Below are 57,671 nucleotides of genomic sequence, written 5' to 3'. Positions count from 1 at the left end.
CCACCAGCATTGGCAGACCGGTGTCATCCGCCGCGCTCTGTACATCGAAGGTGATGCCGTTGCGATTCTGAGAGGCATTAGCCGCATCGGTTGCGTTCTTATCGAGACCGGACGCAATGACGTTCAGCAGTTCGGTGCTATAACGCTGCAGAGAAGCTGCATCCGCAACCGGTTTACCCGCCTGCTCCAGGTTCAACAGCTTAACCGTCACGGCCTGCTGATAACCCTGTGGTTTTACAGAGACTTGATAACGACCACGGTACTGCTGGTCTTCATCCAGACGGCTCCATTGGATCCAGTCTGTGGTCAGCGTCTGGCTGGCGTCGTCACGCTTGTCAATGGTGTAATTTTTTGACTGTAGCACGCTGACAACCTGCGGCCAAAGGGTGCTGTTGCGGCTATTTTCCACCAGCAACGTTGCGGAATCCCCGGTAAATTGGGTGCGCGCACCGCTCACCAGCGCCAGAGGCTGCGCAGGCGGACGAATATCAAGCGCTTTACCGACTGCACCGCTACCGTTGGTCACCGGAATGTTGTAATCGCCGTTTTGAATCGGCAGGATCATGCCAGCTGGTGAATGAAGTTCAGCTAGCGGCGTCGCATCCAGATAGGATTCGTCACCGCTCACCTGGCGCTTGTAGCGCGAGTCAGAACTACAGGCAGCGAGCAGCATAACAAGCGAAACACCCGCAACCTTTACCAGGCGCGACTTCTGTACTGAGTAAGCCATCAAATCTCCCTAAACTTTACAGCAAACCGGCATGCTTCAGCGCCGAGGCCACCACATCACGACCGTGGTCAGTGATAGGGGTCATCGGCAGACGCAGCGTATCGGTCGCTACAAGTCCCAACTCCTTACATGCCCATTTCACTGGGATCGGATTGGGTTCGACAAATAATTTATTATGCAGCGGCATCAGACGCTGATTAATCACGCGAGCTTCATCATAATGACCCGCCGCTGCCAGTTTGCACATTTCAGCCATATCGCGTGCTGCAATGTTGGCGGTAACGGAAATCACGCCATGGCCGCCAAGCTGCATAAAGTCCAGCGAGGTGGCATCATCGCCGCTCAGCAGGATAAAGTCATCAGAAACCAGCTCTTTGATCTGATGAACACGACTTAAGTTCCCTGTAGCCTCTTTAATAGCGATAATATTTTTGACTTTAGAGAGACGACCCACGGTTTCCGGCAGCATATCGCAGCCAGTACGCGACGGCACATTATACAGGATTTGCGGCAAGTCAGTATGTTCAGCGATGGCCTTGAAGTGCTGGAAAAGCCCTTCCTGGGTTGGACGATTGTAATAAGGCGTCACGGTGAGGCAGCCTACAATCCCGCTGTTGTTAAAACGCTGGGTCAGGCTGATGGCTTCTGCGGTGGCGTTTGCGCCCGTACCCGCAATGACCGGGATACGCCCGTCAGCCAGTTCAACGGTCATCATGACCACGTCGCCGTGCTCTTCGTGGCTCAGGGTGGCAGATTCACCGGTAGTTCCTACCGAAACAATCGCCGAGGTGCCGTTGGCGACATGATAATCAATCAGTTTCTTCAGGCTTGACCGACAGACATTACCTTTCTCATCCATCGGCGTAACAATCGCAACAATACTTCCCGTGAACATGGGCCATCCTCTGTGCAAACAAGATTCTCAATGTTACGTTTGGAACTGTAATAAAAGCAAGCGACGTAAGGCGTTCAGGCGGTTGTATGCATGTTTTTTTTATGCTTTCCTTATGAGACTCAACCACGCATAGGAAGAACAGGTTTGACAACCTCATCACAACATTACCTGGTTATCACTGCGCTGGGTGCCGACAGAGCGGGGATCGTAAACGCCATCACCCGCCACGTTAGCAGCTGCGGCTGTAATATCGAAGACAGCCGGCTGGCCATGCTGGGTGAAGAATTTACGTTTATCATGTTACTTTCCGGGACGTGGAATGCCATTACGCTGATTGAATCAACCCTGCCGCTTAAAGGCGCGGAGATGGATTTACTGATCGTCATGAAGCGCACCAATGCCCGCCCGCGTCCAGCCATGCCCGCCACCGTCTGGGTGCAGGTTGAGGTCGCTGACTCGCCGCATCTGGTTGAACGTTTCACGGCTCTTTTTGATAGCCATCAGATGAATATTGCCGAGCTGGTTTCCCGCACGCACCCCGGCGACAGTGACGCCCTGCCCACGCTCTTTATTCAGATTACGGCGCACAGTCCTGCTTCACAGGATGCATCAAATATCGAGCAAGCCTTCAAAGCGCTCTGTACAGAACTCAACGCACAAGGCAGTATTAACGTCGTCAATTATTCCCAGCATGAACAGGATGGAGTTGCGTAATGAATCATCTGAAAGCCGGTGACCTTGCACCGAAATTTAGCCTGCCCGATCAAGACGGCGAGCAAGTAAATTTGGCCGACTTCCAGGGACAGCGTGTTCTGGTCTATTTCTACCCAAAAGCCATGACGCCAGGCTGTACCGTACAAGCGTGCGGACTACGCGATAACATGGACGATTTGAAAAAAGCCGGCGTGGATGTGCTGGGTATCAGCACCGACAAGCCAGAAAAGTTATCACGCTTCGCTGAAAAAGAGGTGCTGAACTTTACCTTGCTCTCGGACGAAGACCATCAGGTTTGCGAGCAGTTTGGCGTCTGGGGTGAAAAAACCTTTATGGGTAAAACCTACGACGGCATTCATCGCATCAGCTTCCTGATCGATGCGGACGGTAAAGTTGAGCACGTGTTTGATGACTTCAAAACCAGCAATCACCACGACGTGGTGTTGAAGTGGTTGAAAGAAAACGCGTAATAAAAAGCAAAACGGCAACCCAGGTTGCCGTTTTTCATGTTTGCTCACTCTCCCACGAAAGAGGGGTTATTGAGCACCCTGTTTACGTTTCTTCCACCGCCGGAACGTCTGGCCAGGCATGTACCACCGCCTTAATCAGCGTCGCCAGCGGAATGGCGAAGAACACGCCCCAGAATCCCCACAGCCCGCCAAAGATCACCACCGACAGGATAATGACCAGCGGATGCAGGTTCACGGCTTCTGAGAACAGCACCGGCACCAGCAAATTACCATCCAACCCTTGAATAATCAGGTAGACCGCAAAGCAACTCCAGAACTCCGTTCCCAGCCCAAACTGGAACAGCGCCACGCCGACCACCGGAAGGGTCACAACAAATGCGCCGATATAGGGAATCAATACGGAGAAGCCCACCAGCACGGCCAGCAGAAGTGAATAGTTGAGGCCAAAGATCAGGAAGCCTATCCACGTCGCCACGCCGACCACAATCATCTCCAGCACTTTACCGCGAATATAGTTGGTGATCTGCTGATTCATCTCCTTCCAGACCTGCCCCGCCAGGCCACGGTTACGCGGCAGGATGCGGCGAACGGCATTCAGCATCTGTTCTTTGTCCTTCACGAGGAAGAAGACCATCAGGGGCACCAGCACCAGATAAACGGCCAGCGTTAACAGGCCCACCAGTGATGCCAGAGAGTATTTCACCACAGAATCCCCCATCGTCATGATGCGGGCGCGCATGTTTTCTGCCATGGCATCAATGATCCCCGCATCCATCAGCGCCGGGTAACGGCGCGGCAGCGTGGCGGCAAAATCAGAGAGTTTATTCAGCATACCCGGCATGTCGCGAATGAGGTAAATGCCCTGCTGCCAGGCCACAGGCAGGACCACAAACGACATCAGCAGGAGGATCCCCACAAAGAAGACCAGCACAATGCTGGTTGCCCAGCGCCGTGAGCAGCCAATTCTCTCCAGCCTGACCGTGGGCCACTCAAGCAGATAAGCCAGCACGATAGCCACCAGCAGCGGGGCTAACAGACCACTAAAGAAGAAAAGGATTCCGAACCCGGCAACCAGAATAACTAACAGCGCAATCGCCTCGGGATCGCTAAAACGACGCCGATACCACTGCTTTAACATTTCGAGCATACAACCCTTCCCTGAATCGGATGGCGGGAGTGAGAGGTGAATTGTATCTAACTGTCACATAAAAGACTTTCGCTTTTTGCCTTTGCGTCACGTTTCGTAAAAGCACGCGGATGGGATTTTCTTCATGCGCTAACACGGCTACACTCGCAGAGCAGTGGAAGGTGAACGTTATGTCGGTTCATCGGTCAAATTAGCACATCCAATATACAGGGCAGAGGTTATGTTCAGGCAATTGAAAAAAACTCTGGCGGCAACGCTTATCGCCGCACTGACCGTCGGTCAGATGATGCCAGCCTTCGCTGACTCGTTCGATACTTTGCCGGATATGGGTACCTCAGCAGGAAGCACGCTCTCCATCGGACAGGAAATGCAGATGGGTGATTTCTATGTGCGCCAGCTGCGCGGCAGTGCGCCGCTGATCAATGACCCGCTCCTGGTGCAATACATTAACGGTTTAGGCATGCGCCTTGTGGCCCATGCTAATTCAGTCAAAACGCCCTTCCACTTCTATTTAATTAATAATGACGAAATCAACGCCTTCGCCTTTTTTGGCGGCAATGTGGTGCTGCATTCGGCGTTATTCCGCTATGCCGATAACGAAAGCCAGCTGGCCTCGGTCATGGCTCACGAAATCTCGCACGTGACCCAGCGCCACCTGGCCCGCGCAATGGAAGACCAAAAGCGTAACGCCCCGCTCACCTGGGTGGGGGCGCTTGGCTCCATTTTACTGGCAATGGCCAGCCCGCAGGCCGGGATGGCGGCGCTCACCGGCACCCTGGCAGGGACGCGTCAGGGCATGATCAGCTTTACCCAACAGAACGAACAGGAAGCCGACCGCATCGGTATTCAGGTGTTGCAGCGCGCAGGCTTTGATCCGCAGGCAATGCCCACATTCCTGGAAAAACTGCTCGATCAGGCGCGATACTCTACGCGTCCGCCCGAGATTTTGCTGACCCACCCTCTGCCCGAAAGCCGCCTGTCCGACGCGCGCAACCGCGCAAACCAGATGCGCCCGGTTGTCGTGCAGTCTTCCCAGGATTTTTACATGGCGAAGGTCAGAACGCTGGGGATGTACAATTCCGGACGTAACCAGCTGACCAACGATCTGCTTGATGCGCTGGAAAAAGGCAATGTCCGCGAGCAGAACGCCGCGAAATATGGCCGGGCGTTACAGGCAATGGAGGCCAATCGGTATGATGAAGCACGCAAAGCGCTTCAGCCCATGCTGGCTGCCGATGCGAATAACCCGTGGTACCTCGATCTGTCCACCGATATCGATCTCGGCCAGAAGAAAACCGCCGATGCGATTAACCGCCTGAAGAATGCCAAAGATCTGCGCACCAATCCGGTGCTGCAACTCAATCTGGCGAACGCTTACTTACAGGGCGGACAGGCCAAAGAGGCCGCCACCATCCTGAACCGCTATACCTTTACCTATAAAGACGACCCCAACGGCTGGGATCTGCTGGCACAGGCCGAAGCGCAGTTGGGCAATCGCGATCAGGAACTTGCCGCGCGGGCAGAAGGCTTTGCTCTCGTGGGCAGGCTCGATCAGTCGATATCCTTGCTCAGCAGCGCCAGCTCACAGGTGAAACTGGGGAGCCTGCAACAGGCGCGTTATGACGCGCGTATCGATCAGTTGCGCAGTCTACAGCAACGCTTCAAGCCGTATGAAAAGATGTAAAAAGGAGAACGTATGTCAGACGCGATAAAAATCTATCACAACCCGCGCTGTTCCAAGAGTCGCGACACGCTGAGCCTGCTGAAATCAAACGGCATTGAGCCCGAGGTCATACTCTATCTGGACACGCCGCCCGATGCCCGGACGATTCGCGCGCTGCTGAGCCAGCTGGGCATGGCCAGCGCTCGTGACCTGATGCGCAAGAAAGAAGATCTCTATAAGCATCTCCATCTGGACGACAGCCATCTCACCGAAGACGAACTGATTAAGGCTATGGTCGAAAATCCGAAGCTCATTGAGCGTCCGATTGTCGTTGCAAACGGGAAAGCCCGTATTGGCCGCCCACCGGAAGATGTCCTCGAACTGCTCAACTAATCGTTGTGCCGCAGCGCGTCGAGAAACGCCTGCGGCGTCCTGTCTCCCAGTTTTTTCTGCGCTTTGCCCAGATTATAAAAACCACAGATCCGTTCCAGCAGCTGATTGACGGGCTCATCGTTGAGCCGGGGGATAATCTCGCCCAGCGGCACGGGAACCTGGACCGCCCGTTGCGGTGCCGGAGCATGTTGAAGCGCGATGCCCAGTGCGGCAGACGACAGATCCAGGCCAATAGTCTCAGCAGATTGTATATCAGCCGGACAGGCAGCCATCACGTCTCGTGCCCAGTGGGACATAAGCTGCGGCGAAATACCTGCATAGAGCCGGGCAAAACACCAGCCGCTGATCGGTTCCCGGGCCCACAACAAATGCTGTTCGCCGCCGTCATCCATATGCAGCGAAAGAGGCAGATGGTGTAACACAAGATGAGTGGGCCGGCGGCCTGCTTTTAACGCTTTAATGCCCCTCTGCATCCCTCCCTGGCGCTCTTTTGCTACCGGTTTGAGATAGCGGTTCAGCGTGGCCCGCGAAACCGAAATACCCAGCCCGTCGTTCACCAGCTGTAAAAGATCGTCCAGCGGGACGGCAAGGCACTCCCGCAGCGCATTTATCAACACCACCTGCTCTTGTCTCAGTGCTTTGTGTATCACCTTTGGCGTGGTGTGGTTATCAGAAACCTGCTCCCGCTTTCGCCAGCGCCGGACCGTGGTCACCGAAATCCCTAACTCTGCTGAGAGCTCACGGTCGCTTCTGGTCGACTCCTGAAGATAGCGACGAATTCGTGGCGTTGTCGTCGCATTGGCATGCAGTTTGATTTCCATCGTGAACCGTCCCGTTTAACTCCGATAACCAATCTTATGAGATTTATATATGAACAGCGATGACATTGTGAGCTATTTCACCTTTTGAACGTCGCGCTTCACTGATAATCCTCAGCAATAACACAACCTCATTACTCAATCTTGTACGGAGTTCACAATGAACAATGTTCTGGGATTTCTTGAAGCAAAACTGATGCCTCTGGCGGCTAAAACGGCGCAGCAGCGGCATCTCGGCGCCATTCGTGGCGCATACGTATCATTCATGCCATTTATTATCGTAGGGTCGATTTTACTGGTGATCTCCTCGTTCCCCAATCAGACCTACCAGCAATTTATGTCTCAGGCCTTTGGTGAAAGCTGGAGCGCCATCATTGAGATCCCGTTCAATGCGGTGTTCTCTACCATGTCGCTGTTTATCAGCTTCCTGGTGGCCTTCAGGCTGGCAGAGCATTATGGTGAAGACCGCATTTCGTGCGGAATCCTGGCGCTGGTGAGCTTCCTGATCCTCACCCCTTTCATTAAGGTCGCCGAGAATGGCGGAATTACGGTGATGCCGGTTGAGTGGATTGGCAGCAAAGGATTATTTGTCGCCATGATTGGCTCACTGCTCTGGACGGAGCTGTTCTGCTGGCTGAAACGTAAAAATCTGGTCATCAAAATGCCCGACGGTGTGCCTCCCGCCGTACAGGAGTCCTTCGCGGCGCTGATCCCAGCTCTGCTGGTGATGATTCTGGTGCTCATCGTCCGCATCGTCTTTGAAAATACCCACTACCACACTATCCATCAATTCATCTATGACGTCGTGGCGACACCGGTTCGCCATTACGGTACCTCGTATTTCGGCGCTCTGATGACGGTTTTCAGTATCACCATTTTGTGGTCCGTGGGGATTAACTCCGGCTCCATGATAAACGGCATCATTCGTCCGCTGTGGATGGAAAACCAGACCGATAATATTGCCGCTATTCAGGCGGGTACCACGCCGCCGCACATCATCACCGAGCAGTTTTTTGACATGATCTGGATGGGCGGCGCGGGGGCCACCTTGTCGCTGGTGATTGCAATGCTGCTGTTTGCCCGCAGTAAAAATATGCGCGAAGTCGCCAGACTGGGCGCGGGTGCGTCGGTATTTAATATCAACGAGCCGATTTTGTTTGGTCTGCCGGTGATCATGAACCCCATCATGCTTATCCCATTCAATCTGGTGCCGCTGGTGCTGGTCACGGTGCAGTATGCGGCCATGAAGCTTGGCGCCGTGGCGGTCACCACCGGGGTCTTTATTCCCTGGACACTCCCCCCCGTTATCAGTGGCTTTATCGTCACCGGGCATATCAGCGGTAGCGTGATGCAGCTTTTGAACCTGCTGATTGGCGCCATGCTCTATCTGCCCTTTATGCGCATCCTTGATAAACAGTACCGCGCCGCGGAGATTGCTTCCGCGACGTCAACCGAAACCACGCTGGCTAAACAGGAGTAAACCATGTGGGGAATTATCGCGACCTGGCGAATGGCGCTGGAAGGCGTTACCGAATCCGCGTCCGCGCTGGCGGCGGGAGAGCCGGTCTCTCAGGCGGTCGTCGATGCCGTTGCGGCCGTTGAAGACTTTCCATTTTACAAATCCGTCGGCTACGGCGGGCTGCCCACCGAAAACGGCGAGGTCGAGCTGGATGCGGCATATATGGATGGCGACACGCTGGCTTTCGGTGCCGTCGGGAACCTGGTGGACATCGCCAACCCGGTGCGCGTCGCGCGGGCATTAAGCCGTCAACGCTATAACAGCCTGATGGTCGGCCAGGGCGCGCGGGAATGGGCGCTCAGCCAGGGATTCGAAGAGAAAGTGATGCTGACCGACCGCGCCATGCAGCACTATCGCAAGCGTTGCCGCGAAACGCTGGATAAAGGTCTTAGCCCGTATGACGGGCACGATACCGTGGGCATCATCGGGCTTGATAATCACGGCTCCATGAGCGTGGCGACGTCAACCAGCGGCCTGTTTATGAAAAAACGGGGCCGGCTTGGCGATTCACCCATTATCGGTTCAGGATTTTACTGTGACAGCGAGACGGGCGCCGCCACGGCCACGGGCGTCGGTGAAGATTTAATGAAAGGCTGCGTCAGCTATGAAATCGTGCGTCGGATGGCGCAGGGGATGTCCCCGCAGCAGGCGGCTGATTCGGTGGTGTTCGAGCTGGAAGACAAACTGATGTCACGCTTTGGCCGCGTCGGCGACCTGTCGGTGGTGTGTATGAATAACAGGGGTGAATTTGGTGCTGCCACCAATATCAAAACCTTCTCCTTCGTGGTGGCGACGGCGCAACAGCCCCTGACGGTCTACCGCACCGAACGCCAGCAGGAAAAAACCCATTATCACGCGGTCGACGAAGCATGGATGCAGGCTTATGCAACCCGCATCCGTGCGCCAATAGAGGAATAATCATGATGACCTGTCAGCTGGTTAATGACCTTTCACACGCCAGGTCAGAAAGCCACTTTATTGCCCCACCGTCCAGCCCCTGCCTGCCTGACACGGCGTTAATCCGTGAGATGCGCGGACATCAGGGAATCTGCGATACCCGTTTTGGCTGTGCGCCTTTCGCGCGTCTCACCTTGCTGCCAGACGAACTGTGGTACGACAACCTGACCGGGGAGCTGATTAACGCGCTACGTCCCCTGCTGGCATCACCAGTCAGCGAAAGCATCATTATCGATGTGAGCGCCATTGACGATACCGTGCTGGTACAACTGCTGCGTTTTCTGTTTAACCAGGCACACCGGTTGAGTGATTTGCAGCTTAAACAGCCGGACGAAAAGGCGATCCGTATCCGTCATATCTCGGTGTTATGCCAACGAGATCAGGAAGATCGCCTGAAGCCGATCGTGAGCCAGCAACGCGCGATCGCCCATGGCATGATCGCCGCACGACGCCTGGCCGATCTGCCTTCCGATCTGTGTACGCCGCAGTTTGTCGTTGAAGAGGCACAACGCCTCTGCGCCGCCTTCCCCGCCCTGCGCTGCGAAGTGCTCGATGAAAAAGCGATCGTTGAGCAAGGCCTTGGCTTGCTCAACGCCGTCGGGAAAGGCGCAAATTGCCCGCCGCGTCTGATGGCCATTCATTACGACGGGGTGACGGATGGACCAGTGCGCTGCTACGTAGGCAAAGGCATTACCTTCGATACTGGCGGCCTGTGGCTGAAAGAAGGCGCGGGCATGTACACCATGAAATACGATATGTGCGGTGCGGCGAACGTGCTGGGCCTAATGCTGGCTGCCGCAGAGCTGCAATTGCCGGTTCGCATGATGGGCGTGCTCGCCCTGGCCGAAAATGCCATCGGGCCGGATGCTATGCAGCCCGGCACGGTAGCCCGCGCCTGTAACGGCCTGACGGTTGAAATCAACAATACCGATGCTGAAGGGCGGCTGGTGCTGGCGGATGCTATCGCCTGGGCCAGCCAGCGCCATCCGCAGGCGCGCTTTATCATCGATATGGCTACCTTGACCGGCGCGGTGGTCAAGGCGCTGGGGTATGAACTCAGTGGATTAATGACTCAGGACGAACCGCTGCGTCGTGCGCTCACGGAGGCCGGTAAACGGTGCGGGGATGAAGTATGGTCCCTGCCGCTGGATGCCCGACTGCGCAAACAAACCGACAGCGCTATCGCCGATCTGTGCAATACGCCCACCAACAATGCAGCGATTAGCGCTTCTGCTGCGTGGCTGCTGCACCATTTCTGCCCGGCTTCGATCCCCTGGGCGCATCTCGACATCAGCGGCACCGCGTTATGGCGCGAGCAAGGCAGAAGCGTAGCCTCGGGCAGGCCTGTTCCGCTGTTGATAACGCATTTGCTGGCGGATATGGCGTGAGATTTTGCCCGGCGGATTTACAGCCGGAGCGTCTCTTTAACGAACGGTATGGTCAGCTTGCGCTGGGCGGTAATAGAGGCATGGTCAAGCTGATCGAGCGTATCGAATAGAGTGCGCATTTCGCGGTCGAGGCGTTTTAACAGAAAACGCCCGACATCTTCCGGCAGTTCAAAGCCGCGCAGACGAGAACGCAGTTGCAGCGCCTGGAGTTTGTCTTCATCCGATAACGGCTGGAGTTTGTAAATTTGCCCCCAGTCGAGGCGGGAGGCCAGATCCGGCAAGCCAAGGTTAAGCTGGCGTGGTGGGCGATCGCCGGTGATCAGCAGGCGGGTTTTGCCCGACTCCAGGATCCGGTTATAGAGATTGAACATCGCCATTTCCCACATCTCATCCCCTGCGATGCATTCAATATTATCGATGCATACCAGCGAAAGGTGTTCCATCCCGTCGAGCACTTCCGGCACAAACCAGGTGCGTTTATCCAGCGGAACATAGCCCACGGCGTCACCGCGCTGAGACAGTTCGGCACAGGCGGCATGCAGCAGATGGCTGCGCCCCGCGCCTTCGCGTGCCCAGATATAGATGTAACCGCTATGTTCCTGACGCAGCACGTTTTGCAGTGCGGCCAGTAAAGAGGGGTTATCGCCCGGCCAGAAACTCGCAAAAGTTTCGTCGTCAGGAAGATAAAGTGGCAAAGAGAGCTGTGCCGGTCCGTTCAGAAATACCTCGATCAAGGTCTCACATAAAATCGGCGATGAGTTTAGCACGGAACCTGCAAGGAGAGAACCGGGCGGATCGTCCGCCCGGTAACAGGATCACGGTGCCGGTCTTTCGCTGTCGTTTGCGTCCAGAATCTCTTCTTCCGGGCGCAAAACGGAGATCAGCTTGAAGATCAGGCTCAGACCCACGCCAACGATGGTGGCCAGCGCCATGCCTTTCAGTTCGGCGGCCCCGATATGCACCTTCGCGCCGCTCACGCCGATGATCAGGATCACCGAGGTCAGAATCAGGTTCTGGGTTTTGTTGTAGTCCACTTTTGATTCAATCAATACGCGAATACCGGATGCCCCGATAACGCCGTACAGTAAAAGCGAGACACCGCCAATCACCGGAACCGGGATAATTTGGATCGCGGCCGCCAGCTTACCGACGCAGGAGAGCAGAATCGCAAAAATCGCCGCGCCACCAATCACCCAGGTACTGTAGACGCGGGTTATTGCCATCACGCCGATATTCTCACCGTAGGTGGTGTTTGGCGTGGAGCCAAAGAAACCGGAAATCATGGTCGACAGGCCATTCGCAAACATGGAGCGATGCAGGCCGGGATCGCGAATCAGATCTTTTTTAACGATGTTCGCCGTCACCACCAGATGGCCCACATGTTCAGCAATGACGACCAGCGCCGCAGGCAAAATGGTGAAAATCGCAAACCACTCGAAACGCGGGGTATAGAAGGTAGGCAGCGCAAACCAGTGCGCCTCTGCAATCGGAGAGGTATCCACCACGCCCATGGCAAAGGAAAGCGCATAACCCGCAAGCACGCCAATCAGAATCGGGATGATTGCCAAAAATCCGCGGAACAGGACGGAACCAAAGACGGTCACACCCAGCGTCACCAGCGAGATGATAATGGTTTTAGAGTCCGGCGCCTGGCCTTCAGCGGGTAACAGGCCCGCCATATTCGCCGCCACGCCTGCGAGTTCCAGGCCGATGACGGCAACGATTGCGCCCATAGCCGCAGGCGGGAACATCACGTCCAGCCAGCCGGTCCCGGCCTTTTTCACAATAAAGGAGACCAGGCAGAACAACACGCCGCACATGATAAACCCGCCCAGCGCGACCTCATACCCCAGCGGCAGCAGCAGTAAGACCGGGGAGATAAAGGCAAAGCTGGAGCCCAGATATGCCGGAATTTTGCCCTTACAGATAAAGAGATAGAGCAGCGTTCCGACACCGTTGAACAGCAGTACGGTGGCCGGGTTGATGTGAAACAGGATTGGCACCAGCACGGTCGCGCCAAACATGGCGAACAGGTGCTGCAAACTAAGCGGGATCGTCTGTAAAAGTGGCGGTCTTTCACTCACCCCGATAGTACGGCGCGTCATAGTGTGTTCCTTAAATGTGTTGGGTTGTTTGTGTTTTATTCAAAAAAAAGCCGACTATCAAAGTCGGCTTCTTTATCATTATTCAATCACTTCGTACCAAAAATCTTGTCGCCGGCATCGCCCAGCCCCGGGATAATGTACCCGTGCTCATTCAGCCCCTGGTCAACAGACGCGGTATAGAGTTCGACGTCCGGGTGGGCTTTCTCAAGTGCTGCAATACCTTCCGGCGCGGCAACCAGTACCAGCACCTTAATGCTGCTGCAGCCTGCATTTTTCAGCAGATCGATCGTGGCAATCATTGAACCGCCGGTAGCCAGCATCGGGTCAACGACCAGCGCCATACGCTCGTCAATGTTTGAAACCAGCTTCTGGAAGTAAGGAACCGGCTCCAGCGTCTCTTCGTCACGGTAAACACCGACAACGCTGATGCGTGCGCTTGGAACGTGCTCCAGCACACCTTCCATCATGCCAAGACCGGCGCGAAGGATAGGCACAACGGTGATTTTTTTGCCTTTGATCTGCTCAACCTGTACCGGGCCGTTCCAGCCCTCGATGGTCACCTTTTCTGTTTCCAGATCGGAGGTTGCTTCGTAAGTCAGTAAGCTTCCTACTTCAGAGGCCAGTTCGCGAAAACGCTTCGTGCTGATGTCATGCTCACGCATCAGGCCCAGCTTGTGTTTAACGAGTGGGTGCTTCACTTCCACAATCTTCATTCTTATTCTCCTCTGAGGTGTCTACCGCAAAAAAATCGCCGGATTATACCGCTTTTTTCGGAGTGCGCCATACCCATCTTACTTGACTGCGATCAACCAAAGTGATTTAAGCAAAAAAAAACCGGAGTGCAAGCTCCGGTTTATGCGTGGGGTTCTGCTCGCTGGCGCTTACAGGTTGTCGCCGTTACTGGCAATAACCTGCTGATACCACTCAAAGGATCTCTTCTTGCTGCGGTTCAGCGTGCCGTTGCCCTCGTTATCTTTATCAACAAAAATAAAGCCGTAGCGTTTTTTCATTTCGCCGGTGCCGGCAGAGACCAGATCGATACAGCCCCACGGGGTGTAGCCCATCAGATCGACTCCGTCTTCCATGACGGCCTTTTTCATCTCGCGGATGTGCGCCGCAAGATAATCGATGCGGTACTGGTCGTTCACCGTGCCATCGCTCTCCTGCACGTCAATCGCGCCAAAACCGTTTTCGACGATAAAGAGGGGAAGCTGATAGTGATCCCAGAACCAGTTCAGGGAGTAACGCAGACCGACCGGATCAATCTGCCAGCCCCAGTCCGATTTCTGCACGTACGGGTTTGAGACCAGGCTTTTGCTTTCGTCGTAATGAAGCTCCGGGTTGTCCGCCATCGCTTTGGTGGCAAACGACATGTAATAGCTGAAGCCGATGTAATCGACGCAGCCCTGCTTCAGGGCGGCAATATCGTCCTCAGTGATATCCAGGTCAAACCCACGGCGCTCGAAGTAATTCAGCAGATGCTGCGGATAATGCCCGCGAACATGCACGTCGGTGAACCAGTAGCGACGATGCATGGCATTCATCGCCATCATCACGTCGTTTGGCGCACAGCTGAGGGGATAGATCGGGCACATCGCAATCATGCAGCCAATCTTTAACGCTGGATTGATTTCGCGACCGGCTTTTACTGCCAGTGCGCTTGCGACCAGCTCGTAGTGCGCGGCCTGGAACATCACCGGTTCGCGATCTTCTCCCGGCGCATAGCGCAGGCCAGAGTTCGTAAACGGCGCAAAATCTTCGTGGAAATTCGCCTGATTATTGATTTCATTGAAGGTCATCCAGTATTTCACTTTGTGCTGGTAACGTTCAAACGCGACCGTCGCGAAACGGACAAAGAAATCAATCAGCTTACGGTTACGCCAGCCGCCGTACTCGGTAACCAGATGGAAAGGCATCTCAAAGTGTGAGAGCGTGATAACCGGTTCGATGCCGTGTTTCAGGCACTCATCAAACAGGTCATCATAAAATTGCAGACCGGCTTCGTTAGGCTCCTGCTCATCGCCATTCGGGAAGAGACGCGTCCAGGCGATGGAGGTACGAAAACATTTAAACCCCATCTCGGCAAAGAGTTTGATGTCTTCTTTATAGCGATGGTAGAAATCGATCGCCTCGTGGTTCGGGTAATTTTTGCCGGGCAGAACGCCCTCGGTGATTTCACGCGGCACGCCGTGCGCCCCGACGGTCATCACGTCCGCGACGCTAACGCCCTTTCCTCCCTCTTTCCAGCCGCCTTCCAGCTGGTGCGCCGCAACGGCACCGCCCCACAGAAAACCTTCTTTAAATCCTGGCATTCTCATTCCCTCATTCTGCGTTATTTTCTGCAAAAACAGTTACAGAAACCGGTTTCAGTGAAATCATGTGCAATGCGCTTAGCTGTTGCAAGCACATTACCGAAACCGGTTTCATTTTCGTGAACGGAGTCAAGTTTGCCGCTTCCTCTTGTCGAGTCAGAAAAATATCGCGCCTCTTTTTCCTTGCGTCGATTAAGGCTCGCAAACGTTTGCCTGGACTGTTAGAATTGCGCCGATTTTTCTTACTATCGCAATGCAATCGCGTGGGGACTTGAGCCGTGACCAACAAAACTTCTCTCAGCTATAAAGATGCCGGTGTTGATATTGACGCAGGTAATGCGCTGGTTGACCGAATCAAAGGTGTGGTGAAAAAAACCCGCCGCCCTGAAGTGATGGGTGGTCTGGGTGGATTCGGCGCACTGTGCGCACTGCCGCAAAAATATCGTGAACCTGTGCTGGTCTCGGGCACGGATGGCGTGGGCACCAAGCTGCGTCTGGCAATGGATTTGAAACGTCATGACACCATCGGCATCGACCTGGTTGCGATGTGCGTGAACGATCTGGTGGTCCAGGGTGCAGAACCGCTGTTCTTCCTCGACTACTACGCGACCGGCAAGCTGGATGTCGACACCGCGGCCAGCGTGATTAATGGGATCGCTGAAGGCTGCCTGCAGTCTGGCTGTGCGCTCGTCGGCGGCGAAACGGCAGAAATGCCCGGCATGTACCACGGCGAAGATTACGACGTCGCGGGCTTCTGCGTGGGTGTGGTAGAAAAATCAGACATTATTGATGGCAGCAAAGTGACCGACGGCGACGTCCTGATTGCGCTTGGCTCCAGCGGTCCGCACTCAAATGGTTACTCTTTGGTGCGCAAAATTGTGGAAGTGAGCGGTTGCGATCCTGAAACCACCCAGCTTGAAGGTAAATCGCTGGCCGATCACCTGCTGGCCCCGACCCGCATCTACGTGAAAAACATTCTTGAGCTGATTGAACAGGTTGACGTTCATGCGATTGCCCACCTGACGGGCGGCGGCTTCTGGGAAAATATTCCCCGCGTTCTGCCGGACAATACCCAGGCTGTTATTGATGAATCCTCCTGGCAGTGGCCAGCCGTATTCAACTGGCTGCAAACCGCGGGCAACGTCAGCCAACACGAAATGTACCGTACCTTTAACTGTGGCGTAGGAATGCTCATCGCGCTGCCGGCCAGTGAAGCAGACAAGGCCATTAGCCTGATGCAGGCGAAGGGTGAAAACGCATGGAAAATCGGTATTATCAAAGCGTCTGATTCCGAAGAGCGTGTGGTCATTGAATGAAAAACATCGTGGTGCTCATTTCCGGTAACGGAAGCAATTTGCAGGCCATCATCGATGCCTGCAAGCAAAAGCAAATTAATGGCACCCTTCGCGCAGTTTTCAGTAACAAGGCCGATGCATTCGGCCTTGAGCGTGCCCGCGAAGCGGGCATTCCGGCGCATGCGCTGGAGGCGAGTCAGTTCTCCGGCCGCGAAGCCTTCGATCGCGAGCTGATGCAGGAAATCGACGCCTATGCCCCCGATGTGGTGGTGCTGGCAGGATACATGCGTATTCTGAGCCCCGCGTTTGTGGCGCATTACGCCGGACGACTGCTGAATATTCACCCGTCTCTTCTGCCCAAATATCCTGGCCTGCACACCCATCGTCAGGTGCTGGAAAACGGCGATGAGGAGCATGGCACCTCCGTTCATTTCGTGACCGACGAACTGGACGGCGGCCCGGTTATTTTGCAGGCCAAAGTCCCGGTGTTTGACGGCGATGAAGAGGATGACATCACCGCGCGGGTTCAGGCGCAGGAACATGCTATCTACCCGCTGGTCGTAAGCTGGTTTGTCGAAGGACGTCTGGCCATGCGCAACAACGCGGCCTGGCTGGATGGCGCACAGCTTCCGGCACAGGGATATGCGGCTGACGACTAGTGTTGTTTTACCGGGGGGCGCGACGCTTAGGCGGACCGATGTACTTTGGGGTCCAGTAAGCGTTACGCCACCCGACATGCCCTCCCCCAACCCTCTAAAATCCCGCAGAAAAAAAATTTACTGTCATACTTTTCTGGCACAGTTGGACATCTCGTGGCAAAGCTCGCCATAATAGAATCGAGACGGATTTGCTGCGTCCCGTGATTGAAACGGAGTGTAAGTTGTAATGGGTCAGGAAAAGTTATACATCGAGAAAGAGCTAAGCTGGTTAGCGTTTAACGAACGCGTGCTTCAGGAAGCGGCGGATAAAAGCAACCCGCTCATTGAGCGGATGCGTTTTTTGGGCATCTATTCAAATAACCTGGATGAGTTCTATAAGGTTCGCTTTGCCGAGCTGAAACGCCGGATTATCATCAGCGAAGAACAAGGTTTAAACTCTAACTCGCGCCACTTGCTTGGGAAGATTCAGTCTCGCGTACTGAAAGCCGATCAGGAATTTGATGGTCTTTATAACGAGTTGCTGCTGGAGATGGCGCGCAACCAGATCTTCCTGATCAATGAACGCCAGCTCTCCGCCAATCAGCAAAGCTGGCTGCGCCACTATTTTAAACATTATCTGCGCCAGCACATCACGCCCATTCTGATCAACCGCGAAACCGATCTGGTGCAGTTCCTGAAAGATGACTACACCTATCTGGCCGTTGAGATTATTCGTGGCGAATCCATCCGCTATGCGCTGCTGGAGATCCCGTCAGATAAAGTCCCGCGCTTCGTCAACCTGCCGCCAGAAACACCGCGCCGACGCAAGCCAATGATTCTGCTGGACAACATACTTCGCTACTGTCTGGACGATATTTTTAAAGGCTTCTTCGATTACGACGCCCTCAACGCCTATTCCATGAAAATGACCCGTGACGCGGAATACGATCTGGTGCACGAAATGGAAGCCAGCCTGATGGAGCTGATGTCATCGAGCCTGAAACAACGTCTGACGGCCGAGCCTGTACGTTTTGTTTATCAGCGCGACATGCCTGATGCGATGGTCGAAATGCTGCGCGATAAGCTCACCATCTCCCGCTATGACTCCATCGTTCCCGGCGGACGCTATCACAACTTTAAGGACTTTATTGGCTTCCCGAATGTCGGCAAAGCCAATCTGGTTAACAAACCGCTGCCGCGTCTGCGTCATATCTGGTTTGATAAATTCCGTAACGGATTCGATGCCATCCGTGAACGCGACGTGCTGCTCTATTACCCGTATCACACCTTTGAGCATGTGCTTGAACTGCTCCGCCAGGCCTCATTCGATCCGAACGTCCTGGCCATTAAGATCAACATTTATCGCGTGGCAAAAGATTCGCGCATCATCGATGCAATGATTCACGCCGCGCACAACGGTAAAAAAGTGACCGTGGTGGTTGAACTGCAGGCGCGCTTTGATGAGGCGGCAAACATTCACTGGGCGCGACGTCTGACGGAAGCGGGCGTGCACGTTATCTTCTCGGCGCCGGGCCTGAAAATTCACGCCAAACTGTTCCTGATCTCCCGTAAAGAGGGAGATGAGGTTGTGCGTTACGCCCATATCGGTACCGGGAACTTCAACGAGAAGACCGCCCGCATCTACACCGACTACTCGCTGCTGACTGCCGATGCGCGTATCACCAACGAAGTGCGCCGGGTCTTTAACTTTATCGAAAACCCTTACCGACCGGTGAGCTTCGACTACCTGCTGGTGTCGCCGCAGAACTCCCGTCGGCTGCTTTACGAGATGATTGATAAAGAAATTGCTGCCGCCCAGGCAGGCGCACCTTCGGGTATCACGCTGAAGCTGAACAACCTGGTCGATAAAGGGCTCGTCGATCGCCTGTATGCGGCCTCTTGCTCCGGTGTGCAGGTCAATCTGTTGATTCGCGGTATGTGTTCATTGATTCCCGAACTGGAGGGCATTAGTGATAATATTCGCGTCATCAGTATCGTTGACCGCTACCTGGAACACGATCGCGTCTATATTTTTGAAAACGGTGGCGAGAAGCGCGTTTACCTTTCCTCTGCGGACTGGATGACGCGCAACATTGATTACCGCATCGAAGTGGCCACGCCGTTGCTTGATCCGCGACTGAAACAGCAGATTTTGAACATTATCGATCTGCAGTTGAGCGACACGGTGAAAGCGCGCTATATCGACAAAGAACTGAGTAACCGCTATGTGCCACGTGGCAACCGCCGTAAAGTGCGCTCACAACTGGCGATTTACGACTATATCAAATCACTCGAGCAACCAGATTAACCTATGCCGATAAATGATAAGACGCCACGACCGCAGGAGTTTGCCGCGGTCGATTTAGGTTCTAACAGCTTTCATATGGTCATCGCCCGTGAGGTGGATGGCGCTATGCAGATCATTGGTCGCCTGAAACAGCGCGTACACCTGGCTGACGGCCTTGATGATCAAAATATGCTCAGCGAAGAGGCGATGGAGCGGGGCCTGGCTTGCCTGTCGCTGTTTGCCGAACGACTGCAAGGGTTCTCGGCTTCCAGCGTGTGCATTGTGGGCACTCACACATTGCGTCAGGCGCTGAACGCGCCGGATTTTCTGAAGCGGGCTGAGAAAGTGATCCCCTACCCGATTGAAATCATTTCGGGGAACGAGGAAGCACGTCTGATCTTTATGGGCGTTGAACACACCCAGCCAGAGAAAGGCCGTAAGCTGGTGATTGACATCGGCGGGGGGTCAACGGAGCTGGTGATTGGCGAAGACTTCGAACCAAAGCTGGTCGAAAGCCGCCGTATGGGCTGCGTAAGCTTCGCGCAAATGTACTTCCCCGGTGGCGCCATCAGCCGGGAAAACTTCCAGCGCGCCCGGATGGCGGCGGTTCAAAAACTGGAATCGCTCGCCTGGCAGTATCGCCTGCAAGGCTGGAACGTTGCGCTTGGTGCCTCTGGCAGTATCAAAGCAGCGCACGAAGTGCTGCTTGAGATGGGCGAAAAAGATGGTTTTATCACCCCTGAGCGTCTGGATATGCTTCGCGAAGAGGTGCTCAAATTTAAGAGCTTTGACGCACTGAGCCTGCCGGGCCTGTCTGAGGAACGCAAAGCGGTGTTCGTGCCGGGTCTGGCGATTCTGTGCGGCGTTTTTGATGCGCTGGCGATTCGTGAACTGCGTCTTTCTGACGGCGCGCTCCGCGAAGGCGTGCTGTATGAGATGGAGGGCCGTTTCCGCCATCAGGATATTCGCAGCCGCACGGCGCAGAGCCTGGCGAACCAGTACAATATCGATCGTGAACAGGCTAAACGCGTTCTGGACACCACCACACATATTTACGATCAGTGGGCTGAACAGAATCCGAAGCTTGTCCATCCCCAGCTTGCAGCTCTGCTGAAGTGGAGCGCGATGCTGCATGAAGTTGGCCTGAATATTAACCACAGTGGGATGCATCGCCACTCGGCCTATATTCTGCAAAACAGCGATCTGCCCGGCTATAACCAGGAGCAGCAAAGCATGATGGCGACGCTGGTGCGTTACCACCGTAAGGCGATCAAGCTCGACGATCTGCCTCGCTTTACGCTGTTCAAGAAAAAACAGTTCCTGCCTCTGATTCAGATTTTACGCCTCGGCGTACTGCTGAATAATCAGCGCCAGGCCACAACCACCCCGCCAACGCTGCGGCTCAAAACGGACGACCACCACTGGACGCTGAGCTTCCCGCACGACTGGTTCAGCCAGAACGCGCTGGTGCTTCTGGATCTTGAAAAAGAGCAGCAGTACTGGGAAGCGGTCACCGGCTGGATGTTGAAAATCGAAGAAGACCAGTCGCCAGAGATCGCCGCATAACACCCGCCCTCAGGCGTCCCCGGACGCCTGAGTCTCTATCAGTGATTCCATCGGTTCCGGTTTGCCGATTAAATACCCCTGTAAATAGTCAATGCCTAACGCACTGGCCGCGCTTCGTATCTCTTCGCTTTCGACATACTCCGCAACCACCAGCATTTTTTTCATCCGCGCCAGATGGCATATCGACGCCACGATCTGGTAATCCAGACTGTTATCCACGATGTTGCGAATAAAGCTTCCGTCGATTTTCAGGATGTCAGCATCGACGCTTTTAAGCCGTGCATAGCTCGCATAACCGGTACCAAAATCGTCAATGGCAATACGCGATCCCATAAGCTGAAGCTGTTTGATCGTCTGCATGGCCATCTCCGCATTGCCAAAATGACTGTTTTCCGTGATTTCAAATATCAGCTGCCAGGCCTCTACGGCATATTTCTTTAGCAAGCGGCTGACCTCCAGGGGAAACTGTCCCCGACACACCGTTGAGGGCGCAAGGTTGATCGCAAAGCGCTTGCCAGGCAGTTTTTCACGGTGTTCAGCTAAAAACTGTAGCGTTCGCTCCAGTACCCAGAGGTCCACGCGCGACGATAAACCAAACTCCTGCGCCACGGGCAGGAAGCGGTCTGGCGATAACAGGCTGCCTTTTTCATCCGGCATTCTCAGCAGCACTTCATGATAGTGATCGCCCCGAACGCCCATCACGGGCTGTACCATCAGCGCAAATTCATTCTGTTCCAGCGCGCGCTGCAGACGATTCATCATATCGACTTTATTTTTCAGGCTTCGCTGCAGGTTAACCGCCCCGCGCTGCTGCAGGCTTTCAGGATGGTTCGTGGAGAGGGAGAGATCGGCAATGACGCTCAGCTCCCCCAGCAGCAGAAAGAGATGATTGACCGGGGAGCGTACATAGCAATAGCTAATGCCGACCTGAGGTTGCAGCGGCATACCGTCCCAGACAAAGCGAAAACCTTTGATGTGCTCATCCAGCGCCTCAATGCGCGACTGGTGAGACTCGGTGTTCAGCCGTATGGCGAGGTCATGTCCGGGCAGCTGATACACGCGCTCATGCGTTTCCAGCAATCGATTAATCCATGCGGCCAGCTGCTGTTTATACTGAATGCGCAGCAGCACGCCGTAGTTGCGCCCCAGCACTTCCAGTTCAGGAATGCGCAATAAGCACAGCGCCGACCAGGGAAAACGGGTTAACGTGCGGGTCAACGCCCGTAAATTCGGCATGTGAAGCACGGGATCGAGAAAAGCCAGCCGACGGGCGCGTTGTGTGATATCGCGTTGACGGGTGGCCAGCATCGCCATATAAATCACCACAAACGAGAAGACAAGATAGCTTGAGGAGGTGATAGCCAGCTGAATATCGTATACCGGTGATAACGGGATATAGCGGAAGAAATAGTGAATCGAGACCACCAGTACCGGCGTCCAGATTAGCGAGACCAGCCGATAGCCAAAGCGCATTGAGCCCCATAACATCACCGGCATTAGCAGGGACAGCGTATAGTTAGTGCCAAATATCGAGCTATTTTCGTTAACAGGGATCATCAGTAAACAGAACAGGCTGCCCAGGATCGCTGCCCAGACGATAAACTCCACCACCGTCACTTTTTTGTCGATTTGCGCACGAATCTGGGCGATGAGCCCGTTGATATACCGCGGATGACGAATCAGTCGAATCAGTAAATAACAAAAGGGGACACCGGTAAGCCCGCTTACCAGCAGAGCCTGATAGTTTATCAGGGTTCGAATACTCATCGGATTGATGCCCGCCATGCTTTCGCGACTGTGGTAAATCCCCAGGTAGACGGCGAACTGAAAGAGCACTAAAAACAGCGTCGCAGGGCAAAATACCTGCCAGAAAATCCGCTGCGACATTAATCGCACGTCCCCGTAGGGCACCATATTCCGCCGTGGCGCGAAGACCCGATAACCGCCCCAGCTGATAATCAGCGGCACGACAAAGTGGATGACCGAGGCCACCGTTTCGAAGAGGCCTATCGCGTCGTAATAGCGATAAAACAGCGAAAGGATAATGCCCGGCAACGCGGCCAGTCCGAAAAACATCATCAGCGCCTGCAGGAAGGCGAGCGGCAGATAGTAGAGAACCGCCACCCCCCCTGCGATCTGGGTATAGGTATTGGCATAACTGAGTAAAGGCAGTAGCACGATGGGCAGAACCAGGGGAAGCGCCCACCAGCGATCTTTATTTTTAATCAGGAGCGTGAGAATGTGCATAGATGCCCGTATAACACCCTTTTGATCCTGAGGGTAAATTAAGACAGGCATCCAACCTGACGTAACTGTCGCAACCTAATGAAAGGTGACACACTGGAGCAGGGATTGTAGTTATGCACGCAGGGAAACTATTGACTTAAATCAAATTAATACGCTCAAATACCCTTTGTTACGAACTTTTTTTTTGCATTTTTATTCTTTCTATCAAGGGGCTAAATACTATTATCATTATCTATACGAATACATAATTTAATCATTGACGGATTTTTACAGATTGCGTAATTGACCCTCTCTTTCCTCTGTGCCTTAATATCCCTGTCGCCCAAAGGGTATGTCCAGGAAAATCACAGTGAGTCAGGCCACACGTATGCATAAACGACATCGATTTAACACTCGAATGACACGCATCATCCTGCTTATTAGCTTCCTGTTCTTCTTTGGCCGCTTTGTCTACTCCTCCATCGGTGCCTGGTATCACCATCAGGAAAAAACACAGTCTCAGCAATCCAGTTTGTCGGTTGAAACCCCGGCGCGCTAACGCACGAATCCAGGCCGTCTGCCGCCTGTTTGTGATTTATGGGTGATATCACTCCTGTGAGAATTTGCCCCCGCCGTCTCCCTGACCACAGCCTGCCAGCGTGCGAATTGTATCGCACTGTATCTCTGCTCTCAGGCTTACGCACCAATACAAATAAGCCGCTTTCGTAAACAATCACGATACATAAAAATGGTCTTCTGTGTCTGTCGTCATTCTTAACCGATGAGGAGAACACAGATGATACATCGCTATTTACTGCTGCCTTTATTCGCTCTCACGACTGCCACCGGTGCATTCGCCGCCCCCCTGAGCGGACTGAGTGCCGCAGACGTGAACGGACCCGCTGCCGTCGCCCCGCTTGAGCAGGCTCAACCACCGGCGAAACTCATTGTCGATCCGCCGCTTGCCGGCCCACTGGCAAAAGGCGCGGTCTTTATCCAGTACCGCGCTGAAAACCTGCGGATTGAACCTGTCTTCGGGCCTGAGGCGTTAAAAGTCACGCCGCGTATCGGTCATATCCACGTCATTGTGGATAACGCCCCCTGGCACTGGGCGGACGCCAGCGGCGAGCCGGTAACTCTGGTCGGGCTGCCTGCAGGCAAACACAGCGTCACGATTATTCTGGCCGATCCAACCCATAAACCGCTCGATCGTAAAACCATTGCGTTCACCGTACCGCCCCACGCGGCCGTCCATCACTTTTGAAGGCATTGAGATGAAGAGATTATCTGTATTCACGGCGGGTCTGTTGGCGTTATCCGCCAGTGCATTCGCACAGAATCCCACGAGCGTGGTGCTGGTTCATGGCGCCTTTGCCGATGGCAGCAGCTGGAATAAGGTCATTCACCAGCTACAGAAGCAGCATACCGAGGTCATTGCCGTGCAGCTGCCCCTGACATCGTTAAAAGAGGATGTCGCCGCCACCCAGCGCGCCATCGCCCGCGCACATGGCGATGTGGTGCTGGTCGGACACTCCTGGGGCGGCACGGTGATTACCGAAGCCGGCAACGATGCCCGGGTAAAATCCCTGGTCTACGTGGCGGCGTTCGCGCCGGACGCCGGTCAGTCAACGGCAGACCTGGCAGGACGCTATCCCGCGCCGCCGGGGAGCGCTGATATCGCAAAAACGGCCGACGGCTATTTGTATCTGCCACCTGCTGCGGTGCGTCAGGATTTCGCCCCTGATGCCACCGCAACTGAACAGCAAAGCATCGCGGCAACGCAGGGCCCCATTAAGGCCGATGCCTTCGCCGAGAAAATCACCCACGCCGCGTGGCATGACAAACCCAGCTGGTTTGTCGTCAGTCAGCATGACCGAATGATTAATCCGGATCTTGAACGGGCGATGGCGCAACAGATTCATGCAAAAACCACGCAGGTCGCGGCAAGTCATGTCTCCATGATCAGCCACCCGGAGCAGGTTACGCAAGTGATTGAACAGGCGGTGATGGGGAAATAAAGAGACAAAAAAGCCCGCTTTACGCGGGCTTGACAAGCTATTGATTGAAAAGGGTTATTCCCACTCAATCGTCGCAGGTGGCTTACCGCTGATGTCATACACCACGCGGGAGATACCGTTCACTTCATTGATAATGCGGTTGGACACGCGGCCTAAGAAGTCGTAAGGCAGGTGCGCCCAGTGCGCGGTCATGAAGTCGATGGTTTCGACCGCACGCAGGGAAACCACCCAGTCGTATTTACGGCCATCGCCCATCACGCCAACAGAGCGAACCGGCAGGAACACGGTGAACGCCTGGCTCACTTTGTTGTACAGATCGGCTTTGTGCAGCTCTTCAATGAAGATAGCATCCGCGCGACGCAGCAGGTCGCAGTACTCTTTCTTCACTTCGCCCAGCACGCGCACGCCCAGACCCGGGCCCGGGAACGGGTGGCGGTAGAGCATATCGTACGGCAGACCCAGTTCCAGACCGATCTTGCGCACTTCGTCTTTAAACAGCTCACGCAGTGGCTCAACCAGACCCATCTTCATCTCTTTCGGCAGGCCGCCCACGTTGTGGTGAGATTTGATGACGTGTGCTTTACCGGTTGCAGAAGCCGCGGATTCGATCACGTCTGGGTAGATAGTGCCCTGCGCCAGCCACTTCACGTCTTCCAGCTTCAGCGCCTCTTCATCGAACACTTCAACGAAGACGCGACCGATGATTTTACGTTTCGCTTCCGGATCGTTTTCACCGGCCAGCGCGTCGAGGAAGCGCTTCTCGCCTTCCACGTGGATGATGTTCAGCCCGAAGTGGTCACCAAACATGTCCATTACCTGCTGGGCTTCGTTCAGACGCAGCAGGCCGTTGTCCACGAAAACGCAGGTCAGGTTTTTGCCAATCGCACGGTGCAGCAGCATCGCGGTGACGGAGGAGTCAACGCCGCCGGACAGGCCGAGGATGACTTTGTCATTGCCCACCTGCTGACGAATACGCTCAATCGCATCGTCGATGATTTTGGCCGGCGTCCACAGCGCTTCACACTGGCAAATATCGCGAACAAAACGATCCAGCATGCGCATACCCTGACGGGTGTGGGTCACTTCCGGGTGGAACTGCACGCCGTAAAAGCGTTTTTCTTCGTTAGCCATAATGGCGAACGGGCAGGTCTCGGTGCTGGCGACGGTGACAAAGTCAGACGGAATCGCCGTTACTTTGTCGCCGTGGCTCATCCACACGTCCAGCAGCGGTTTACCGTCTGCGGTCAGGGAGTCTTCGATACCGCGAACCAGCGCGCTGTCGGTCAAGACTTCTACCTGTGCATAGCCAAACTCACGCTCGTTAGAGGCTTCTACGTGACCACCCAGCTGCATCGCCATGGTCTGCATGCCGTAGCACACGCCAAATACCGGCACGCCCGCTTCAAAGACATATTGCGGTGCGCGAGGGCTGTTATCTTCGGTGGTGCTCTCCGGGCCGCCGGAAAGAATAATGCCGCTTGGATTGAATTCACGAATTTGTGCTTCTGTGACATCCCACGCCCACAGCTCACAATAAACGCCCAGTTCACGTACGCGACGTGCAACAAGCTGTGTGTACTGCGATCCGAAATCCAGGATAAGAATGCGATGTTTATGAATGTTTTCCGTCATTGACGATAATTCCGAGGCAAGTGAAACAAAGCGCCCGGCTTAGAGCCGGGCGCGGAAACTTATCAGGAGCCCAGACGATAGTTCGGGGACTCTTTGGTGATCGTCACGTCGTGAACGTGACTTTCCTGGATACCGGCACCGCTGATACGGACGAATTCTGCCTTCGTACGCAGCAGGTCAATGGTACCACAGCCGGTGAGACCCATACAGGAACGCAGGCCGCCCATTTGCTGGTGGATGATCTCTTTCAGGTGACCTTTATAGGCTACGCGACCTTCGATACCTTCCGGTACCAGTTTGTCAGCCGCGTTGTCGGTCTGGAAGTAACGGTCTGAGGAGCCTTTCGACATCGCGCCCAGGGAACCCATTCCACGGTAGGACTTATAAGAACGTCCCTGGAACAACTCGATTTCACCTGGAGATTCTTCCGTACCCGCCAGCATAGAACCTACCATCACGGCAGCAGCGCCCGCGGCGATAGCTTTCGCGATGTCGCCGGAGAAGCGGATACCGCCGTCAGCGATAACCGGAATACCGGTGCCTTCCAGCGCTTCAACCGCGTCGGAGACTGCAGTGATCTGTGGAACACCGACGCCCGTCACGATACGCGTCGTACAGATTGAGCCAGGGCCGATACCAACCTTCACCGCGCTGCAACCGGCTTCAGCCAGCGCGCGAGCGCCAGCGCCCGTCGCCACATTGCCGCCGATGATCTGTAAGTCTGGGTATTTTGCACGGGTTTCACGAATACGTTGCAGCACGCCTTCGGAGTGGCCGTGTGAGGAGTCGATCAGCAGAACGTCAACGCCCGCCGCCACCAGCGCATCAACGCGCTCTTCGTTGCCAGCACCGGCACCCACCGCTGCGCCAACGCGCAGACGGCCATGCTCGTCTTTACAGGCGTTAGGTTTACGTTCTGCTTTCTGGAAATCTTTCACGGTGATCATGCCGCGAAGGTGGAAGCTATCGTCAACCACCAGGGCTTTCTCTACGCGTTTTTCATGCATTTTCGCCAGCACGACGTCGCGGGTTTCCCCTTCACGCACCGTCACCAGACGCTCTTTCGGCGTCATATAAACGCTGACAGGCTGGTTCAGATCGGTCACGAAACGCACGTCACGGCCGGTGATGATCCCCACCAGTTCGTAATCTTCCGTCACGACAGGGTAGCCCGCAAAGCCGTTACGCTCGGTCAGCGCTTTGACTTCATGCAGGGTGGTCGTCGGCAGAACGGTCTGTGGGTCGGATACGATACCGGATTCATGTTTCTTCACGCGGCGAACTTCTTCCGCCTGGCGTTCGATAGACATGTTTTTATGAATAAAGCCGATGCCACCTTCCTGTGCCAGGGCGATTGCCAGGCGCGCTTCAGTCACGGTGTCCATAGCCGCAGAGAGCATAGGAATGTTCAGGCGAATGGATTTCGTCAACTGGGTGCTGAGATCGGCAGTATTCGGCAGAACGGTGGAATGAGCGGGAACGAGGAGGACGTCGTCAAACGTCAGTGCTTCTTTAGCAATACGTAGCATGGGCAATATCTCTGACCTGGGTGGTTAAATATTGCCGTGGCATTATACAGAGCGTAACCGATTGCATCTACACTTTTTTATAAAAATGCTTGCGATTGTCCCTGAGCGGGTTACTATCGACTGAATAACCTGCTGATTTAGAATTTGATCCCGCTCACATGTTATCCTCTCAGACCTCCTCAATTTTTACCGTTAGCCGCCTTAATCAATCGGTTCGTTTGCTGCTTGAGCAGGAGATGGGACAGGTCTGGATCAGCGGCGAGATCTCTAATTTCACGCAGCCCTCATCCGGTCACTGGTACTTCACGCTAAAAGACGACACCGCTCAGGTGCGCTGCGCAATGTTCCGCAACAGCAACCGTCGCGTGACGTTTCGCCCTCAGCATGGTCAACAGGTTCTGGTTCGCGCCAATATCACTTTGTATGAGCCGCGCGGCGATTATCAAATCATCGTCGAAAGCATGCAGCCTGCGGGCGAAGGGTTACTCCAGCAAAAATACGAGCAGCTGAAAGCAAAACTTTCCGATGAAGGCTTGTTCGATCAGCAGTTCAAAAAAACGCTGCCCTCCCCTGCGCACTGCGTGGGCGTGATCACCTCAAAAACCGGTGCCGCGTTACACGATATTTTGCATGTTCTGAAGCGTCGCGACCCTTCCCTGCCGGTAGTTATCTATCCGACCGCCGTTCAGGGTGACGATGCGCCAGGCCAAATCGTGCGCGCCATTGAGCTGGCAAACGCCCGTCAGGAATGCGACGTGCTGATTGTCGGGCGCGGTGGCGGTTCGCTGGAAGATTTATGGAGCTTTAACGACGAACGCGTGGCGCGGGCCATTTTCGCAAGCCAGATCCCGGTTGTCAGCGCCGTCGGCCACGAAACGGACGTGACCATCGCGGATTTTGTCGCCGACCTCCGCGCGCCAACGCCATCCGCCGCGGCGGAAGTGGTGAGCCGCAATCAGCTGGAACTGCTGCGCCAGTTGCAGAACGGTCAACAGCGTCTGGAGATGGCGATGGATTATTTCCTTGCCAGCCGCACGCGGCGGTTTACCCAGCTTCACCATCGTTTGCAACAGCAGCACCCGCAGCTGCGCCTGGCGCGTCAGCAAACCGTGCTGGACCGTCTGCGCCAGCGAATGAACTTTGCGCTGGATAATCAGCTTAAGCGTGCGGTATCGCGCCAGCAGCGCCTCACTCAGCGTCTGAACCAGCAAAATCCACAGCCGAAGATTTATCGCGCACAAACCCGCATTCAACAGCTTGAGTATCGCCTGGCGGAAAATATCCGCACCCGCCTTAGCGCAACGCGTGAACGGTTTGGCAATGCCGTCACCCATCTCGAGGCAGTCAGCCCGCTCTCGACGCTGGCGCGTGGCTATAGCGTCACGACGGCCACCGATGGCAAAGTTCTGAAGCAAACGAAGCAGGTCAAAGCCGGAGATGTGCTGACCACCCGCCTGTCTGACGGCTGGGTTGAGAGCGAAGTGAAAGCAATTCAGCCGGTGAAAAAGCCCCGTCAGAAAAAAACCGGATAATTCTTCGTCGGTTACAAACTATACTGCTGCTATTCCCTTTTATCTGGCATTGCCCGAACTAAGGAGAGCAGCATGGCCTATCTTCACAGCGTTATCCCCCCCTATATTCTGCGTCGTATTATTGAGTCCGGTTCAGAGCCGCAGCAGCGCTGCGCCCGCCAGACGCTTACGCACGTTCAGTCCCTTATGGCCCATATGCCGGGGAAACCCGCCGCGCCGCACGTGAATAAAGCCGGACAGCTGGAACGCGATATTTATGATGCCCGTCAGCTTCAGGAACTTCCCGGCACGCAGGTGCGTTATGAAGGGCAGCCGTCTAACGGCGATGTCGCCGTCGATGAGGCTTATGATTATTTAGGGATCACGCATGACTTCTTCTGGAAAAATTATCAGCGTGATTCACTCGATAACAAGGGGCTTATTTTGACCGGCACCGTTCACTATGGCCGGGAATATCAGAACGCCTTCTGGAACGGCCAGCAGATGGTCTTTGGCGACGGTGACGGCGAAATATTCAATCGCTTTACCATTGCCATTGACGTCGTGGCGCACGAGCTAAGCCACGGCGTCACCGAGACCGAAGCCGGGCTTATCTATTTCGAGCAATCGGGCGCATTGAATGAGTCATTGTCGGATGTGTTTGGCTCGCTGGTGAAACAGTATCAGCGCAAGCAAACCGCTGACAAAGCCGACTGGCTGATTGGTGAAGGGCTGCTGGCTGAGGGGATCAACGGCAAAGGACTGCGTTCCATGTCCGAACCGGGTACTGCCTACGACGACCCGCTGCTCGGCAAAGATCCCCAGCCCGCGCATATGAAAGATTTCATCAAAACGCGCGAGGATAACGGCGGCGTGCATCTCAACTCCGGCATTCCTAATCGGGCGTTTTATCTGGCCGCGACGGCGATTGGCGGTTATGCCTGGGAAAAAGCGGGTTATGCCTGGTACGACACGGTTTGCGACCGCAACCTGGCGCAAGATGCCGATTTTGACGCCTTCGCAAAACTGACGATTGCCCATGGGGAGAAACGTTCGGGAAGCGAGGTCGCTGCAGCCATTGAACAGGCGTGGAAACAGACAGGGGTACTGTAATGCAGATTCCGGACCTGACGGATGACGCCATCGTTGAGCTGGCGCGAGAAGGCGGCGTCGCCTTTATGCCAAAACTGAGCGGCCAGCGCACCATTGCGCTTTCCGCCCTTACCGAGACGCAGCGTCAGCGGGTGGTGAGCATTCTGGAGCAGGCGTTTCCGCGAGGTCAGCCGCCGGGGGAACCCTCTTCACCCGGCAGGGGCGATCAGCGCTACTTCCGTATTCAGATTATCTGGACGCAGCACAACCAGGCGCAGTATGCCGATATGATTGTGCTCGTCCCGGAACAGGAAGCGCCCGACTCGCTGGTCGAGCTGTGGCAAAAAGGCGAAGGCTGCGTGTGCGATTAAGCGCCCGCGTTGACGAACTCAACGCGCTTTTTCGAAATCAGGCCGTGACCGTTCTGGCAGAAATAGTCGACCGCACCGCAGGCTTTTAATACCTGGAGGGGCTGATGACAGTCCGGGCAACGGGCTTCCAGCGCGATATCTTTATCGCAATGCGAACAGTGGGCGACGCCGTGTTGTGGCTCAAGCTCTGCGTGGCAATCCGGGCAGGTAATCGACATGTTGACTCCTTGACTGGGCATTCGTTTATACGCAGATATTAACACGCAGCGCTCAGTGTGGGCCACGCAGCTGTTGCTGTAAGTTCAGAAGGCGTTCCACTTCGTCTGTCCGGCGACGCGTGGTACGGCTCACCTCTTGCGGGTCCGTTTCAAACAGGCTTTTCTCTCCCAGAATGCGTTCAGCCAGACAGTGGGCGTAAATCGTACCCGGGACAGACCAGCGCTGGACATTTTCACCGTCCCTTAGCGTCAGCACATCCTCTGTACCGCGTCGGTCCTGACTGATGACCCGTCCATCGCGCAGGTAAAACCACAGACCTTTTTTCTCACCCGACGGACCGGCGTATTTGTTGAGCCAGATATCGACGGGGATACCGCTCATTCGCCCTTTAAGGTGCGCCTCCCCTTCTGCCATGGTGAAATCGCCTTTGCGGATGTCGTAGCCCAGCCGATCCCGGGCCGCCACCAGCTCGAGCGTCATATCGTCCTGCCCGCCCAGATAACGAAGCGTTTCACGCAGCATTGCCAGCACATGCGTGCCGATATCCAGAATTACGCCGTCAGGATGGCGCAGCGTTCGGGTGTCCGGTTCGCCGGTGGCGAAGTTTAGCGCGGCAGGTTCCCCATTTGCGTTGTACCCACTTGGCTCCTGCAAAAATCCTTCAATTCTGATGATGTCGGAAAGGGTACTTATCAGCCCGCGCTGAACCGCGGCAATGCGCGCCATCCAGTGGTCGAGGGCCAGCACACGCGCCGCCGCGCCGGGCAGTGCCAGCAGTTTTTTCAGGGTTTGGATTTGAGAAAGTGTGCCCACAACGGGTTTTTCAACGACGATACGCGGGACGGCAGACGCAAGGGCCTGCTCAAGGATAGCAAGATGCTGCAGGGAAGTAGTGGTAATAAACAGAGTATCGAGAGGATGAGAGAGAAGCTCAGCAAGTGACGCGCAACGCGTGATGCCTTCTGGCTTTTTTGCTGGCTGGACATCAAAACCAATACAGCGTACTGATTCGCCAAACAGCGTACGCAGTGCGGGCAGATAGGCCGTTTCAACCACTGCACCCAGACCCACAAACCCTAACAGCATAACTTACCTCGTCGAATACATTACCGGGGCAAACGCCTGCCCCGGTAATGTGATGAGGTTTTATCAGGCGTCAGCGACCGGTTTCGTCTGCACATTTTCCAGCATGCGACGCACCGGAACAATGAGCAGCGTCAGCACAGCGGCACAAATCAGCAGTGCGATGGAGCAACGGGCAAAGAGGTCCGGCAGCATATCCAGTTGGTCCGCTTTAACGTGACCACCAATCAGGCCAGCCGCCAGATTACCCAGTGCGCTGGCACAGAACCACAGCCCCATCATCTGACCACGCATTCTTTCCGGCGCCAGCAGCGTCATGGTCGCCAGACCAATCGGGCTGAGACACAGTTCACCCAGCGTCAGCATCAGGATACTGCCAACCAGCCAGAACGGAGAAACACCCGCCCCGCCATTGCTCAGCACATTCTGCGCCGCCAGCATCATCAGGCCAAAGCCTGCGGCTGCACAGAGAATACCGATCACGAATTTGGTGATGCTGCTCAGGCGAACGTTATTGCGCGCCAGCATCGGCCAGGCCCAGCTAAAGACCGGTGCCAGCAGAATGATAAACAGCGCATTGATCGACTGGAACCAGACGGCCGGGATTTCAAAATCACCGATCATACGGTTAGTGTAGTCGTTAGCGAACAGGTTGAACGAGGTCGGCTTCTGCTCAAACGCAGACCAGAAGAAGGCGGCGGAAACCAGCAGGATAAAGCAGACCAGCAGCCTGGCGCGCTCTTTGCGGTTCAGCCCGGCAAAAACAAACAGGTAGATAAAATAGAGGGCCACGGAGATGGCAATCACATAGACCAGCACGCTGGCTACCGCGACCGGGTTAATGACAATGACGCCCTGCGCAATCAGCGTCACGATAATCGCCACGCCAGCCGCCAGCGCCACTAACCATGCGCCCACGCCTTTTCGCTTCACCACCGGGTTATTCCAGGTGGAGTCGAGGCCCACTTCGCTGTCGTAACGTTTCATCGCCGGAACCGCAAACACACGGAAGATGATTAACGCCACCAGCATCCCGATCCCGCCGATGCCAAAGCCCCAGTGCCAGCCGTGCGACTTAATCAGCCAGCCAGAGATCAACGGCGCGATAAAGGACCCCATGTTGATGCCCATGTAGAACAGCGAGAAACCGCCGTCACGACGCGCATCGCCTTTTTTGTACAAGGTGCCAACCATGACTGAGATACAGGTTTTAAACAGCCCTGAGCCAAGCACAATAAACATCAGACCGATAAAGAACAGGTTGTCGCCCATGATGGCCGAAAGCGCAATCGACAGATGGCCCAGTGCAATCAGTATGGAGCCGTACCAGACTGCTCTCTGCTGTCCGAGCCAGTTATCCGCCAGCCATCCGCCCGGCAGCGCGGCCAGATACATGGTACCGGCAAAGATCCCGACAATCGCCGAGGCATTTTCTCGCGCCAGCCCCATGCCGCCGTCGTAAACGGTCGCGGCCATAAAGAGAATGAGTAAAGGGCGGATACCGTAGAACGAGAAACGTTCCCACATTTCAGTGAAGAAAAGCGAGCCAAGAGGATAAGGATGACCGAAGAAGGTTCGGCTTTCGTTTTTATTAACAGAGGATTGCATAATTCTCCCGAGAAGGTGCGTCGTGTTGCGTGTAAACACCGCGATGTACGCCGGTCAGTTATATATCTGGCCGATTTTTTACAGGCGGCGAAATGTTATTTAACCATTTGATAACCAGACGGCAGTTTTGTCTAGTACCAACCTCGTGACTTTAAGATGAAAATTCGACAATTGTCTACTTTCTTAGATTTTATGTTGGCATTAAAACGATAAAGATTGACTTTAGAAGGCGGAATCGTTTGCCGTTACCGGGCAAAAAAAACCCGCGACGAGCGCGGGCTTTGAGAGAAGCATCAAGGATGCGTTTGATTATTTGCTTTTTTTAATGTGCTTAATCAAACGTTTACGTTTACGCATCTGGTTCGGCGTTAACGTATTGCGCTTATTCGCGAACGGGTTCTCCCCTTCCTTGAACTGAATGCGGATTGGCGTACCCATCACGTCCAGAGATTTACGGAAGTAGTTCATCAGATAGCGTTTATAGGAATCAGGCAGGTCTTTTACCTGGTTACCGTGAATCACCACGATTGGCGGGTTATAACCACCTGCGTGTGCATATTTCAGCTTCACGCGACGACCACGCACCAGCGGCGGCTGATGATCCTCTGCTGCCATCGTCATAATACGGGTCAGCATGGCCGTGCTCTGGCGACGCGTTGAGCTGTCGTACGCTTCACGCACCGATTCGAACAGGTTACCCACGCCACTGCCATGCAGCGCCGAGATAAAGTGAACGCGGGCAAAATCGATGAAGCCCAGACGGAAGTCGAGCATCTCTTTGACCTGCTCTCTGACATCGTTGCTCAGGCCATCCCATTTGTTGACGACGATAACCAGTGAGCGCCCACTATTAAGGATAAAGCCGAGAAGTGACAGATCCTGATCGGAGATGCCTTCACGCGCATCGATAACCAGCATAACCACGTTGGCATCTTCAATCGCCTGCAGGGTTTTGATGACGGAGAACTTTTCGACGACATCGGTGATTTTACCGCGCTTACGCACGCCCGCGGTATCGATCAGGACATATTCGCGCTCGTCACGCTGCATGGGAATATAAATGCTGTCACGCGTGGTGCCAGGCATGTCATAAACAACCACACGCTCTTCACCAAGAATGCGGTTCGTCAGCGTTGATTTACCCACGTTAGGGCGGCCAACGATGGCCAGTTTAATCGGCAGATCCTGCGGATTAAAATCGTCCTCAGGCTCTTCAGCACCTTCAACGCCCTCTTCAAACTGTGCCCAGTAGGCTGCATCTTCGTCCACTTCTTCCTGCGGGTTAACTTCGTCAACCCACGGCAGCAGAACAGTTTCCAACAGGCTGGTCACGCCACGGCCGTGAGACGCAGCGATAGGATAGATGTCACCCAGACCTAACGACCAAAAATCGGCGACGGCCTGATCGGCATCGATACCGTCAGTTTTGTTTGCGACCAGGAAGGTCGGTTTTTCACGGGAGCGCAGGTGTTTTGCGATAGCGGAGTCGGCAGGCATCAGCCCGGCACGGGCGTCCACCATAAAGAGCACCACATCCGCCTCTTCGATTGCCAGCAGAGATTGCTCTGCCATGCGTGTTTCCACTCCGTCTTCCGTCCCGTCAATACCGCCAGTATCGATACAGATAAACTCGCGACCTTCCACTTCAGCACGACCGTACTTACGGTCACGAGTCAGCCCCGGGAAATCCGCTACCAGCGCATCACGGGTGCGTGTTAAACGGTTAAAAAGAGTGGATTTTCCAACGTTCGGGCGCCCGACAAGCGCGACCACAGGTACCATGTTTGAAGCCTCATAAAATTCAAAATAACATCGCAATTACGACGTATTTAAAAATGTCAAAACGGCCCCTGAGTGAACAGGGGCCGTTTAGTATACTACAACCGCAACGATTAACGCGTAATCGCGTATAACGTGCCGTCTTTAGCCTGAATCAGCAATTTACCATCCGCCACGACAGGATCGGTCAGGAAGCCGGAGCTGTCCACTTTATCCTGTGCCACGAAGCGACCCGTTTGCGGGTCAATCCAGTGCATATAGCCTTCGCTGTCGCCAACGACCAGGCTGCCGTTATACAGCGCGGGTGCCGTCAGCAGACGGTGCAGCAGATCGCTTTGCGTCCACATCGTTACGCCGCCTTCGGTGTTGAGTGCCAGCAGACGATCGTTTTGATCAACCAGGTAGATACGGTTGCCGTCAACGATAAAGTCATTCACCGAACCCAGCTCGCGTTTCCACATAATCTGGCCGCTGCGCAGATCCATCGCCGTGAGGTTACCGTTATATGCCAGAGCATACACGACGCCGTTCACGATCACTGGCGTGGTATCAACGTCGCTCAGACGGTCGATCTCAGTTGGACCCGTTGCCTGAGAAATACGTTGCTGCCAGATCATTTGCCCCTGTTCCATCAGCACCGCACTCACGCGACCGTTGTCACCGCCCACGATGGCGGCACCAAATGCGGTTGCCGGAGCGGATTCGCCGCGCAGGGACAGAGCAGGCATATCGAGGTTAACGGTCCATTTCACCGCACCGTCAGCTTCGTTAAGCGCCTGAAGCTGCCCATTGCTGGTGTGAATCAGAACCACGCCATCGCTCACCACCGGGCGAGACAAGGCTTCACCCGCTACGCGAGTCTGCCATGCCACGGAGCCATCGCTGGTGTTCAGGGCATAAACCTGCGCCTTTTCACTGCCAATGTAGACATGCCCGCCGGAGACCGTAATCCCGCCAGACAGCAGTGCCGGCGCACGCGAGAACCAGCCGTCTTTTTCCGCCAGGTTCACCGACCACACTTCTTTGCCATCATCGGCGTTGAATGCGGTAACGGTCCCTTTACGGTCGGCCGCATAAACGACGCTGTCCGCAAACGCAGGGTGCAGGTTGGAATAGAAATCACCGATACCGCTACCGACGGAGGAGCTCCATGCGGTAGAAGGGGTAAACTGGTTTTCAACCGTCGGCAACGGGGACATTTTAACAACATCTTCTTCGCCACTGAACAGTGAACAGCCACTCAATAACGTAACGGAAAGCAGTCCTGGCAGAAGTAATTTACGCAATTGCATTGGGTCCCTCTCAGACGGACAAATTATTGATTTTCATCTGCATCATTTCGCTCAGCGCTGGAGAAGCGTTGCTTTTCACACCCGCTTCCCATGCGTCGCGCGCGCCTTTTTTGTCACCCTTGCTCAGCAATGCTTCGCCGCGCAAATCGGCAACGATGGCTGCAAAGCCTTCGCCCTTAATGGTGTCGAGCGTTTTCAGCGCGTCATCCGCTTTTTTCTGTTGAACCTGAATACGCGCCAGACGGAGATTGATTAACGCTTTCAGATTGTCATCGCTTGCCGCAGAGAGACCCTGCGTCAGCTGTGCAGCCGCTTTATCCAGTTCATTTTTATCAACGAACTGCTGAGCGACTTCTAAAGACGCCAGCGCACCATAGGTATTTTTGTTGTCCGCAGCAAATTTCTCTGCGGCGGTCAGCGTTTGCGGCTGATCGGCGCGAATCGCGCTCACGGTCGCCTCGTAAGACTGTGAGGTACCACGCGCAGAATCCGCCTGGTGGCTGTTCCAGTAGCGCCAGCCAATCAGCGCGCCTACGCCTAAAATGACCCCAACAGCCAGGGCTTTGCCGTTTTCAGCAAAGAAGCGTTTAATCGCATCAACCTGGTCGTTTTCGTTCTCGTACATTTCCACGCTGTCCTTCCCCTTAGCCCAGTAAAGTGCGCAAGTGCGCCGCAACGCCATCCTGCGTTACCGTTGTTTGCTCACCAGAGCGCAGGTCTTTTACGACCACTTCGCTGTTTGCGACTTCGGTCTCGCCCAGCACCAGTGCAATGCTTGCGCCCCACTTATCAGCACGCGCAAACTGTTTTTTAAAGTTGCCGCCGCCGTGGTTGGTCATCAGCTTAACGCCCGGTAACGCATCGCGTACCCGTTCAGCAAGCTGCATGGCTGCAGACTGCGTTTCCGCACCTGAAGCAACCAGGTAAATATCGACAACGGAATCGGCTTTAAATTCCGGATTAACTGCCTGAACCAGCAAAACCAGTCGTTCCAGACCCATCGCAAAGCCAACAGCGGGCGCAGCACGACCACCGAGTTGCTCAACCAGACCGTCATAACGGCCACCGGCGCAGACGGTACCCTGGGAACCCAGGCTGGTGGTCACCCACTCGAAGACCGTACGGTTATAGTAGTCCAGACCGCGTACCAGCCGTTGATTCACGGTATAGGCAATGCCCGCCGCTTCCAGCAGCTTGCACAGGCCCGTAAAGTGTTCACGAGACTCGTCGTCCAGATAATCACCCAGCGCAGGTGCATCGTTCAGCAAGGCCTGAACATCAGGGTTTTTGGAATCCAGCACGCGCAGAGGGTTGCTGTACATACGACGCTGGCAATCCTCGTCGAGCTTCTCTTTGTGCTGCTCAAGGAAAGCAACAAGCGCATCGCGGTAGTTAGCACGCGCTTCAAGGGAACCAATAGAGTTCAGCTCAAGCGCTACATGTTCGGAGATACCCAGCTCACGCCACCAGCGGGCGGTAAGCATGATAAGCTCGGCGTCGATATCCGGCCCCTGCAGGCCAAAGACTTCCACACCCAGCTGGTTAAACTGACGATAACGCCCTTTCTGCGGACGTTCGTGGCGGAACATCGGGCCGATATACCACAGGCGCTGCTCCTGATTGTACAGAAGACCATGTTCGATGCCGGCGCGTACGCAGCCCGCCGTACCTTCCGGACGCAGCGTCAGGCTATCGCCGTTACGATCCTCAAAGGTATACATCTCTTTTTCAACGACGTCGGTCACTTCGCCGATCGCACGCTTGAACAACGGGGTCTGCTCTACAATCGGCAAACGGATTTCGCTGTAACCGTAGCTGCCGAGCACCTGTTTCAGTGTGCCTTCAATGCGCTGCCAGATGGCGGTTTCGCCAGGCAGATAATCGTTCATGCCGCGGATGGCTTGAATGTTTTTTGCCACGTTTATTCTCTTTCTATATACAAAAAAGAACCCATCAAGTGGGTTCAATCATACACGGGAAGCACAAGGCTTCCCATCACGTTATTTTTCAACCTGCTGAATGCTGATGCGCTGCGCTTCATCCAACATGCTGGCTTTGGCGCGAATGCGGGCTTCAAGCTGGTCAATCATGTCATTATTATCCAGACGATCGCGACGAACGCCATCTTCATAGAGACCACTTTTCTTGTTACCGCCGGTGACGCCGAGCGTGGAGACCAGCGCTTCACCCGGACCATTCACGACGCAACCGATGATGGACACATCCATTGGCGTAATAATATCTTCCAGGCGTTGCTCGAGCGCATTCACGGTGCCAATGACGTCAAATTCCTGGCGGGAACACGTCGGGCACGCAATGAAGTTGATCCCGCGCGCACGAATACGCAGCGACTTCAGAATATCGAATCCAACTTTGATCTCTTCCACCGGATCGGCGGCCAGAGAGACGCGCAAGGTATCACCGATCCCTTCCGAGAGCAGAAGTCCCAGACCGATCGCAGACTTCACTGACCCACTGCGCAGGCCACCCGCTTCGGTGATCCCCAGGTGCAGAGGCTGATCGATTTGCTTCGCCAGCAGACGATAAGACTCCACCGCCAGGAATACGTCAGACGCTTTTACGCTGACCTTAAACTGATCGAAGTTCAGGCGATCGAGATGATCCACATGACGCATGGCTGATTCCAGCAATGCCTGCGGCGTAGGTTCGCCGTATTTTTCCTGCAGATCTTTTTCCAGAGAACCGGCGTTAACGCCGATACGGATGGGAATATTTTTATCGCGCGCGCAATCGACCACGGTGCGGATACGCTCTTCGCTGCCGATATTACCCGGGTTAATGCGCAGACAATCCACGCCGTATTCCGCCACCTTCAGCGCAATACGGTAGTCGAAGTGAATATCAGCCACCAGCGGAACGCTGACCTGCTGTTTAATCAGCCTGAAGGCTTCGGCGGCATCCATCGTCGGCACGGAGACACGAACAATGTCCGCCCCCACGCGTTCTAATGCTTTGATTTGATTAACGGTCGCCTCAACATCCGTGGTACGGGTGTTGGTCATCGACTGGACGGCGATAGGTGCACCATCGCCGATCGGCACATTACCAACGTAAATCCGTTTCGATTTTCTACGTTGAATCGGAGCCTGGTTATGCATGAAAAATCTCCCGCGTTGCCCGCTTATTACTGTGCTGCTGATTGTTCGGCATTAACGGTAAGACGCGCAACCTGGTTAGTTCTGATAAAACGGCTCAAATCGACAGGTTTACCCTGGAACTGAATCTGGACCGCTGCTGGAGCGCCGATTTTAAGTTTATACGGCGCCTGTCCGGTTAAATTTAACGCGCCATCTTTACGCTGCAGGCCGCTAAACAGTTTTTTACCCGTCGCGTCGGTGACTTCAAGCCAGCAATCAGCAGAGAAATTCATGACCAGCGCGTTTGGGTCGGCCGCCGCATTGGCGACGCCAGCCTGATCGGTTGGCAGAGGCTGCGTACCCGCTGCGTTATCTGTGCCCGGCGTGGTTGCCGGGGTCGCCGTCGCGGTATCTACGTTTGCCTGAGACGGGGCAACGACCGCATTTTGATCCTGTGCAGGTGCAGTCGCCGGGGTCTGAGGCTCTACAGCCCCCGTGGAATCCGTGGCGGCCGTTTGCGGCTCGGTGGTGGTCGCTGGGCTCTCCGTGGTTAACGGCACGCTTTGCGCGCCGCTATTTGCAGAGTTGTTCAGCTCAGCTGAGGACTGATCGGCCATTGTCGTGATCTCTTCCTGCTGCGCCTTGTGGTTTTGCCACCACCATGCGCCCGTCAGACCAATCACCACAAACAGCACCAGCCAGGTAAAGCTCATCAGCCAGCCATCACGCTTTTTACGGCGTTTACCCAGAGAGAACGTCTGCATCGGTGCAACTTTCGCCGCCCGTACAGGCACCTGCTTTTCCATCATCGGCAGCAGTTCGTTCTCAGGAATATGCACCAGTTTTGCATAAGAACGGATATAACCACGCAGAAACGTTGAAGCCAGATCGGCAGGTGCCTTGTCTTCTTCAATGTTGCGAACCGTGGAGACTTTCAGGCACAAGCGTTCTGCAACGGCTTGTTGACTGAGTCCGAGTTGTTCACGGGCGTTGCGAAGACGAACGCCAGTGGAGAGTGCTTCATTTTGGTCGTGAGTGGCTTCAGTATTCATTCGCTACAACTACTGGTACGTGTAAATTAGGATTGAGGTGCCGGTAAGTCACAATGCCACCCGCACCGCGAAACTTCTGGTCAGTTAACCATAAACAGACAGTATAGGACTGCCAGGCCTATGAAGACAGTTTAGTCCTCGCTAACGGGCTAAACTGTTGTTACGTCGTTACATACTGCCTTAAAGTCGTATGAAACGCACCGTAATTATCATTCAGACACAATGTAATGGCTAATGACCTTCGCTTCCTCTGCACCACGGTGCACAAATGCACCGTGGTTGCCCAGGAATTAAACGGCTTTAACGTCTATCGCTTCACCCTGCATACGCTTACGTAACGTACGCTTGGTACGGTCAATCACTTCCCCGGCGAGCTGCCCGCAGGCGGCGTCGATATCATCACCACGGGTTTTACGCACGATAGTGGTGAAACCGTATTCCATTAACACCTTAGAGAAACGGTCGATACGGCTGTTTGAGCTGCGGCCATACGGTGCTCCAGGGAACGGGTTCCATGGAATCAGGTTAATCTTGCACGGCGTGTCTTTGAGCAGTTCAGCCAGCTGATGCGCGTGATCGGTACCGTCATTAATGTGATCGAGCATAACGTACTCAATCGTTACGCGGCCCTGGTTCGCGTTGGATTTCTCCAGGTAGCGGCGCACGGCAGCGAGGAAGGTTTCGATATTGTACTTTTTGTTGATCGGTACAATTTCGTCACGAATTTCATCATTCGGCGCGTGCAGGGAGATCGCCAGCGCAACGTCAATCATATCGCCCAGCTTGTCCAGCGCAGGCACAACGCCTGAGGTGGAGAGCGTGACGCGACGTTTAGACAGGCCAAAACCGAAGTCGTCCAGCATGATTTCCATCGCCGGAACCACGTTTGTCAGGTTCAGCAACGGCTCGCCCATGCCCATCATCACCACGTTGGTGATAGGACGCGTCCCGGTGACTTTTGCGGCTCCGACGATTTTCGCCGCACGCCACACCTGGCCAATAATTTCAGAGACGCGCAGGTTACGGTTAAAGCCCTGCTGCGCCGTTGAACAGAATTTACACTCCAGCGCGCATCCGACCTGCGAAGAGACGCACAGCGTCGCACGATCGTCTTCCGGGATATACACGGTTTCGACGCGCTGGTCGCCAACGGCAATCGCCCATTTAATGGTGCCGTCAGCGGAACGCTGCTCTTCGACCACTTCGGGGGCGCGGATTTCAGCCACTTCCTTGAGCTTGTTACGCAGGACTTTGTTGATGTCAGTCATGTCATCAAAATCGTCGCTGCAATAGTGATACATCCATTTCATCACCTGATCGGCACGAAACGGCTTCTCGCCCATCTCTTTGAAGAACTCGCGCATCTGCTGACGGTTCAGATCCAGCAGGTTGATTTTTCCATTTTTAGTGGGAACCGCTTCGATGACGATTTCGGAGGTGTTAACTAGTTCAGACATATTATTTCTCGGCCTCGTTGTTACACGTTATGGCCCGTGGAGGGTTGAAAAGAAACGCCCCGGTAAGCGATTTGCTCATCCGGGGCGTTACATTGTACAAAGTCTGGCGCAGGGATGCCACGTTTGCACGCGGCATTTACGAAAAATAAACTTTTTCGCGCGCAGAAATTAGCGCGTGCGAGCGCACACTTCGCCTTCAGCGAAGAAGTAGGCGATTTCACGTGCCGCAGATTCAACAGAATCAGAACCGTGGGTGCCGTTCTCGGTGAAGCTGTCAGCGTAGTCTGCACGCAGCGTACCGGCCAGCGCGTTATCCGGGTTAGTCGCGCCCAGCAGATCGCGGTGACGCTGTACGGCGTTTTCGCCTTCCAGTACGGATACCACGATTGGGCCCGAGGTCATGAACTCTACCAGACCGTCGAAGAATGGACGACCTTCGTGCTCAGCATAGAAGCCGCGCGCCTGCTCAACGGTCAGGTGCAGCATTTTGGTGCCAACAATTTTGAACCCTGCGGCTTCAAAGCGCGCAAAGATGCTGCCAATAACGTTTTTTGCCACCGCGTTTGGTTTGATGATGGAAAAAGTACGTTCAATAGCCATGATTACCTCTGTGATTTGTTCTGTTGTTTTGCATACCGCAGTATGGTGTGGCGCGGATTATAAAGAGCAATGGCGCTATTGCCTATGGATGCAGGTAACATTTTTTTAAAATAAGACGAGTTTTAGCAACAGGCATCAGGAACGCATTCCATGCGCATGATGTTTACAGAGATAACAATGTTCCGCGTCCGGTTCAAGCGCCCAGAATGCACGATGGCATGAGCGGCAGGTCCGCTCACGGGCCGAAAGGTGTTTTATTGCCGAAAGCCCACGCCTCTTTTCGAGCTTAATTGCCTGATGCAGGCATACTGCGGTACAGCCCCCGCAACCGGTACAGGCTGCGGCATCAAGAATAAACGCCCCCGCGTCAAAACGAAGGGCTTTTTCCGGACAGGCCCGCCAGCAGGCGCTGCACATCACACAACGCGAGGCATCAATCGACAGCGCAGCCTCGCTTTGATCAGCAAAGTATTGCCGTACCCGTCTGATGCCAGGCCGCACCGTCGCAGTGTGAACATGCTCGCGCGGAACATGGAACAGGCTGCGTCGGGCAAGGTTAATCGGTACGACGTCTGGCGGCTTTATTCCCCATGTCGCTTCGCCGTAGGCCTTCAGCACCAGGTTGAGCCGTGCAATGGCCAGTAGCCAGAGCTCGTTTTGTTCAGGCGACAGTGCGACAAAGCGGATCCCGTACTCCCGGTGCCAGAGAAGCAGTTCGTTGACCGTAGGGGGCTGGCCTGAGAAGGGCCCAACCAGCGTGTCACCACAGTAGTGCCGCGTGGCGGGTGAAAGGCCTGAGATAGCCTCTGCCGGGCAGACGAACAGGCAGTTGCCACACTGAATGCACATCGACGCATCGATATGCATCCCGCCCTCGATCGGTGAAAAGACCTGCGCAGGGCATTCGCCTGCACAGGTTTTACAGGTGGCGTAACGGAAGCGATGACGGACGCAATGCTGCGTGACCGCCATCGCAGGTTCAAAGGTGAAGTTCACCCTTAGCCAATACTAAAAAAGACGTAGCGCAACATGATTTCGCCAACCACTAACCCAATACTTCCCGCCATGATCGCCAGCCGCTTGTGTTTAAGCAGCCCGACGACAAACACCAGCATTCCCACGACTGACAGGCTCTGGCTCAGCACATGGAAGCCCTGCATTTGCTGCAACAGGGCTACAGGGTGATGCGGCAACGTGACGATGGACGCATCGGCAGCGGCGATCTCCGCCATCCAGAGTGGTTGGACGATCAGGCGAATCAGGACTACCAGCATTGCGATGGCAGCGGCAATCCGTAGCGTCGTGGTTTGACGCGACTCGACGTTATCCATACAGGCAAAGGCAATAACGACAGAGCCGACGATGCCCACGGTGCCGAAAAAGAGGATCAGCGTGTTAAAATGCTGCCACGTCACCACCGACGTGTGCATATAGATTTGCGCCATACAGAAGACATCGATCGCCCCCAGGAATGCCGCCACTACCAGCAACCCTTTCCAGCCCGGTTTTTTTGCCAGTAACAGCAACGACGCCAGCCCCAGGCAAGCCAGATAGAGACTTGCAAAAACAATTTCACGGCTCAGCCATGAACTCCCTACGTGGCGCAGCGCGTTCAGGGCATTAAGCGGATAACCCATATGCAGCGTTGAGGCGATAAGCCCGATACAGGCAAGGGCAAAGGCGGTCGCCGCGATCGGGAACATGCGCAGGCGTGCCGTCTGAGATTGGGGGGCGAGTGCCAGCCAGAGCGTAACGCCCACCGATCCCTGCAAAAACAGCGTAAAAACGAGGAGTGGTAACTCATGCATGACGTTTCCCCTCTTTCTCTGCGCCCTGATGCGCTTTGATGACCAGGTTCGGCTGGGTTATCGCGGAATCCGGTAATCCTTTAACGTCACACAGGCTGCCGTATTTGGCGCGCAGTTCGTCAATCGGACCGAATTTTATCGCTTCCAGAGGACAGGTGGCGACGCACATCGGCTGCTCCCCTTTTGCCTGCAGGTCTACGCAGAAATCGCATTTCGACATTTGTCCGGTCTGCTCGTTAAGCTGCGGCGCGCCATAAGGGCATGACCAGGCGCAATAGCCGCAGCCGACGCACTTGTCGGTATCGACACGCACGATGCCGTCACCGGGACGTTTGTGCATTGCCGTCGTCGGGCAATTTTTGGTGCAGATGGGATCGGCGCAATGGTTGCAGGAGACAGAGAGCGTGTAGGCAAACACGTTATTGATTACGCCGCCCTGCCCGGTTGGGACAAAGCCGCCGCCATTTACCTCGTAAACGCGGCGAAAACGTCGCCCTACCTCAAGGTTGTTTTTATCTTTGCACGCCACCTGACAGGCCTTACAGCCAGAGCATCGGGAAGCGTCGATAAAGAAGCCCAGCTGTTTATCGCTCACCGGCGCGTAATGTTTGAATTGGCTCATGCTTTTGCTACCTCAACCAGCATAGTTTGATGGGAATTCCCTTTCGCCAGCGCGGTGATACGGGCCGAGCTCAGCACGTTGGCACAGCCCCCGCGATCCACGCCCTGTTCATCAGGATGCCACCAGGCTCCAGCCTGCATGGCCACCACGCCAGGGATGATGCGCGGCGTCACTTCTGCCGGAATCTGGCAAATGCCGCGTTCGTTGTGAATACGCACGCTGTCGCCCTGCCTGATGCCACGTTTTTCAGCATCCTGCGGATTGATCCACAGTTTTTGCGTCTGGACTTCAACGAGCCAGGGGTTCGCATACTGGGTAGAGTTTGCGCGATTCTTGCCCTTCCACGTTATCAACTGCAGCGGGAAGGTCTTCGCCAGCGCATCTTCAGGCCCTTCATGCGCAGGAACATAGTGTGAAAGCGCGGGAATTTCCGGATGGTGCATGTCGTAAAGGCGTTTTGAGAAAATCTCGATTTTCCCGGACGGCGTCGGGAACGGGTGGTTTTTCGGATCGCGAATGTTCTCTTCAAAGGCGATGTAAGGGGCGCTTTTGAATAAATGCTGACGGGTCTGCTGCAGCGTCGCAAAGTCCGGCAGATTCTCATCCGGCATGGCCAGGCGGGTTTGCTCCCAGATATGTTCAATCCAGCCTTTTTCATCGCGGCCCTGGCTGAAATCGGCTTCAATGCCTAACTTCTTCGCGACCTCGCGCAGCCAGTCATAGTCGGAACGGCGTTCAAATTCCGGCTCGATCAATTTTTCCGACAGGATCAAATAGCTCGCGGTGCCCCAGGTCTCGCCAATATTCCAGCGCTCCATAAAACTGGTTTCGGGAAGGAGAAGATCGGCATATTTCGCGCTGGGCGTCATAAAGAGATCGCTTGCGACAATGAAGCGGATCTTTGACTCATCTTCCAGCACCCGCGTTGCCTGATGCAGATCGGGGTTTTGATTCGCCAGATAGTTGCCCGCAAGCGAGAAGAGAATACGGATATTGCTGTCCAGCCTGTCGGCCTCTTTTAGCCCCACGTCTGGCGTCACTTTGCTGGCATCGTCTGCGGCCTGTACCCAGTTCATCACTGAAATTTTGGCTTTCACCGGGTTATCGGGCATCTCAGGACCGGCGGCAAATTTACGGTTGGCACAGCCGCCGTAGCCCGCCGCCCAGCCACCCTGAATACCGACGTTGCCGGTAATGCTCGCCAGCAGCGTTGAGCCACGGGCGGTGCGCTCGCCGCAGTTGTGTCGCTGGGGTCCCCATCCCTGAATCAGGGCCGCAGGTTTGGTAGTGGCATAATCTCGCGCCAGCTGACGGATCGTCTGTGCCGGAACATGGGTGATTTTCTCTGCCCACTCCGGCGTTTTGACCACGCCATCTTTTGCGCCGGTCAGGTAGGCCACCAGCGATTCGTTAGCCGGCACGCCCTCAGGCATCGACGCCTCGTCAAACCCCAGGGTGTAACGCGTGATAAAATCACTGTCGTGCAAATTTTCCGTCACGATGACATACATCATCGCATCCATCAGCGCATTGTCAGTGGTCGGCAGAAGCGGGATCCACTGTTCGGCCAGGGAGGACACGGTATCGGAATAACGCGGATCAACAACGATAAAGCGGGTGCCGTTTTGCTTCATCTTCTGGAAGAAATAGTTGCTGTGACCAAAAATAGTCTCGGTGGGATTATGCCCCCACAGGATCACAAGCTTAGTGTCCAGCAGCGTATCGAGCGAGCTTCCGCTGGCGGCCGTACCGTAGGTATAAGGTGTTGCGGCGGCGGTATTGCCCATGCTGACAGAATGGTAGCTCTCCAGATATCCGCCGGTTAAATTCAGCAGACGACGCACCATTTTATCGCCGGAAAAGGTGCCGCCAGACACCGCCGTGCCAACATGGACATAGCGCGATGCCGCACCGTATTGAGCGGTCAACGTTTGCAAATTGCTGGCAATAAGCGTGGTGGCTTCATCCCAGGAAATGCGTTCAAATTTCCCTTCACCACGCTTGCCCACGCGTTTCATGGGATATTTAAGCCTGTCGGGATGATAGACAAACTTTCGGTAAGCTCGCCCGCGTACACAGGCACGCATGACGGGCATGTCCGGATCCAGGGCATTATCGGGCCGCGTGGAAATACGCGTGACGACGCCATCACTGACATGCGCACGAATATCGCATTTTCCGCCGCAGTCAAAGGTGCTGCAGGTTTGCACCACATTTTCCTGGACAGCTTCCGCCGCGACAGGCGCCGTCTCAGCCTGACCGCGTGAGGGCAGAGAGATAAAGGGCAGCGCGACCAGTGCCGAGCTTGCCTGAATAAAGTGGCGTCGCGAGACCGGAGGGAAGACCCCCTCTCCCTTTTTATGAATATCGTTCATCATTCGTTCCTTCAAACAAAAAACTATTTTCGCTTGTACTCAGGAAGGGACGTTTGACGTTTATCAATATAACTCGTAAGGGGGAGAAATCTATATCCGTAATAATAATCACTCACAGATACAGGGTGGTAAATATACAAATAACGAATGAAAATTATTAATTATATTTATTTGCTGAATTATTCCTGACGCATCTCAAAGGTCACGGCAACCGTCTGCCCTTGTTCATCCATCACGACTAACTGATAGCTCCCCGCCGTGCTGAGAATAAGCGTGGTGCCCGAAGTCGCCGCATTAAGGCTCTCGCCATTTAAAAACCACCAGCGACGTCCTTCGCCCCCCGACGTTGAAACGGGCACATGTACGCTGTCCTGACCGGGTAGACGCTTAATAACCGCACCCTCGCGTATCCCCGACAGAATCAGCGGCGCGGCGCCTAAGGCATTCATCGGCGGGCAGGTTTTAGATGCGGCGGGCAGGCGGGCCGCACGCCTCTCGGTTGGGGGCAGCCAGGGTTCAAGCGGCAATGGCCAGACATCCAGCGTTTTCTCCGTTGCATCGGGGCAATCTGCGGCAACACGTTTGCCTTCTTTGTTAAGCCAGATCGGGAAATGTATTCCCCGCGCCCCTTCCTGTTCGGGCAGTAAAAGCGTGGGTGGCTGGCTGCCCTCCAGCAACCAGGTGGCTAATCGGCGGCGGCAATTTTCGCTGCCTTCGGGTAATGCTTGCCCGCCCGGCCAGCAGATCACTCCCCTACTGACGGTCTCAGGACGCGGATCGCGAGGCAATCGCGCTTCGTCAATCGTTGAACGCGACTGAAGCATATTATTGACCTGGTTTAACAGCGGAACCGCGCTGGCAAAACCGAACTGTCCGGCAACCGGCGTCCCGTCCGGGCGGCCGGTCCAGATACCGATAAGATAACGCGCATTGAGCCCCACGGCCCAGGCATCGCGGTAGCCATAACTGGTCCCTGTTTTCCAGGCGAACGGCGCGATCTGCGGCAGTGCGCCGTCCGGTAAAGGCTGCGCTTCGTTGCCCAGAATGCGGCGAATAATCCAGGCCGCGCCAGGCGAAAGTAACGGGCGTTCGATTAAGGGATCGTCAGGCCGCAGCCGGAGCCGCGCCGCTTTGCCGTGACGCGCGAAGGCGCTATAGGCTGCGGTGATATCCGCCAGCCTCGCCCCTGCCCCACCCAGAATCAGGGATAGATTGGGCTGTGCTCCCGCAGGAAGAGTGAGCGGTAACCCGGCATTGCTCAGCAGGCCTGCAAAGCGTTTAGGACCATACGCCTCGAGTACCTGTACTGCCGGTAAATTCAGCGAACGTACCAGGGCTTCACTCATGCTGACGGGGCCATGAAACCCGCTGTCAAAATTGCCCGGCCGGTAATCACCGGTACGCCGTGGCACATCCTGCAGTAACGAGGCCGGATGAATCAGCCCCTCATCAAGCGCCATCCCGTAAATAAAGGGCTTCAGTACCGAACCTGGCGAGCGGATGGCGTTCACCATATCGACGTGGCTGAATCGCGTATCATCCGTGATGTCGACAGAACCGACCCAGCCCCGAACGTTCATCGTGGAATGGTCAACCACGATCATCGCCAGTGAACTGCGCGGAGGAAGCCGCGATTTCCAGTTCAGGGCCAGCTCTTCAAGCTGGCGTTGCAACGAGGCATCCAGCGTGGTGACAATTTTCGTCTCGCGGGTTTTACCCAGCATCATGCGAGAAAAGAGCGGCGCGAGCTGCGGCATTTGTCGGGGGGCCAGCCAGACGGGCTCTTCACGGGACTCTTTCACCTGCTGCGCCGTCCAGACGCCCTGGGTAACCATTCTCTCCAGCACTTTATTGCGCGCGGCTTCCGCCCGTTCCGGCCAGCGGTCAGGGCGTAAACGGCTGGGGGCCTGGGGAAGGACCGCGAGCAACGCGGCTTCAGAGTAGCTTAACTGCGAAGGCGCTTTGCCCAGATAAGCCCAGCTTGCTGCGCCGACGCCCTGAAGCGTGCCGCCAAAGGGTGCCCGGTTCAGGTAGAGCGTCAGGATGTCGCGCTTGGAGAGATGCCATTCCAGCTGGATCGCACGCCAGAGCTGGCGGATCTTGCCGCCAATAGTGCGGGGGTGCGGATCGAGCAGGCGGGCCACCTGCATGGTGAGCGTGCTGCCGCCTGAGACGACTTTGCCGGAGCTGATATCCTGCCAGGCCGCTCGCAGTACGGAAAAAGGATTTACCCCCGGATGATCCCAGAACCAGCGGTCTTCATACTGAATCAGGGCGTCAAGATAGCGCGGCGAGACCTCTTCGAGGGTGACCGGATAACGCCAGATACCGTCGCGATCGGCAAATCGCCAGAGCGGCGTGCCGTTTTCGTCAACCACAACCCGAGCCGGATTCACCTCATGTAAAGGTAATTGCCACAGGCGATCGGCCGCCAGGATGCTGCCCCATAAAATGAGAATCGCTCCCGCCAGCCTTAGCCAGCGGGAGCGCATCAGACGCGATAATGACACGTTATGGAACGACAATCAGCGGGCCACTTGCTGCGCCCGTTGCCCGCCATTGAGGAACGTACATCGATTCGACCATCGGAACCGGTAACTGATAGGTTCCAGGCGTCACCGCACGCGCCAGATACACCAGCGTGACCGTCTGGCCTTCATTCACCGGCACTGCAGCAACGAAGCGGTCGTCGCGGAATTCCATGTGCTGGATGTCCGCCTGTTGCATCTGACTCAACAGGTTTTGCACCTCGCTGCCGCTGTCCTGCAGGCTGGCGCTGCTGCTCGCCAGGTTCTGATTTTCCAGTTCCAGGCCAGCCGGAAGCAAATCGACGACCAGGGCGTCAGGCACGTTTTGCGTCGCTTTCACCTCCAGCCAGACCAGCACCAGCTCACCGCTCTTAAGTGATGAAAGTGATTTGCTGCTGCCGTCGGTCGCCAGAATATGACGTTCAATATGCAGCACGTTCGATGACGGCTGCGGCGCATATTCCGGGTAGCCCGTGCTGTCGAGGCGGACCCACAGCGGTGTCGTGCCGCTATTGGTAACCTGAAGCGCATCCAGACGGTCGCCCGCGACATTCTCAACCCGCGCATTTTCGCCGCTCAGAGCAGTTTCTGACAGGCTGGTGGTGGCCTGCCACGCGCCCGAGAGCGTCTGGAGCGAACGTCCTGCCAGGAACAGCGCGTTGCTCTCCTGGGTGGAGAGCCAGCGCTGGCTGAATGCCTGTTCTGAAAGGGCATTCAGCAAACTGTTCTGCTCCTCAGGCAACAATTTATACTCCTCCAGCAACGAGAGCATCAGCGCATTGTCACGCAGCTGGCTGCCGTAATCGGCCATCCAGCGTTTGCTCTCCTGACGTGGCGTTTTGACGGCAAGATCCAGCGCCAGCTGGCTGCGGGGAGCATCGCCCATGAGTTTCAATGCCATCCCTAACTGCATCAGCGGTAAGCCGGAACCTGCCGTCGCACGGCGTTCCCAGATTTCCCGCAGCGCTCCCAGCGGGGCTTTCTGCTGACGAGCCAGCACCAGCGCAGCATAGACCTGAACGGCAAACTTGCTGGCTGGCGTATCGTCGCTGTAGCGGATCGACATCATGCCCGGATCCTGCAGATAACGCAGCAGGCGGTTATTCGCATTGTTCAGCGCATCCGTTGGTACGCTATAACCCTGCTCGCCAGCGCGAACCAGGAAATCGGTCGTATAGGCGCTGAGCCAGTACTCTTCCGGGCCATTTTTATCCCACAACGCGAATCCACCGTCGTCACGCTGCATTTGCAGCAGGCGGGAGATGCCTACCTCAACGGCGGCACGACGGCTTTCATCCGTATCCCCTTTGATACCGAGCGCATTCAGCTGGGCGGCATTGGTGTAAAGCGACGGGAACAGGCCACTGGTGGTTTGTTCCAGACAGCCATAAGGGTAAGCCTTCAGTTCGCGAATATAGCGCGCCAGGTTAAGCGGGGGTGTACCGCTCAACATCAGTTGCCCCTGCAAAGTCGCCGCAGAGAAGCCGTTAATATGCTGCGACGGCGCGGTCCAGCTTTCTCCTGGGTTCAGCATTGTGCCGGAATTCACGGTTTGTGCCGGGAACGCCGGACGCACGCCAATCTTCCAGCTCTTTTGCTGCGGTGCGAACGTCTCGCCCGGTAGCGTCAGGCCCGACACCTGTGCGGTAATCTCTCCGTCACCATAGCCTTCCTGGGCCCTCACCGGGATAAACAGCGTGGTACGATCGCCTGGCCCCAGCGTGAGGGGACGCGGCTGCGCGCCCTCAAGGGACAGTTGACCGCTTGCCGAAAGCGCCACGTTCAGCGTCTGCGGCTGGTCAGTCAGATTGGTGAGATCCAGCGTTAAGCGGGAGGTATCGCCACTGGCAAGGAAGCGCGGCATGTTTAGCTCTGAAATGACGGGCGCAGCAACAATAACCTTGTTTTCACTGCTGCCGAAATCGTCATCGGTCCAGGCCTGGGCCATCAGACGCAGCTCGCCGTTGAAATCACCAATCGGTAAGTCGATTGTGCCTTCACCGTTGGCATCCAGCGTCACGGGTTGCGCCTGCTGGGCAATTATCGTGACGTGGTTAACCGGCGGTTTACCGCCGCGCTTAAGCTCATCACCATCCCCACCAAAACGCAGGGCCGCCGTACGCCCCTGGCCTTCGATAACCTGTCCGTAAATGTCGTAAATATCCGCCCCGTAGCGTTTCTGCCCGAAGAAGGCTTGCCACGGATCCGGGGTGACGTAATCGGTGATGTTCAACACGCCGCTGTCCACGGCAGAGACCAGCACGTTAACTTTTTGCGGCACCTGGCCGGTTTTCACACTGGCTTTCACCTTCACCGACAGCGTCTGGTTTGGACGCATTTTCTGCGGGTTATCCAGCGCGATCGTCAGGCGGCGATTTTCATCCCCCATCGGGATATGCAGCAGCCCGACCGCCCGCTTCGGCGTGGCGGATTTCGATTTATCGCCGGGGCGAACCACCAGCGTGCTGAGATACAGATCGTGACGCTTCCAGGCTTTATCCACCGGAATGGCTAAATCCAGTCCGTTTGCCGGGACATCGATCTCTTTCCACCACAGCGGGCCTTCACTGGATTCGATCATGGCATAACCTTTACCCGCGGCAGGCGCCGCGATATGCAGGTTAATGGTGTCACCCGGCTGATAGGCCGGTTTATCCAGCTTGAGCATGACGCGATCGGGACGGGCAGCGCCGGTACCGTCGCTGTTATCCTGCCAGCTGTAGCCAGCCCAGAAACGCACGCTGCTGACAGCGCCATCCGGTGCTTTTGCTTCGAGACGATACGAGCCCCACTCCACCGGGAAGGTCACCTTGCCGGTCTCGTCGGCGGCAAGGGCGATCTCTTGCTCCCCTTCCACGAGATCTTTCTGATCAAACTGAGATTCCCAGCCGTCGCCTTCAGACCAGTTCCAGTAATAGTCACGACGCTCACGAATCAGGCGCACCTGCATGCCAGACACGGCTTTTTTCGCCCCACTGGCATCGGCATAGACGAGGTCGAAACTGGCATTGCTATTTTCGTCAACAATAGGCTGATTCACGGTGGTGTCGGTGCGATAGTCGTACACCGCTTTGCTGGCAAACTGCGGGCGGATGCCGGGCAGCGTGTCCGTTGGCCAGATAGCCTGCTCGACACGACGCGTAACCGGACGACCACCCGACTCAAGCAGGCTGGCCTGCAATATCACCTGCAGCGGCGAATGGGTCTCCTTCCACTGGCTTTCAGCGGTCACCTGGCCGCGGCCTTGTTTATCCAGAGCAAGTTGCACCTCATCCAGGCTGCGGCTCAGGTTTTCTTCAGCGATATCACCAAACTGAAAGCCCGGCAGTGCCGTGACGGCCTCGCGCAGCGGGCGCAGGAATAGCTGCCCCTGCAGGGTGTTGCCGCTGGCCGGAGCGCCGTACAGGTAGTAGCCCACCACATCAAAGGCAACGTCATCCTCACGGGAAACCGGTGTTTTTTGCCCGGTCAGATTAAGCGCCATGCGTTCTGGCATAAAATCTTCAACCTGGAAGTCCCACATTCTCTGCTGGTTGTCGCCCGTGTTAGCACGGATGTGCCACATACCGGTTTGCGCACCGCTATCAAGCGGGTAATTCAAGCGATAGAGGCCGTTTTCCGGCTGGCTGACCAGCGTGCGTGCCACCTGTCCATCGGGGCGCAGGACGTCAAGCTTCACCGGTTGATCGGGCAGCGGCTTACCGTCACTGTCGCGAAGCAGACCATTGAGGATCACCGTTTCACCGGGACGATAGAGATCGCGTGGACCAAACATAAAGAACTGCTTGCTGAATCCCGGCGCACCGGCAATGTCGAATTCTGCCAGATCCAGGGCAGGCAGTTTGAGATCCAGCAGCGTTGTCTGGCCGTCTTTACGCGCCAGAAGCAGCGCGGCTTCTTTATCGGTTTCCAGCTTCGCGTGACCGTCGGCGTCGCTGGTTCCTTGCGCCAGCGTCTGACCTTTGTCATTGAGCAGCGATACTTCAATGCCGGATTGCGCAGCGCCGTTCTCAAGGCTTTGGGTGAAGATATCCAGTCGATTATGGTAGCGGTGTGCCGAGAGCCCGATATCGCTCAGGGTAAAGAGCGTGGCGGCATTGCTGTAATTATAATGACCCGCCTGGTTCATGACGGCGATATAAACACCCGACTGCTGCAGCGGTTTAATGTCGCGCAGCGGCAGAAGCAATTTTTCGCGGGTATTACGGGCAGGATTCAGATCGAAACGTCCGGTATAGACCAGGTCCGCCATCTTGAGCAGATTATCCGACTCCCAGTTAGACAGGGAACTGCGGTACTCCCACTGGCTGACAAAAGCCGCCAGCGATTCAGGCTTCACGCGATAGAAATTCACATCAACATTATTGACGTTAAGCGCCATCACCGGCAGCCCTTCCACCACTTTACCCGGCAGCAGCGACCCCCGGCTGGCAAATCCTACGGTCGGCTCAATATCACGCGTGGTCAGCGTTTTTTCAACGTTGCTGCCAAACGCGGTTTTATTTAAGGCCTGTAGAGCGCTCTCAACCGTTACGATCAGATTGCGGTTCGGCTCAAGATGACGCAGGCGCAGCTCTTTAAGGTTAGGGGCAAGTTCCCATGCACCGTCCACCTTTCCGCTTTTTTTATCCACGACATGAACCGTTTTGGCGAAATCCTGTTCGGGATTCAGGGGGATAGAAAAAGTTAATACCAGTGTCGAGGCCCCCTCTAGCTGGACTTCGGATGCATCCAGCAAAGTGAGGGTTTTTCCCTGACTTTGTGCCGCCAGTTTCGCCAGCCTTTCAGTATCAGGTTTAGCGGGGGTTTTCTGAACGGCTGCGGGTGTATCCGACGCAGCCGGCGCCGCAGCCTTCGGTTTTTCGTCGTTATTATCACAACCGGTAAGCGTAAATGCGGTGAGTAGCGCAAGCGAAAGCGCAGCTAAACGAAACGGTTTCATCCTTTATCCCTGGCCCGTGGAGCCTGTTGATCGTCATCCGGATAAGTATTATCCGCAAGTTTCATTATTTCCAAAGTCCAATTTGAGAATATGAGAAATGCTTTGCATCTGAGCACAGAACGGTGCCGGGCGAGTGATATCGCGATCACAACCTAAAAGGTTACATGTTACCTTCAGAGTCATTTGTTTTTAAAACAATAAGATAGATAGCGACTTTCCTTCATAGCCTGCTAGTTTTAATGCACAGACGCACCCTGAGTGCGCGGTTCACAATGAGAGATAACCATGAAACGAGCCGTGAACGCCCTACAAAATTTCGGAAAATCACTGTACGGACCGGTACTTATCTTACCCATCGTCGGTCTGTTTATCGCCTTTGGTAACGTGCTGGGCAACGGAAATCTGGCCGAGTACCTGCCGTTTCTCGGCCATCCACTGATTCAACATCTGGGACAGCTGATCGCGAAATCGGCGGTTTCCGTGCTGGTCAATCTCGCGCTGGTCTTTGCCGTAGGCATCCCGATTGGTCTGGCATCGCGCGACAAAGGTTACGCCGCGTTAATCGGCCTGGTTACCTTTGTCGTGTTTATCAATGCGATGAATGTCACGCTGCAGCTGCAGGGCGCCCTCGCCCCGGCAGATCAGATGAAAGCAGCAGGACAAGGCATGGTGCTGGGGGTACAGGTCCTGGAGATGGGCGTCTTCGCCGGGATCCTGACCGGGGCGCTCTCCGGGTATCTCTACAATAAATATTCCAGCGTCCAGTTTAACGGCGCGATGGCAATTTATTCAGGCCACTGTTTTGTCGCCATTATTATGCTGCCCGTGTCGATGTTGCTCGGTGTCCTGATGAGTGAACTCTGGCCGTTCGCCCAGCACGGCATTAGCGCAATGGCGCTGGCGATAAAAGGGTCCGGCCCGTTCGGCGTGGCGATTTACGGCTTCCTTGAACGTATTCTGGTGCCGACGGGCCTGCATCATCTGGTCTACACCCCGTTCCTGTATACCGAACTGGGCGGCACGCAGGACGTTTGCGGCACCGTTTATCAGGGCGCACGTAACATCTATTTTGCCGAGATGGCCTGTCCGGACGTGAAGCAGTTAAGCAGCACGGTGGTGTGGGACGCGCGCGGTATCAGTAAAATGTTTGGCCTGCCCGCAGCGGCGCTGGCGATGTACATGACGGCGAAACCGGAACGTAAAGCCATCGCCAAAGCCATTCTTATCCCGGCCGCCCTCACCTCGCTGCTGGTGGGCGTGACCGAACCCATCGAATTTTCGTTCCTGTTCGTTGCGCCGTTACTGTTTGTGGTGCACGCCGTGCTGACCGGCATTGGCATGATGCTGTTTTACCTGTTCGGCGTTCACGCTATCGGTGCGAACGGCATTATCGACTTCATTCTCTATAACCTGCCGCTGGGCACCGAAAAATCCAACTGGCCGATGTACATCCTGGTCGGGCTGATCATGTTCGCGCTCTATTTCGTCATCTTCCGCTTCCTGATCCTGCGCTTCGACATGAAGACGCCGGGCCGTGAGGATGAGGATCAGGAGACCCGTCTCTACAGCAAACAAGAGTACCAGGCGAAGGGCAATAACGATGGCCTGGGCGAGTCCATTGTGGTGGGCCTTGGCGGACGGGAAAACATTGAGGTCGTGGATAACTGCTACACCCGACTGCGCGTCACGGTACGGGATACCGCCCTCGTTGACGAGCCACGGCTCAAAGCGACAGGGGCGAAAGCCGTCATCAAACAAGGTAATAACGTTCAGGTGGTCTACGGGCTGCATGTCAAAAAAATGCGAGAAGCCGTTGAGACGTTTCTCTGAAGGAGATCATGATGTTTAAACCCCCATTCATTCTGTCTATCGCCGGCGGCGGCAGTACCTATACGCCCGGCATCGTGAAAAGCCTGATGGTGCAACTGCAGG

The 57,671-nt window shown here is 55.3% G+C and carries 47 protein-coding genes (2 of these 47 cut by a window edge); 19 read left to right on the top strand and 28 right to left on the bottom strand.

Features of this window, described 5'->3' with window-relative positions; genetic code table 11:
* Window positions 1–730, bottom strand: partial view of an outer membrane protein assembly factor BamC gene (gene bamC, locus LZP96_RS17420; protein ID WP_064326947.1) — the 5' portion only. It extends 305 nt beyond the left edge of the window; only the first 730 of its 1,035 coding nucleotides appear in the window; its start codon is at window positions 728–730; its stop codon lies beyond the left edge, outside the window.
* A 16-nt stretch (window positions 731–746) separates the two neighbouring features.
* Window positions 747–1,625 carry a 4-hydroxy-tetrahydrodipicolinate synthase gene (gene dapA / locus LZP96_RS17415; protein WP_064326948.1) on the bottom strand — a complete coding sequence of 293 codons (879 nt, stop codon included), beginning with the start codon at window positions 1,623–1,625 and terminating at the stop codon, window positions 747–749.
* A gap of 144 nt (window positions 1,626–1,769) precedes the next feature.
* Here dapA and LZP96_RS17410 point away from each other — a divergent pair, with 144 nt between their 5' ends.
* Window positions 1,770–2,339: a glycine cleavage system transcriptional repressor gene (locus LZP96_RS17410; RefSeq protein ID WP_064326949.1), complete on the top strand. Its 570-nt coding sequence runs from the start codon at window positions 1,770–1,772 to the stop codon at window positions 2,337–2,339.
* Window positions 2,339–2,809, top strand: coding sequence for a thioredoxin-dependent thiol peroxidase (bcp, locus tag LZP96_RS17405; protein ID WP_064326950.1), 471 nt, complete (start codon window positions 2,339–2,341; stop codon window positions 2,807–2,809). The genes LZP96_RS17410 and bcp overlap by 1 nt, the downstream gene beginning before the upstream one ends.
* Before the next feature lie 82 nt (window positions 2,810–2,891).
* Here bcp and LZP96_RS17400 read toward each other — a convergent pair whose 3' ends face one another.
* Window positions 2,892–3,956 carry an AI-2E family transporter gene (locus tag LZP96_RS17400; protein WP_064326951.1) on the bottom strand — a complete coding sequence of 355 codons (1,065 nt, stop codon included), beginning with the start codon at window positions 3,954–3,956 and terminating at the stop codon, window positions 2,892–2,894.
* Between the two features lie 220 nt (window positions 3,957–4,176).
* Here LZP96_RS17400 and bepA point away from each other — a divergent pair, with 220 nt between their 5' ends.
* A complete protein-coding gene (gene bepA / locus LZP96_RS17395) occupies window positions 4,177–5,640 on the top strand; it encodes a beta-barrel assembly-enhancing protease (protein WP_064326952.1) in 1,464 nt (487 codons plus the stop codon).
* Window positions 5,641–5,652: 12 nt separating this feature from the next.
* Window positions 5,653–6,012 carry an arsenate reductase (glutaredoxin) gene (gene arsC, locus LZP96_RS17390; protein ID WP_064326953.1) on the top strand — a complete coding sequence of 120 codons (360 nt, stop codon included), beginning with the start codon at window positions 5,653–5,655 and terminating at the stop codon, window positions 6,010–6,012.
* On the opposite strand, the gene LZP96_RS17385 is transcribed toward arsC, so the two are convergent.
* Complete coding sequence (locus LZP96_RS17385; RefSeq protein ID WP_064326954.1) at window positions 6,009–6,833, bottom strand: hypothetical protein; 825 nt, start codon at window positions 6,831–6,833, stop codon at window positions 6,009–6,011. The genes arsC and LZP96_RS17385 overlap by 4 nt on opposite strands.
* A gap of 157 nt (window positions 6,834–6,990) precedes the next feature.
* Between LZP96_RS17385 and celB the strand changes: the two genes are divergently transcribed.
* The 3 genes from celB to LZP96_RS17370 are packed head-to-tail and all read left to right on the top strand — an operon-like array spanning window position 6,991 to window position 10,694.
* The gene (gene celB, locus LZP96_RS17380) at window positions 6,991–8,310 is read left to right on the top strand and encodes a PTS cellobiose transporter subunit IIC (RefSeq protein WP_064326955.1); all 1,320 of its coding nucleotides are present in this window, start codon (window positions 6,991–6,993) and stop codon (window positions 8,308–8,310) included.
* 3 nt (window positions 8,311–8,313) lie between these two features.
* Complete coding sequence (locus LZP96_RS17375; protein ID WP_064326956.1) at window positions 8,314–9,267, top strand: glycosylasparaginase; 954 nt, start codon at window positions 8,314–8,316, stop codon at window positions 9,265–9,267.
* Between the two features lie 2 nt (window positions 9,268–9,269).
* Window positions 9,270–10,694, top strand: coding sequence for a leucyl aminopeptidase family protein (locus LZP96_RS17370; protein ID WP_064326957.1), 1,425 nt, complete (start codon window positions 9,270–9,272; stop codon window positions 10,692–10,694).
* Window positions 10,695–10,711: 17 nt separating this feature from the next.
* Here the strand turns inward: LZP96_RS17370 and LZP96_RS17365 are convergent, their stop codons facing one another.
* From LZP96_RS17365 to LZP96_RS17350, 4 genes are all read right to left on the bottom strand, one after another.
* A complete protein-coding gene (locus LZP96_RS17365; RefSeq protein ID WP_230354138.1) occupies window positions 10,712–11,413 on the bottom strand; it encodes a DnaA inactivator Hda in 702 nt (233 codons plus the stop codon).
* Window positions 11,414–11,509: 96 nt separating this feature from the next.
* Window positions 11,510–12,799 carry a uracil permease gene (gene uraA / locus LZP96_RS17360; protein WP_064326959.1) on the bottom strand — a complete coding sequence of 430 codons (1,290 nt, stop codon included), beginning with the start codon at window positions 12,797–12,799 and terminating at the stop codon, window positions 11,510–11,512.
* Window positions 12,800–12,885: 86 nt separating this feature from the next.
* A complete protein-coding gene (gene upp / locus LZP96_RS17355) occupies window positions 12,886–13,512 on the bottom strand; it encodes a uracil phosphoribosyltransferase (RefSeq protein WP_064326960.1) in 627 nt (208 codons plus the stop codon).
* A 168-nt stretch (window positions 13,513–13,680) separates the two neighbouring features.
* Window positions 13,681–15,111 carry a 6-phospho-beta-glucosidase gene (locus LZP96_RS17350; RefSeq protein ID WP_064326961.1) on the bottom strand — a complete coding sequence of 477 codons (1,431 nt, stop codon included), beginning with the start codon at window positions 15,109–15,111 and terminating at the stop codon, window positions 13,681–13,683.
* Between the two features lie 278 nt (window positions 15,112–15,389).
* Here LZP96_RS17350 and purM point away from each other — a divergent pair, with 278 nt between their 5' ends.
* The 4 genes from purM to ppx all read left to right on the top strand — a co-directional run bounded on the left by purM (window position 15,390) and on the right by ppx (window position 20,897).
* Entirely contained in the window at window positions 15,390–16,427 is a 1,038-nt protein-coding gene (gene purM, locus LZP96_RS17345) for a phosphoribosylformylglycinamidine cyclo-ligase (protein ID WP_064326962.1), read from the top strand.
* On the top strand, window positions 16,424–17,065 hold the full coding sequence (gene purN, locus LZP96_RS17340; RefSeq protein ID WP_258926187.1) for a phosphoribosylglycinamide formyltransferase: 642 nt from the start codon (window positions 16,424–16,426) through the stop codon (window positions 17,063–17,065). Before purM ends, purN begins: the two co-directional genes overlap by 4 nt.
* Window positions 17,066–17,291: 226 nt before the next feature.
* Window positions 17,292–19,352 carry a polyphosphate kinase 1 gene (gene ppk1, locus LZP96_RS17335; RefSeq protein WP_064326964.1) on the top strand — a complete coding sequence of 687 codons (2,061 nt, stop codon included), beginning with the start codon at window positions 17,292–17,294 and terminating at the stop codon, window positions 19,350–19,352.
* 3 nt (window positions 19,353–19,355) lie between these two features.
* Window positions 19,356–20,897 (top strand): exopolyphosphatase, encoded by a 1,542-nt coding sequence (ppx, locus tag LZP96_RS17330; protein WP_064326965.1) that lies wholly within the window; start codon window positions 19,356–19,358, stop codon window positions 20,895–20,897.
* A gap of 9 nt (window positions 20,898–20,906) precedes the next feature.
* Here ppx and LZP96_RS17325 read toward each other — a convergent pair whose 3' ends face one another.
* Window positions 20,907–23,144: a bifunctional diguanylate cyclase/phosphodiesterase gene (locus LZP96_RS17325; RefSeq protein ID WP_064326966.1), complete on the bottom strand. Its 2,238-nt coding sequence runs from the start codon at window positions 23,142–23,144 to the stop codon at window positions 20,907–20,909.
* Window positions 23,145–23,493: 349 nt separating this feature from the next.
* On the opposite strand from LZP96_RS17325, the gene LZP96_RS17320 reads away from it, so the two are divergent.
* The 3 genes from LZP96_RS17320 to LZP96_RS17310 all read left to right on the top strand — a co-directional run bounded on the left by LZP96_RS17320 (window position 23,494) and on the right by LZP96_RS17310 (window position 25,141).
* Complete coding sequence (locus tag LZP96_RS17320; RefSeq protein WP_064326967.1) at window positions 23,494–23,682, top strand: YfgG family protein; 189 nt, start codon at window positions 23,494–23,496, stop codon at window positions 23,680–23,682.
* A gap of 237 nt (window positions 23,683–23,919) precedes the next feature.
* On the top strand, window positions 23,920–24,387 hold the full coding sequence (locus LZP96_RS17315) for a DUF6130 family protein (RefSeq protein WP_064326968.1): 468 nt from the start codon (window positions 23,920–23,922) through the stop codon (window positions 24,385–24,387).
* A 10-nt stretch (window positions 24,388–24,397) separates the two neighbouring features.
* Window positions 24,398–25,141 carry an alpha/beta fold hydrolase gene (locus LZP96_RS17310; RefSeq protein ID WP_064326969.1) on the top strand — a complete coding sequence of 248 codons (744 nt, stop codon included), beginning with the start codon at window positions 24,398–24,400 and terminating at the stop codon, window positions 25,139–25,141.
* A 54-nt stretch (window positions 25,142–25,195) separates the two neighbouring features.
* Here LZP96_RS17310 and guaA read toward each other — a convergent pair whose 3' ends face one another.
* Both guaA and guaB read right to left on the bottom strand, forming a co-directional pair.
* Window positions 25,196–26,773 carry a glutamine-hydrolyzing GMP synthase gene (gene guaA / locus LZP96_RS17305; protein ID WP_064326970.1) on the bottom strand — a complete coding sequence of 526 codons (1,578 nt, stop codon included), beginning with the start codon at window positions 26,771–26,773 and terminating at the stop codon, window positions 25,196–25,198.
* 62 nt (window positions 26,774–26,835) lie between these two features.
* Complete coding sequence (gene guaB / locus LZP96_RS17300) at window positions 26,836–28,302, bottom strand: IMP dehydrogenase (RefSeq protein WP_064326971.1); 1,467 nt, start codon at window positions 28,300–28,302, stop codon at window positions 26,836–26,838.
* Between the two features lie 158 nt (window positions 28,303–28,460).
* Here guaB and xseA point away from each other — a divergent pair, with 158 nt between their 5' ends.
* The 3 genes from xseA to LZP96_RS17285 all read left to right on the top strand — a co-directional run bounded on the left by xseA (window position 28,461) and on the right by LZP96_RS17285 (window position 31,276).
* Window positions 28,461–29,834, top strand: a complete 1,374-nt coding sequence (gene xseA / locus LZP96_RS17295) for an exodeoxyribonuclease VII large subunit (RefSeq protein ID WP_064326972.1) — start codon at window positions 28,461–28,463, stop codon at window positions 29,832–29,834.
* Between the two features lie 72 nt (window positions 29,835–29,906).
* On the top strand, window positions 29,907–30,926 hold the full coding sequence (locus LZP96_RS17290) for a M4 family metallopeptidase (RefSeq protein ID WP_064326973.1): 1,020 nt from the start codon (window positions 29,907–29,909) through the stop codon (window positions 30,924–30,926).
* Window positions 30,926–31,276, top strand: a complete 351-nt coding sequence (locus tag LZP96_RS17285) for a protealysin inhibitor emfourin (RefSeq protein WP_064326974.1) — start codon at window positions 30,926–30,928, stop codon at window positions 31,274–31,276. Before LZP96_RS17290 ends, LZP96_RS17285 begins: the two co-directional genes overlap by 1 nt.
* Here the strand turns inward: LZP96_RS17285 and LZP96_RS17280 are convergent.
* The 17 genes from LZP96_RS17280 to LZP96_RS17200 form a co-directional block, all read right to left on the bottom strand.
* Window positions 31,273–31,494, bottom strand: coding sequence for a zinc ribbon domain-containing protein (locus LZP96_RS17280; RefSeq protein ID WP_064326975.1), 222 nt, complete (start codon window positions 31,492–31,494; stop codon window positions 31,273–31,275). The two genes, LZP96_RS17285 and LZP96_RS17280, sit on opposite strands and share 4 nt — an antisense overlap.
* A 52-nt stretch (window positions 31,495–31,546) precedes the next feature.
* Window positions 31,547–32,581: a Gfo/Idh/MocA family oxidoreductase gene (locus tag LZP96_RS17275; RefSeq protein WP_064326976.1), complete on the bottom strand. Its 1,035-nt coding sequence runs from the start codon at window positions 32,579–32,581 to the stop codon at window positions 31,547–31,549.
* Window positions 32,582–32,644: 63 nt separating this feature from the next.
* A complete protein-coding gene (locus LZP96_RS17270; RefSeq protein WP_064326977.1) occupies window positions 32,645–34,186 on the bottom strand; it encodes a peptide MFS transporter in 1,542 nt (513 codons plus the stop codon).
* A 309-nt stretch (window positions 34,187–34,495) separates the two neighbouring features.
* Window positions 34,496–35,968, bottom strand: a complete 1,473-nt coding sequence (der, locus tag LZP96_RS17265) for a ribosome biogenesis GTPase Der (protein ID WP_064326978.1) — start codon at window positions 35,966–35,968, stop codon at window positions 34,496–34,498.
* A 110-nt stretch (window positions 35,969–36,078) separates the two neighbouring features.
* Entirely contained in the window at window positions 36,079–37,257 is a 1,179-nt protein-coding gene (gene bamB / locus LZP96_RS17260; protein ID WP_064326979.1) for an outer membrane protein assembly factor BamB, read from the bottom strand.
* A 10-nt stretch (window positions 37,258–37,267) separates the two neighbouring features.
* Window positions 37,268–37,888 (bottom strand): YfgM family protein, encoded by a 621-nt coding sequence (locus tag LZP96_RS17255; protein WP_064326980.1) that lies wholly within the window; start codon window positions 37,886–37,888, stop codon window positions 37,268–37,270.
* Window positions 37,889–37,901: 13 nt separating this feature from the next.
* On the bottom strand, window positions 37,902–39,176 hold the full coding sequence (hisS, locus tag LZP96_RS17250; RefSeq protein WP_064326981.1) for a histidine--tRNA ligase: 1,275 nt from the start codon (window positions 39,174–39,176) through the stop codon (window positions 37,902–37,904).
* An 81-nt stretch (window positions 39,177–39,257) separates the two neighbouring features.
* The gene (gene ispG, locus LZP96_RS17245; RefSeq protein WP_064326982.1) at window positions 39,258–40,376 is read right to left on the bottom strand and encodes a flavodoxin-dependent (E)-4-hydroxy-3-methylbut-2-enyl-diphosphate synthase; all 1,119 of its coding nucleotides are present in this window, start codon (window positions 40,374–40,376) and stop codon (window positions 39,258–39,260) included.
* Between the two features lie 26 nt (window positions 40,377–40,402).
* Entirely contained in the window at window positions 40,403–41,407 is a 1,005-nt protein-coding gene (gene rodZ, locus LZP96_RS17240) for a cytoskeleton protein RodZ (protein ID WP_064326983.1), read from the bottom strand.
* Window positions 41,408–41,697: 290 nt separating this feature from the next.
* Window positions 41,698–42,864 (bottom strand): dual-specificity RNA methyltransferase RlmN, encoded by a 1,167-nt coding sequence (gene rlmN / locus LZP96_RS17235; protein WP_064326984.1) that lies wholly within the window; start codon window positions 42,862–42,864, stop codon window positions 41,698–41,700.
* A gap of 168 nt (window positions 42,865–43,032) precedes the next feature.
* Window positions 43,033–43,464, bottom strand: coding sequence for a nucleoside-diphosphate kinase (gene ndk / locus LZP96_RS17230; RefSeq protein ID WP_064326985.1), 432 nt, complete (start codon window positions 43,462–43,464; stop codon window positions 43,033–43,035).
* A gap of 135 nt (window positions 43,465–43,599) precedes the next feature.
* Window positions 43,600–44,460 (bottom strand): 4Fe-4S binding protein, encoded by an 861-nt coding sequence (locus LZP96_RS17225; protein ID WP_374230138.1) that lies wholly within the window; start codon window positions 44,458–44,460, stop codon window positions 43,600–43,602.
* Between the two features lie 2 nt (window positions 44,461–44,462).
* A complete protein-coding gene (locus tag LZP96_RS17220; protein ID WP_064326986.1) occupies window positions 44,463–45,272 on the bottom strand; it encodes a dimethyl sulfoxide reductase anchor subunit family protein in 810 nt (269 codons plus the stop codon).
* A complete protein-coding gene (locus LZP96_RS17215; protein ID WP_064326987.1) occupies window positions 45,265–45,894 on the bottom strand; it encodes a DMSO/selenate family reductase complex B subunit in 630 nt (209 codons plus the stop codon). Before LZP96_RS17215 ends, LZP96_RS17220 begins: the two co-directional genes overlap by 8 nt.
* Window positions 45,891–48,269 carry a DMSO/selenate family reductase complex A subunit gene (locus tag LZP96_RS17210; RefSeq protein ID WP_064326988.1) on the bottom strand — a complete coding sequence of 793 codons (2,379 nt, stop codon included), beginning with the start codon at window positions 48,267–48,269 and terminating at the stop codon, window positions 45,891–45,893. The genes LZP96_RS17215 and LZP96_RS17210 overlap by 4 nt, the downstream gene beginning before the upstream one ends.
* A gap of 179 nt (window positions 48,270–48,448) precedes the next feature.
* A complete protein-coding gene (gene pbpC, locus LZP96_RS17205) occupies window positions 48,449–50,761 on the bottom strand; it encodes a peptidoglycan glycosyltransferase PbpC (RefSeq protein WP_374230143.1) in 2,313 nt (770 codons plus the stop codon).
* A gap of 19 nt (window positions 50,762–50,780) precedes the next feature.
* Window positions 50,781–55,739, bottom strand: coding sequence for an alpha-2-macroglobulin family protein (locus LZP96_RS17200; protein WP_064326990.1), 4,959 nt, complete (start codon window positions 55,737–55,739; stop codon window positions 50,781–50,783).
* Between the two features lie 285 nt (window positions 55,740–56,024).
* On the opposite strand from LZP96_RS17200, the gene LZP96_RS17195 reads away from it, so the two are divergent.
* Window positions 56,025–57,569, top strand: coding sequence for a PTS transporter subunit EIIC (locus tag LZP96_RS17195; protein WP_064326991.1), 1,545 nt, complete (start codon window positions 56,025–56,027; stop codon window positions 57,567–57,569).
* An 11-nt stretch (window positions 57,570–57,580) separates the two neighbouring features.
* Window positions 57,581–57,671, top strand: partial view of a 6-phospho-alpha-glucosidase gene (locus LZP96_RS17190; protein ID WP_064326992.1) — the 5' end (the start) only. Its footprint extends 1,277 nt past the window's final position; the window shows 91 of its 1,368 coding nt (coding positions 1–91); it begins with the start codon at window positions 57,581–57,583; the stop codon falls past the right edge of the window.

The organism is Huaxiibacter chinensis, from assembly GCF_022171985.1.
In the GTDB taxonomy this organism is placed as follows: Bacteria; Pseudomonadota; Gammaproteobacteria; order Enterobacterales; family Enterobacteriaceae; genus Enterobacter; species Enterobacter chinensis_A.
Note: the sequence above shows the minus strand (reverse complement) of the source record. Positions and strands in the feature narration are given on the sequence as shown.

Bases quoted from the DNA above. Each gene is read 5' to 3' on its own strand.
- dapA (WP_064326948.1), bottom strand. From the start codon at position 1,625: ATGTTCACGGGAAGTATTGTTGCGATTGTTACGCCGATGGATGAGAAA.
- bcp (WP_064326950.1), top strand. From the start codon at position 2,339: ATGAATCATCTGAAAGCCGGTGACCTTGCACCGAAATTTAGCCTGCCC.
- LZP96_RS17400 (WP_064326951.1), bottom strand. From the start codon at position 3,956: ATGCTCGAAATGTTAAAGCAGTGGTATCGGCGTCGTTTTAGCGATCCC.
- bepA (WP_064326952.1), top strand. From the start codon at position 4,177: ATGTTCAGGCAATTGAAAAAAACTCTGGCGGCAACGCTTATCGCCGCA.
- arsC (WP_064326953.1), top strand. From the start codon at position 5,653: ATGTCAGACGCGATAAAAATCTATCACAACCCGCGCTGTTCCAAGAGT.
- LZP96_RS17385 (WP_064326954.1), bottom strand. From the start codon at position 6,833: ATGGAAATCAAACTGCATGCCAATGCGACGACAACGCCACGAATTCGT.
- celB (WP_064326955.1), top strand. From the start codon at position 6,991: ATGAACAATGTTCTGGGATTTCTTGAAGCAAAACTGATGCCTCTGGCG.
- LZP96_RS17375 (WP_064326956.1), top strand. From the start codon at position 8,314: ATGTGGGGAATTATCGCGACCTGGCGAATGGCGCTGGAAGGCGTTACC.
- LZP96_RS17370 (WP_064326957.1), top strand. From the start codon at position 9,270: ATGATGACCTGTCAGCTGGTTAATGACCTTTCACACGCCAGGTCAGAA.
- uraA (WP_064326959.1), bottom strand. From the start codon at position 12,799: ATGACGCGCCGTACTATCGGGGTGAGTGAAAGACCGCCACTTTTACAG.
- upp (WP_064326960.1), bottom strand. From the start codon at position 13,512: ATGAAGATTGTGGAAGTGAAGCACCCACTCGTTAAACACAAGCTGGGC.
- LZP96_RS17350 (WP_064326961.1), bottom strand. From the start codon at position 15,111: ATGCCAGGATTTAAAGAAGGTTTTCTGTGGGGCGGTGCCGTTGCGGCG.
- purN (WP_258926187.1), top strand. From the start codon at position 16,424: ATGAAAAACATCGTGGTGCTCATTTCCGGTAACGGAAGCAATTTGCAG.
- ppk1 (WP_064326964.1), top strand. From the start codon at position 17,292: ATGGGTCAGGAAAAGTTATACATCGAGAAAGAGCTAAGCTGGTTAGCG.
- ppx (WP_064326965.1), top strand. From the start codon at position 19,356: ATGCCGATAAATGATAAGACGCCACGACCGCAGGAGTTTGCCGCGGTC.
- LZP96_RS17325 (WP_064326966.1), bottom strand. From the start codon at position 23,144: ATGCACATTCTCACGCTCCTGATTAAAAATAAAGATCGCTGGTGGGCG.
- LZP96_RS17315 (WP_064326968.1), top strand. From the start codon at position 23,920: ATGATACATCGCTATTTACTGCTGCCTTTATTCGCTCTCACGACTGCC.
- LZP96_RS17310 (WP_064326969.1), top strand. From the start codon at position 24,398: ATGAAGAGATTATCTGTATTCACGGCGGGTCTGTTGGCGTTATCCGCC.
- guaA (WP_064326970.1), bottom strand. From the start codon at position 26,773: ATGACGGAAAACATTCATAAACATCGCATTCTTATCCTGGATTTCGGA.
- guaB (WP_064326971.1), bottom strand. From the start codon at position 28,302: ATGCTACGTATTGCTAAAGAAGCACTGACGTTTGACGACGTCCTCCTC.
- xseA (WP_064326972.1), top strand. From the start codon at position 28,461: ATGTTATCCTCTCAGACCTCCTCAATTTTTACCGTTAGCCGCCTTAAT.
- LZP96_RS17290 (WP_064326973.1), top strand. From the start codon at position 29,907: ATGGCCTATCTTCACAGCGTTATCCCCCCCTATATTCTGCGTCGTATT.
- LZP96_RS17285 (WP_064326974.1), top strand. From the start codon at position 30,926: ATGCAGATTCCGGACCTGACGGATGACGCCATCGTTGAGCTGGCGCGA.
- LZP96_RS17280 (WP_064326975.1), bottom strand. From the start codon at position 31,494: ATGTCGATTACCTGCCCGGATTGCCACGCAGAGCTTGAGCCACAACAC.
- LZP96_RS17275 (WP_064326976.1), bottom strand. From the start codon at position 32,581: ATGCTGTTAGGGTTTGTGGGTCTGGGTGCAGTGGTTGAAACGGCCTAT.
- LZP96_RS17270 (WP_064326977.1), bottom strand. From the start codon at position 34,186: ATGCAATCCTCTGTTAATAAAAACGAAAGCCGAACCTTCTTCGGTCAT.
- der (WP_064326978.1), bottom strand. From the start codon at position 35,968: ATGGTACCTGTGGTCGCGCTTGTCGGGCGCCCGAACGTTGGAAAATCC.
- bamB (WP_064326979.1), bottom strand. From the start codon at position 37,257: ATGCAATTGCGTAAATTACTTCTGCCAGGACTGCTTTCCGTTACGTTA.
- ispG (WP_064326982.1), bottom strand. From the start codon at position 40,376: ATGCATAACCAGGCTCCGATTCAACGTAGAAAATCGAAACGGATTTAC.
- rodZ (WP_064326983.1), bottom strand. From the start codon at position 41,407: ATGAATACTGAAGCCACTCACGACCAAAATGAAGCACTCTCCACTGGC.
- rlmN (WP_064326984.1), bottom strand. From the start codon at position 42,864: ATGTCTGAACTAGTTAACACCTCCGAAATCGTCATCGAAGCGGTTCCC.
- ndk (WP_064326985.1), bottom strand. From the start codon at position 43,464: ATGGCTATTGAACGTACTTTTTCCATCATCAAACCAAACGCGGTGGCA.
- LZP96_RS17220 (WP_064326986.1), bottom strand. From the start codon at position 45,272: ATGCATGAGTTACCACTCCTCGTTTTTACGCTGTTTTTGCAGGGATCG.
- LZP96_RS17215 (WP_064326987.1), bottom strand. From the start codon at position 45,894: ATGAGCCAATTCAAACATTACGCGCCGGTGAGCGATAAACAGCTGGGC.
- LZP96_RS17210 (WP_064326988.1), bottom strand. From the start codon at position 48,269: ATGAACGATATTCATAAAAAGGGAGAGGGGGTCTTCCCTCCGGTCTCG.
- pbpC (WP_374230143.1), bottom strand. From the start codon at position 50,761: ATGCGCTCCCGCTGGCTAAGGCTGGCGGGAGCGATTCTCATTTTATGG.
- LZP96_RS17200 (WP_064326990.1), bottom strand. From the start codon at position 55,739: ATGAAACCGTTTCGTTTAGCTGCGCTTTCGCTTGCGCTACTCACCGCA.
- LZP96_RS17195 (WP_064326991.1), top strand. From the start codon at position 56,025: ATGAAACGAGCCGTGAACGCCCTACAAAATTTCGGAAAATCACTGTAC.